At 65.4% G+C, this 56,191-nt stretch carries 53 protein-coding genes and 1 tRNA gene (2 of these 54 running past the window's edge); 17 read left to right on the top strand and 37 right to left on the bottom strand.

Annotation, left to right across the window (positions count from 1 at the left end):
- The 5 genes from QWY79_RS05870 to QWY79_RS05850 all read right to left on the bottom strand — a co-directional run.
- Positions 1-2,229: the 5' portion of a valine--tRNA ligase gene (locus tag QWY79_RS05870; protein ID WP_290270811.1), read on the bottom strand. The gene continues 750 nt to the left of window position 1, outside the view; only the first 2,229 of its 2,979 coding nucleotides appear in the window; its start codon is at positions 2,227-2,229; the stop codon falls past the left edge of the window.
- A 133-nt stretch (positions 2,230-2,362) separates the two neighbouring features.
- Complete coding sequence (locus QWY79_RS05865) at positions 2,363-2,812, bottom strand: DNA polymerase III subunit chi (RefSeq protein WP_290270808.1); 450 nt, start codon at positions 2,810-2,812, stop codon at positions 2,363-2,365.
- Between the two features lie 127 nt (positions 2,813-2,939).
- Positions 2,940-3,701 carry an SDR family oxidoreductase gene (locus QWY79_RS05860; RefSeq protein WP_290270806.1) on the bottom strand — a complete coding sequence of 254 codons (762 nt, stop codon included), beginning with the start codon at positions 3,699-3,701 and terminating at the stop codon, positions 2,940-2,942.
- A complete protein-coding gene (locus tag QWY79_RS05855) occupies positions 3,698-4,828 on the bottom strand; it encodes a branched-chain amino acid aminotransferase (RefSeq protein WP_290270857.1) in 1,131 nt (376 codons plus the stop codon). Before QWY79_RS05855 ends, QWY79_RS05860 begins: the two co-directional genes overlap by 4 nt.
- Before the next feature lie 153 nt (positions 4,829-4,981).
- Positions 4,982-6,502 carry a leucyl aminopeptidase gene (locus QWY79_RS05850; RefSeq protein ID WP_290270804.1) on the bottom strand — a complete coding sequence of 507 codons (1,521 nt, stop codon included), beginning with the start codon at positions 6,500-6,502 and terminating at the stop codon, positions 4,982-4,984.
- Between the two features lie 261 nt (positions 6,503-6,763).
- Here QWY79_RS05850 and lptF point away from each other — a divergent pair, with 261 nt between their 5' ends.
- From lptF to bfr, 5 genes are all read left to right on the top strand, one after another.
- Complete coding sequence (lptF, locus tag QWY79_RS05845; RefSeq protein ID WP_290270802.1) at positions 6,764-7,846, top strand: LPS export ABC transporter permease LptF; 1,083 nt, start codon at positions 6,764-6,766, stop codon at positions 7,844-7,846.
- Positions 7,843-8,907: an LPS export ABC transporter permease LptG gene (gene lptG / locus QWY79_RS05840; protein ID WP_290270801.1), complete on the top strand. Its 1,065-nt coding sequence runs from the start codon at positions 7,843-7,845 to the stop codon at positions 8,905-8,907. The genes lptF and lptG overlap by 4 nt, the downstream gene beginning before the upstream one ends.
- A gap of 12 nt (positions 8,908-8,919) precedes the next feature.
- On the top strand, positions 8,920-9,396 hold the full coding sequence (locus QWY79_RS05835) for an RDD family protein (protein WP_290270800.1): 477 nt from the start codon (positions 8,920-8,922) through the stop codon (positions 9,394-9,396).
- 124 nt (positions 9,397-9,520) lie between these two features.
- Positions 9,521-9,727 carry a (2Fe-2S)-binding protein gene (locus QWY79_RS05830; RefSeq protein WP_141320324.1) on the top strand — a complete coding sequence of 69 codons (207 nt, stop codon included), beginning with the start codon at positions 9,521-9,523 and terminating at the stop codon, positions 9,725-9,727.
- A gap of 149 nt (positions 9,728-9,876) precedes the next feature.
- Entirely contained in the window at positions 9,877-10,353 is a 477-nt protein-coding gene (gene bfr / locus QWY79_RS05825) for a bacterioferritin (RefSeq protein WP_141320326.1), read from the top strand.
- 137 nt (positions 10,354-10,490) lie between these two features.
- Here the strand turns inward: bfr and QWY79_RS05820 are convergent, their stop codons facing one another.
- The 3 genes from QWY79_RS05820 to QWY79_RS05810 are packed head-to-tail and all read right to left on the bottom strand — an operon-like array spanning position 10,491 to position 12,324.
- A complete protein-coding gene (locus QWY79_RS05820) occupies positions 10,491-10,715 on the bottom strand; it encodes a DUF1653 domain-containing protein (protein ID WP_290270796.1) in 225 nt (74 codons plus the stop codon).
- 14 nt (positions 10,716-10,729) lie between these two features.
- Positions 10,730-11,557, bottom strand: a complete 828-nt coding sequence (tcdA, locus tag QWY79_RS05815) for a tRNA cyclic N6-threonylcarbamoyladenosine(37) synthase TcdA (protein ID WP_290270794.1) — start codon at positions 11,555-11,557, stop codon at positions 10,730-10,732.
- Positions 11,554-12,324 carry a pseudouridine synthase gene (locus QWY79_RS05810; RefSeq protein ID WP_290270793.1) on the bottom strand — a complete coding sequence of 257 codons (771 nt, stop codon included), beginning with the start codon at positions 12,322-12,324 and terminating at the stop codon, positions 11,554-11,556. The genes tcdA and QWY79_RS05810 overlap by 4 nt, the downstream gene beginning before the upstream one ends.
- Before the next feature lie 193 nt (positions 12,325-12,517).
- Here QWY79_RS05810 and QWY79_RS05805 point away from each other — a divergent pair, with 193 nt between their 5' ends.
- The gene (locus tag QWY79_RS05805) at positions 12,518-13,201 is read left to right on the top strand and encodes an NAD-dependent deacylase (protein ID WP_290270855.1); all 684 of its coding nucleotides are present in this window, start codon (positions 12,518-12,520) and stop codon (positions 13,199-13,201) included.
- 64 nt (positions 13,202-13,265) lie between these two features.
- Entirely contained in the window at positions 13,266-14,024 is a 759-nt protein-coding gene (locus tag QWY79_RS05800; protein WP_290270791.1) for a tRNA-uridine aminocarboxypropyltransferase, read from the top strand.
- Here QWY79_RS05800 and QWY79_RS05795 read toward each other — a convergent pair.
- The 7 genes from QWY79_RS05795 to def all read right to left on the bottom strand — a co-directional run bounded on the left by QWY79_RS05795 (position 14,021) and on the right by def (position 21,531).
- Positions 14,021-15,253 (bottom strand): TraB/GumN family protein, encoded by a 1,233-nt coding sequence (locus QWY79_RS05795; protein ID WP_290270790.1) that lies wholly within the window; start codon positions 15,251-15,253, stop codon positions 14,021-14,023. The genes QWY79_RS05800 and QWY79_RS05795 overlap by 4 nt on opposite strands.
- A gap of 88 nt (positions 15,254-15,341) precedes the next feature.
- Entirely contained in the window at positions 15,342-16,790 is a 1,449-nt protein-coding gene (locus QWY79_RS05790; RefSeq protein WP_290270788.1) for a TrkH family potassium uptake protein, read from the bottom strand.
- Between the two features lie 43 nt (positions 16,791-16,833).
- Positions 16,834-18,207 carry a Trk system potassium transporter TrkA gene (trkA, locus tag QWY79_RS05785; protein WP_290270787.1) on the bottom strand — a complete coding sequence of 458 codons (1,374 nt, stop codon included), beginning with the start codon at positions 18,205-18,207 and terminating at the stop codon, positions 16,834-16,836.
- Between the two features lie 101 nt (positions 18,208-18,308).
- Positions 18,309-18,512 carry a dodecin gene (locus QWY79_RS05780; RefSeq protein ID WP_141320340.1) on the bottom strand — a complete coding sequence of 68 codons (204 nt, stop codon included), beginning with the start codon at positions 18,510-18,512 and terminating at the stop codon, positions 18,309-18,311.
- Positions 18,513-18,555: 43 nt separating this feature from the next.
- Positions 18,556-19,896 carry a 16S rRNA (cytosine(967)-C(5))-methyltransferase RsmB gene (gene rsmB / locus QWY79_RS05775; RefSeq protein ID WP_290270783.1) on the bottom strand — a complete coding sequence of 447 codons (1,341 nt, stop codon included), beginning with the start codon at positions 19,894-19,896 and terminating at the stop codon, positions 18,556-18,558.
- The gene (gene fmt, locus QWY79_RS05770; protein ID WP_290270781.1) at positions 19,893-20,873 is read right to left on the bottom strand and encodes a methionyl-tRNA formyltransferase; all 981 of its coding nucleotides are present in this window, start codon (positions 20,871-20,873) and stop codon (positions 19,893-19,895) included. The genes rsmB and fmt overlap by 4 nt, the downstream gene beginning before the upstream one ends.
- Before the next feature lie 145 nt (positions 20,874-21,018).
- Complete coding sequence (def, locus tag QWY79_RS05765) at positions 21,019-21,531, bottom strand: peptide deformylase (RefSeq protein ID WP_290270779.1); 513 nt, start codon at positions 21,529-21,531, stop codon at positions 21,019-21,021.
- A 163-nt stretch (positions 21,532-21,694) separates the two neighbouring features.
- On the opposite strand from def, the gene dprA reads away from it, so the two are divergent.
- From dprA to aroE, 4 genes are all read left to right on the top strand, one after another.
- Positions 21,695-22,795, top strand: a complete 1,101-nt coding sequence (gene dprA, locus QWY79_RS05760) for a DNA-processing protein DprA (RefSeq protein WP_290270777.1) — start codon at positions 21,695-21,697, stop codon at positions 22,793-22,795.
- Positions 22,796-22,849: 54 nt separating this feature from the next.
- Positions 22,850-23,407 (top strand): L-threonylcarbamoyladenylate synthase type 1 TsaC, encoded by a 558-nt coding sequence (gene tsaC, locus QWY79_RS05755; RefSeq protein WP_290270775.1) that lies wholly within the window; start codon positions 22,850-22,852, stop codon positions 23,405-23,407.
- 68 nt (positions 23,408-23,475) lie between these two features.
- Entirely contained in the window at positions 23,476-24,402 is a 927-nt protein-coding gene (gene hemF, locus QWY79_RS05750) for an oxygen-dependent coproporphyrinogen oxidase (RefSeq protein ID WP_290270773.1), read from the top strand.
- A complete protein-coding gene (aroE, locus tag QWY79_RS05745) occupies positions 24,399-25,211 on the top strand; it encodes a shikimate dehydrogenase (protein ID WP_290270771.1) in 813 nt (270 codons plus the stop codon). Before hemF ends, aroE begins: the two co-directional genes overlap by 4 nt.
- A 10-nt stretch (positions 25,212-25,221) precedes the next feature.
- On the opposite strand, the gene QWY79_RS05740 is transcribed toward aroE, so the two are convergent.
- Entirely contained in the window at positions 25,222-26,028 is an 807-nt protein-coding gene (locus tag QWY79_RS05740; RefSeq protein WP_290270768.1) for a M48 family metallopeptidase, read from the bottom strand.
- Between the two features lie 426 nt (positions 26,029-26,454).
- Between QWY79_RS05740 and QWY79_RS05735 the strand changes: the two genes are divergently transcribed.
- The gene (locus QWY79_RS05735; protein ID WP_290270767.1) at positions 26,455-27,318 is read left to right on the top strand and encodes an ATP-binding protein; all 864 of its coding nucleotides are present in this window, start codon (positions 26,455-26,457) and stop codon (positions 27,316-27,318) included.
- Between the two features lie 65 nt (positions 27,319-27,383).
- On the opposite strand, the gene QWY79_RS05730 is transcribed toward QWY79_RS05735, so the two are convergent.
- The 15 genes from QWY79_RS05730 to QWY79_RS05660 all read right to left on the bottom strand — a co-directional run bounded on the left by QWY79_RS05730 (position 27,384) and on the right by QWY79_RS05660 (position 42,681).
- Positions 27,384-28,994 carry a BCCT family transporter gene (locus tag QWY79_RS05730; RefSeq protein ID WP_290270765.1) on the bottom strand — a complete coding sequence of 537 codons (1,611 nt, stop codon included), beginning with the start codon at positions 28,992-28,994 and terminating at the stop codon, positions 27,384-27,386.
- A 337-nt stretch (positions 28,995-29,331) separates the two neighbouring features.
- Positions 29,332-30,735, bottom strand: a complete 1,404-nt coding sequence (gene der, locus QWY79_RS05725; RefSeq protein WP_290270763.1) for a ribosome biogenesis GTPase Der — start codon at positions 30,733-30,735, stop codon at positions 29,332-29,334.
- Positions 30,732-31,880: an outer membrane protein assembly factor BamB gene (bamB, locus tag QWY79_RS05720; RefSeq protein ID WP_290270761.1), complete on the bottom strand. Its 1,149-nt coding sequence runs from the start codon at positions 31,878-31,880 to the stop codon at positions 30,732-30,734. Before bamB ends, der begins: the two co-directional genes overlap by 4 nt.
- Complete coding sequence (locus QWY79_RS05715; RefSeq protein ID WP_353960361.1) at positions 31,877-32,527, bottom strand: YfgM family protein; 651 nt, start codon at positions 32,525-32,527, stop codon at positions 31,877-31,879. The genes bamB and QWY79_RS05715 overlap by 4 nt, the downstream gene beginning before the upstream one ends.
- A 39-nt stretch (positions 32,528-32,566) precedes the next feature.
- Positions 32,567-33,853 carry a histidine--tRNA ligase gene (gene hisS, locus QWY79_RS05710; RefSeq protein WP_290270757.1) on the bottom strand — a complete coding sequence of 429 codons (1,287 nt, stop codon included), beginning with the start codon at positions 33,851-33,853 and terminating at the stop codon, positions 32,567-32,569.
- A 24-nt stretch (positions 33,854-33,877) separates the two neighbouring features.
- Complete coding sequence (gene ispG / locus QWY79_RS05705; RefSeq protein WP_141320371.1) at positions 33,878-34,993, bottom strand: flavodoxin-dependent (E)-4-hydroxy-3-methylbut-2-enyl-diphosphate synthase; 1,116 nt, start codon at positions 34,991-34,993, stop codon at positions 33,878-33,880.
- Positions 34,994-34,998: 5 nt separating this feature from the next.
- Complete coding sequence (locus QWY79_RS05700; RefSeq protein ID WP_290270754.1) at positions 34,999-36,084, bottom strand: RodZ domain-containing protein; 1,086 nt, start codon at positions 36,082-36,084, stop codon at positions 34,999-35,001.
- A gap of 29 nt (positions 36,085-36,113) precedes the next feature.
- Positions 36,114-36,836, bottom strand: a complete 723-nt coding sequence (gene pilW, locus QWY79_RS05695) for a type IV pilus biogenesis/stability protein PilW (RefSeq protein ID WP_290270752.1) — start codon at positions 36,834-36,836, stop codon at positions 36,114-36,116.
- 108 nt (positions 36,837-36,944) lie between these two features.
- A complete protein-coding gene (gene rlmN / locus QWY79_RS05690; RefSeq protein WP_290270750.1) occupies positions 36,945-38,072 on the bottom strand; it encodes a dual-specificity RNA methyltransferase RlmN in 1,128 nt (375 codons plus the stop codon).
- A gap of 54 nt (positions 38,073-38,126) precedes the next feature.
- Positions 38,127-38,555: a nucleoside-diphosphate kinase gene (gene ndk, locus QWY79_RS05685; protein WP_141320379.1), complete on the bottom strand. Its 429-nt coding sequence runs from the start codon at positions 38,553-38,555 to the stop codon at positions 38,127-38,129.
- A gap of 172 nt (positions 38,556-38,727) precedes the next feature.
- Entirely contained in the window at positions 38,728-39,054 is a 327-nt protein-coding gene (locus tag QWY79_RS05680) for a HesB/IscA family protein (RefSeq protein ID WP_141320381.1), read from the bottom strand.
- 21 nt (positions 39,055-39,075) lie between these two features.
- Positions 39,076-40,224: an aminotransferase class V-fold PLP-dependent enzyme gene (locus tag QWY79_RS05675; protein WP_141320383.1), complete on the bottom strand. Its 1,149-nt coding sequence runs from the start codon at positions 40,222-40,224 to the stop codon at positions 39,076-39,078.
- 88 nt (positions 40,225-40,312) lie between these two features.
- Positions 40,313-40,780 (bottom strand): Fe-S cluster assembly transcriptional regulator IscR, encoded by a 468-nt coding sequence (iscR, locus tag QWY79_RS05670; protein WP_141320385.1) that lies wholly within the window; start codon positions 40,778-40,780, stop codon positions 40,313-40,315.
- 99 nt (positions 40,781-40,879) lie between these two features.
- Positions 40,880-41,815 carry a serine O-acetyltransferase gene (gene cysE / locus QWY79_RS05665; protein ID WP_290270742.1) on the bottom strand — a complete coding sequence of 312 codons (936 nt, stop codon included), beginning with the start codon at positions 41,813-41,815 and terminating at the stop codon, positions 40,880-40,882.
- Positions 41,816-41,889: 74 nt separating this feature from the next.
- A complete protein-coding gene (locus tag QWY79_RS05660; RefSeq protein WP_290270740.1) occupies positions 41,890-42,681 on the bottom strand; it encodes an RNA methyltransferase in 792 nt (263 codons plus the stop codon).
- Positions 42,682-42,896: 215 nt separating this feature from the next.
- Between QWY79_RS05660 and QWY79_RS05655 the strand changes: the two genes are divergently transcribed.
- Together QWY79_RS05655 and QWY79_RS05650 are read left to right on the top strand one after the other, a co-directional pair.
- Entirely contained in the window at positions 42,897-43,691 is a 795-nt protein-coding gene (locus tag QWY79_RS05655) for an inositol monophosphatase family protein (RefSeq protein ID WP_290270739.1), read from the top strand.
- 161 nt (positions 43,692-43,852) lie between these two features.
- On the top strand, positions 43,853-44,194 hold the full coding sequence (locus QWY79_RS05650) for a hypothetical protein (protein WP_141320393.1): 342 nt from the start codon (positions 43,853-43,855) through the stop codon (positions 44,192-44,194).
- Between the two features lie 114 nt (positions 44,195-44,308).
- Here the strand turns inward: QWY79_RS05650 and secF are convergent, their stop codons facing one another.
- The 5 genes from secF to queA form a co-directional block, all read right to left on the bottom strand.
- Positions 44,309-45,238 (bottom strand): protein translocase subunit SecF, encoded by a 930-nt coding sequence (gene secF, locus QWY79_RS05645; RefSeq protein WP_290270735.1) that lies wholly within the window; start codon positions 45,236-45,238, stop codon positions 44,309-44,311.
- Between the two features lie 9 nt (positions 45,239-45,247).
- Positions 45,248-47,098 (bottom strand): protein translocase subunit SecD, encoded by a 1,851-nt coding sequence (gene secD, locus QWY79_RS05640; protein ID WP_290270733.1) that lies wholly within the window; start codon positions 47,096-47,098, stop codon positions 45,248-45,250.
- Positions 47,099-47,235: 137 nt separating this feature from the next.
- Complete coding sequence (gene yajC, locus QWY79_RS05635; protein ID WP_290270731.1) at positions 47,236-47,574, bottom strand: preprotein translocase subunit YajC; 339 nt, start codon at positions 47,572-47,574, stop codon at positions 47,236-47,238.
- Positions 47,575-47,654: 80 nt separating this feature from the next.
- Complete coding sequence (gene tgt, locus QWY79_RS05630) at positions 47,655-48,773, bottom strand: tRNA guanosine(34) transglycosylase Tgt (RefSeq protein WP_435389764.1); 1,119 nt, start codon at positions 48,771-48,773, stop codon at positions 47,655-47,657.
- Positions 48,774-48,815: 42 nt separating this feature from the next.
- The gene (gene queA, locus QWY79_RS05625; RefSeq protein WP_290270727.1) at positions 48,816-49,868 is read right to left on the bottom strand and encodes a tRNA preQ1(34) S-adenosylmethionine ribosyltransferase-isomerase QueA; all 1,053 of its coding nucleotides are present in this window, start codon (positions 49,866-49,868) and stop codon (positions 48,816-48,818) included.
- A gap of 137 nt (positions 49,869-50,005) precedes the next feature.
- On the opposite strand from queA, the gene QWY79_RS05620 reads away from it, so the two are divergent.
- Positions 50,006-50,092, top strand: a tRNA-Leu gene (locus tag QWY79_RS05620).
- 88 nt (positions 50,093-50,180) lie between these two features.
- Positions 50,181-50,354 (top strand): hypothetical protein, encoded by a 174-nt coding sequence (locus QWY79_RS05615; protein ID WP_290270725.1) that lies wholly within the window; start codon positions 50,181-50,183, stop codon positions 50,352-50,354.
- Here the strand turns inward: QWY79_RS05615 and QWY79_RS05610 are convergent.
- A complete protein-coding gene (locus tag QWY79_RS05610) occupies positions 50,342-51,307 on the bottom strand; it encodes a zinc-binding metallopeptidase family protein (RefSeq protein ID WP_141320403.1) in 966 nt (321 codons plus the stop codon). The two genes, QWY79_RS05615 and QWY79_RS05610, sit on opposite strands and share 13 nt — an antisense overlap.
- A gap of 1,237 nt (positions 51,308-52,544) precedes the next feature.
- On the opposite strand from QWY79_RS05610, the gene QWY79_RS05605 reads away from it, so the two are divergent.
- Positions 52,545-56,191, top strand: the start of a protein-coding gene (locus QWY79_RS05605; RefSeq protein ID WP_290270720.1) for a peroxidase family protein. 5,590 nt of this gene lie beyond the right edge of the window; the window shows 3,647 of its 9,237 coding nt (coding positions 1-3,647); its start codon is at positions 52,545-52,547; its stop codon lies off the right edge, out of view.

Below are 56,191 nucleotides of genomic sequence, written 5' to 3'. Positions count from 1 at the left end.
GAACTCATAGAGCGCCTGGGAGGCGTGGTCGAAGCGGTATTCCTGCATGGCGCGGGTGACCTGGGCCTCGGTCTGCTGCAGGCGCGAGACGATCCAGCGGTCGGCCAACGACAGTTCGATCTCGCCGCCCCCGTCGTTTTCAAGTTCAGTGCCGCAATCCTGGCCCTCGGCATTCATCAGCACATAGCGCGAGGCGTTCCACAGCTTGTTGCAGAAGTTGCGGTAGCCATCCAGGCGGCCCATGTCGAACTTGATGTCGCGCCCGGTGGTGGCCTGGGACAGGAAGGTGAAGCGCAGGGCATCGGTGCCGTGGGCCTCGATGCCCTGCGGAAATTCCTGACGCGTGGCCTTGGCGATGGCCCTGGCCTTCTGCGGCTGCATCATGTTGCCGGTGCGCTTCTCGACCAGGGTGTCCAGGTCGATGCCGTCGATCAGGTCGATGGGGTCGAGCACATTGCCCTTGGACTTGGACATCTTGTTGCCCTGGCCGTCGCGCACCAGGCCATGCACATAGACCTGCTTGAAGGGCACCTCGCCGGTGAACTCCAGGGTCAGCATGATCATCCGCGCGACCCAGAAGAAGATGATGTCGAAGCCGGTGACCAGCACGCTGCTGGGGTGGAAGGTCTCCAGCGCCGGGGTCTGCTCGGGCCAGCCCAGGGTGCCGAAGGTCCACAGGCCGGAGCTGAACCAGGTGTCGAGGACGTCCTCGTCCTGGTTCAGGGGAACATCGGCGGCGATGCCGTATCGCTCGCGGGCCTCGGCCTCGCTGCGGGCCACGTAGACCCTGCCCTCGGCGTCGTACCAGGCCGGAATGCGGTGGCCCCACCACAGCTGGCGCGAGATGCACCAGTCCTGGAGGTCACGCATCCAGGCGAAATACATGTTCTCGTAGTTCTTCGGCACGAACTCGATGTCGCCGTTCTCGACCGCCGCGATGGCCGGCTTGGCGAGGTTCTCCACGGCCACGAACCACTGGTCGGTGAGATAGGGCTCGATGACATCGCCGGAGCGGTCGCCGAAGGGCTGCATCAGCTTCTTGTGCTCGACCAGCGGCTGTTCCTGGCCGGCTTCATCGGTGGTGGTCACTGCCAGGCCTTCGGCGGTGACGGCCTCGACCACCTGGCGGCGCGCTTCGAAGCGATCCAGCCCGCGCAGTTCGGTGGGCACCAGGTTGACCTCGTCCACACTGCCGATGTCTTCGCCCCGGGCGGCGCGGGATGCCAGGGCGGCGCTTTCCGCATAGGAGAGGCCGTCAGTGCGCATGTGCGCCTTGCGGTCCATCAGGTTGTAGAGCGGAATCGCGTTGCGCTGTGCGACGGCGTAGTCGTTGAAGTCATGGGCGCCGGTGATCTTGACGGCACCCGAGCCGAAGTCGGGGTCGGGATACTCATCGGTGATGATGGGAATCAGGCGACGGTGTTCCTTCGGCCCGACCGGGATCTCGCAGAGCTTGCCGACCAGCGGCGCATAGCGTTCATCGTCCGGGCTCACGGCGACGGCACCATCGCCCAGCATGGTTTCCGGCCGCGTGGTGGCGATGGAGATATAGTCGCGTGTCTCGCACAGCGTGACGTTGCCGTCGGCATCCTTCTCGATGTACTCGTAGGTTTCACCGCCGGCCAGCGGATACTTGAAGTGCCACATATGGCCATCGACCTCGGTGTTCTCCACCTCGAGGTCGGAAATGGCGGTCTCGAACGTCGGGTCCCAGTTGACCAGCCGCTTGCCACGGTAGATCAGGCCCTTGTCGAACAACTGCACGAAGACTTCCTGAACCGCCTTGTAGAAGCCGTCGTCCATGGTGAAGCGTTCGCGGGACCAGTCGACGCTGGCGCCCATGCGCCGCAGCTGGCGGGTGATGTGACCCCCGGATTCCTGCTTCCACTCCCAGATTCGGTCGGTGAAGGCATCACGGCCCAGGTCGTGACGACTCTTGCCTTCCTCGGCGGCGACCTTGCGCTCCACCAGCATCTGGGTGGCGATGCCGGCGTGGTCGGTGCCCACCTGCCACAGGGTATTGTTGCCCTGCATGCGCTTCCAGCGCGTCAGGGTATCCATGATGGTGTCCTGGAAGGCATGACCCATGTGCAGACTGCCGGTGACATTGGGCGGCGGGATCATGATGGAGAAGGGGTCGCCCTTGCCGGAAGGGGCAAAGTGACCATCCTCCTCCCAGCGTTGATACCAGCGGTTCTCGATCTGCTCGGGTTGGTAGGTCTTGTCCATGGGAAATCCGGTCCAGAATGGGTCGCCACCGGGGCTATACAAAGCCTAGAACCGGTCGGCGGGGCATCGTCGAAAATGGGCCCGATTATAGCCCAATCAAGGGCTGAGAGTCAGCCGCAGCTCGATAGGCTGATTAGCGTGCCTGGCTGCCCAGTTGATGGGCCTTAACGGGATAGCCGCGCTTCTTGTAGGTCTGCCAGCAATCACGCTTGGTCTTCAGCACTTCCTGGTGCTGATTGATGATTTCGGCGACCCGCTCGAAGCGTGAAAACCACTCAGGAATCCCCGGGTGCAGGTTGAGCATTGCCTGGGTGCCGGTCTCGCCGGGCGCCGGTGGCTCCTGCCAGCCGATGGTGGCCGGCACGCTATCCGCCATCTCGCTGCCCAGCAGGGCATGCGGCAGGTAGGCATCGGCGCGAAAGTCCCACAGCCGATCATCCAGGGTCCGGGCCATGGCCTCGTCTTCCACATGCAGATGCAGCCGATAGCCCTTGTTGACGATGGTCTCGGCCAACCGGCAGGCAAAGGCCAGCCGGGCATCGAGGGTGGTATCGGGCAGGATGTAGAAGTCGATCTGGGTCATGGATTCCCGCTCCGGCTGCGCCGGGAGTTGTAAGAAATAAGAGGGAAGAAAGAAGAGCAGTTCTCCGATGTCTTCAAGGCGCGTAGCGCCGTTCTTCCTTCTTCAAGCCGCGCAGCGGCGTACTTGTTTAAACCCCGCCATCGATATCGATCAGGCTGCCGGTGCAGAACTCGGCTTCAGCGAGCCACAGGATGCCGTCGGCGATTTCCGCGGGTTCGCCGATGCGGCCCAGCGGGATGCGCGTCCCGGCGGTATCGACCTTGCCGGGGTTGTCGGCGCTGGCGTGGATGCTGGTGCGCACCACGCCGGGGCGTATGCCATTGACGCGGATGCCGGCGTCGGCGAGTTCGCGGGCGAGTCCCCGGGTGAGGCTGTCGATGGCGCCCTTGGAGGCCGCATAGTCGACATACTCATTGGCGCCACCCAGGCGCGCCGCGACGGACGAGATGTTGATGATCACGCCACCGTCGCCACCATGCCGGGTCGCCATGCGCTTGACCGCTTCGCGGGCGCAGATCAAGGGGCCGGTGACATTGGTCCGCATCATGCGCTCGACGCGGGCGAAGCTCATGTCCTCGATACGAGCATTGACGTCCACCATACCGGCGTTGTTGACCAGCACATCGAGGCGCCCCAACTCGCGGTCGAGGGTCTCGAACAGCGACAGTATGCCGGCCTCGTCGGCGACATCGGCCTGGATGGCGATAGCACGACCGCCTGCGGCCTCGATGTCACCGACGACGCCATCTGCCGAGGCCTTGTCACTCCGGTAGTTGATGACCACCGTATAGCCGCGCTGAGCGGCCAGGCGTGCCGTGGCGGCACCGATGCCGCGTCCGGCACCGGTGATCAGCATGACGCGTGAGGCCGGGGGGTGCCGGGTGCTCATGCCAGTCGGGTCAGCCAGCCGTGGGTGTCTTCCCGGCGGCCGTACTGCAGGTCGAGCAGGTGGCCGCGCAGGCGCTTGGCGACCTCGTTGTCGCCGCCGGCGTCGAGGCGGATGGTGTCGTCCTCGGTGACCAGCTCGCCGACCGGGGTGATGACGGCGGCGGTGCCGCAGGCGAAGACTTCGGTGATGTCGCCGCTGGCTGCTCCCTCACGCCATTCGTCGAGGCTGATCGGACGCTCCTCCGGTGTCAGGCCTTCCTCGCGGGCCAGGGTGAGCACCGAGTCACGGGTCACGCCTTCGAGGATGGTGTCGGTGAGCTGCGGCGTCACCAGGCGGCCATCGCGGTAGACGAAGAACAGGTTCATGCCGCCCAGCTCCTCGATCCACTTGTTTTCGGCGGCATCGAGGAAGGCGACCTGGCTGCAGTCGTTGGCTTCGGCCTCCTTCTGGGCGGCCAGCGAGGCGGCGTAGTTGCCGCCGCACTTGGCGAAGCCGGTGCCGCCGGCCGCGGCCCGCTTGTAGTGGGAGGAGAGCCAGATCGAGACCGGCGCGATGCCGCCCTTGAAGTAGGCCGCCGCCGGTGAGGCGATGACGTAGTAGTCGACCTCATGGGACGGACGCACGCCGAGGAAGGTCTCGCTGGCGATCATGAAGGGACGCAGGTAGAGACTGGATTCCTCGGCCGCCGTGGCCGGCGTCGGCACCCAGGCATGGTCCTGGGCCAGCAGGGCCTTGAGCGAGTCGACGAAGTCATCGTCGGACAGCTCCGGCAGGGCCAGGCGACGCGCCGAGCGCCGGAAGCGTTCGGCGTTCTTTTCCGGGCGGAAGGCCCACACCGAGCCGTCATCATGGCGGTAGGCCTTGATGCCCTCGAAGATCTCCTGGGCGTAGTGCAGCACGGCGGCGGCCGGGTCCAGGGTCAGGGGCCCGTAGGGGCGCACTTCATGACCGTGCCAGCCGGCGTCGAGCGTCCAGCGGACATGCGCCATGTGGTCGGTGAAGTAACGGCCGAAGCCGGGATTGGCGAGGATGTCGTCCCGGATGGGGGCTGCCGTGGCCTCGGAGGACGGCAGCACGGTAAAGCGTTGTGTGGGCACGGCGATCGGTCTCCGCTTGGCCCGAGGCATCGACAGCGCCCCGGGGTGATACTGGTACAACGGCCGGCCGGGCGGTCGCTGCATGCGTGTCGAGGGTCGGCTAGCCGGGGCATCCGCTGCCCCGGCAGTACTGTCGTCAATGAAAAGGCCACCGCGGGCAAAAGGCAAGCCCGCGCCGGGCTATCACTCCTCGCCGACCTCGACCCGGCTGTCGCCGGCGCGATCCAGCAGGTACTGGGTGAGCAGGCTGACCGGGCGGCCGGAGGCACCCTTCTGCGCGCCGGATTGCCAGGCGGTGCCCGCGATGTCCAGGTGGGCCCAGGGATACTTGTCGGCAAAGCGCGAGAGGAAGCAGCCCGCGGTGATGCTACCCGCCGGGCGCCCGCCGATATTGGCCAGATCGGCGAAGTTGGAGTCGAGCTGTTCCTGATACTCGTCCCACAGCGGCAGGTGCCAGGCGCGATCCCAGGCGGTTTCGCCGGCATCCAGCAGATCCAGTGCCAGATCGTCGTCGTTGGCCATCAGGCCGGTGGCGTGATGCCCCAGGCCGATGATGACGGCCCCGGTCAGGGTGGCGATATCGACCACGCTGGCCGGCTCGAAGCGTTCGGCATAGGTCAGGGCATCGCACAGCACCAGGCGGCCCTCGGCATCGGTATTCAGGACCTCGACCGACAGGCCCTTGAGGGTGCGAATGATGTCGCCGGGCTTGGTCGCCAGGCCATCGGGCATGTTCTCGGCGCTGGCCACGATGGCGATCAGGTTGACCCGTGGCTTGATGGCCAGTGTCGAGGTGACGGCGCCGAATACGCTGGCGGCACCGCACATGTCGAATTTCATCTCGTCCATGGCGGCCCCGGGCTTCAGCGAAATGCCGCCGGAATCGAAGGTGATGCCCTTGCCGACCAGCACATGCGGTGGCTCGTCGGGGTCATCGGCGCCCTGGTACTTCATGACGATCAGGCGCGAGGGTTCGGCGCTGCCGTGGCCGACGCTGAGCAGGCTGTGGGCACCGAGTGCTTCCAGGGCCTCTTCATCGAGGACTTCGGTGGTCAGGGCGCCATCGGATTCGGCGGCCAGGGTCTCGGCGCGTTCGGCCAGGTAGCGTGGCGTGCAGACGTTGCCGGGCAGGTTGCCCAGGGTGCGGGTGGCATTGATGCCCTGGCCGATGCCGTCGCCGATGCGCCCGCCCTCACGCGCCGCCTCTGCATTGTCGGCCTCGCTGACGAGCAGGGTGACCCGCTTGAGTCGCGGCAGGGGAGCCGGCTCCGACTTGAAGTCATTGAAGCGGTAGACGGCCCGGTGTGCCGCTTCGGCGGCCATGCGCGCCTTCCAGTCACACTCGCGGTCGGGGACCGGCACGTCGGTGAAGGCGACCGCGGCATCGTCGGCCGGCAGCGCGGCCAGGGCCGTGAAGGCGGCGTCGAGCGCCTTGCGATAGGCGCTTTCCTGGCACTGGTCGCGCGTTCCCAGGCCAACCAACATCAGGCGGTCGGCGTTGAGCCCGGGGGCGAACGGAATCATCTGGACGTTGCCCAGGCGGGCATCGAAGTCGCCACGCTCGATCAGCTGGCCGATCAGCCGCTCGCTGGCATCATCGAGTTTGGTGGCGGCGGGCAGCAGCTCGCCGTCCTTGAACACCGGTACCACGAGGCAAGCCGTTTCGACCTTGGCGGGATTGGCCGTCTGAACTGGGAATTCCATGGTGTCTCCACAAGACAAGCGGTGAGGGATTCTGGATAATGCCGGCACATTGCCGATTCGCCCCAGTGTACCCCAGGAGCCCGCCGGACTTCACACTGATCTAGGCTGACAGGGCAACACCCGACCCCGCGTCGATGCCCGTGGCCGGATGCCGTGTCGTTAGCGCGCCACCCTGCGCGGCCGGGCATGCGCCGGCGACGCCGTGATCGGAGGTTGCGGTCGTGCGGGAGCAGGGTCGGCAACCTGGACCGGGAGAGCGCATTGATCATATTCCGCTACCTGACCCGCGAGATCCTGCAGACCATGGCGGCCGTCGCCGGTGTGCTGTTGCTGGTCATCATGGGCAGCCGCTTCATTCGTTACTTTTCCAATGCCGCCGAAGGCGATATCCCCGTCGATATCCTCGGCACCCTGATGCTGTTTCATCTGCCGGGGTTTCTCGAGCTGATCCTGCCGCTGGCGTTCTTCCTGGGGATCCTGCTGGCGCTCGGCCAGCTCTACCTCAACAGCGAGATCACCGTGCTGGTGGCCTGTGGCACCAGCCCCAACAAGCTGTTGTGGGTCAGCCTGCTGCCGGCCACGGTGGTGGCCATTCTGGTCGGCCTGTGCAGCCTGTGGCTGACGCCGGCCGGCGCGCTGCAGAACGAGGCGATCATTGCCGAACAGCGCAGCCAGCTGGATTTCGGTGTCCTGGCTCCCGGGCGTTTCCAGGACTTCGGCGATGGCCGGGTGGCCTATACCGAAAGCCTGAGTGAAGGTGAGCGGCGACTTGAGGAGGTCTTCATCAGCGAGCGGCAACGACGTGGCGATGGCACCCCGCAGACCGTGGTGACACGCGCCGGCGAGGGCTACCAGACGGTCGACGAGGAAACCGGCAGCCGCTTCCTGGTGCTGGCCGATGGGCAGCGCTACAGCGTCGATCCCGGGCGTGCCGTGGCCGAGCAACTGTCCTTCGGTCGCTACGCGGTGCGCTTATCCGGTGCCGCCGAACGCCAGGACCTCGATGACCCCGAATACCTGAGCACGCCGGCGCTGCTCGCCGATGGCTCCTCGCCGGCCATGGCGCAGCTGCAGTGGCGACTCGGCCTGCCGCCCATGGTCTTCATCCTGACGCTGCTGGCCATGCCCTTGTCGCGGGTCAATCCGCGTCAGGGGCGCTTCGCCAAGCTGCTGCCGGCCATCTTCCTGTATGTGGCCTACCTGAGCCTGTTGCTGGCCGCCCTGGATGCCATCGCCGGCGGCAGCTGGCCGGTGGCGATCGGCATGTGGCCGATCCATCTCGCTTTTCTGGCCATTGGCCTGTTGATGACGCTGCAGGCTCAGCGCAAGGGGATGAGCGGATGATCGCCGACCGTCTCGATCGCTACATCGCGCGCAATGTGCTGGGCGCCATCCTGGTCGTCCAGGTGGTCCTGCTGGGGCTCGATCTGGTCATCACCTATATCAATGATCTGGGCGACGTGGAGGGACAATACGGTGCCCTGGATGTGCTCATCTATCTGTGCATGCGACTGCCCTGGCGCTTCTACCAGTATGCCCCGGTAGGCGTATTGATCGGCGCGCTGATCGGCCTGGGCGGCATGGCCTCGAGCAATGAGCTGACCGTCATGCGCGCTGCCGGGCGCTCCCTGGGACGCATCCTGTGGAGCGTCATGAAGCCGATCATCCTGGTGGTCGCGGTGGTGCTGTTCATCGCCGAGTTCGTCAGTCCGCGCACCGAGCAATTCGCCAGTGCCTGGCGCCTGCAGCAGATGCAGGGCGAGGGCGCCGTGCTGACCGAGCAGGGTGGCTGGCAGCGTGAGGGCGATGATTTCTACCGCTTCGGTGCCATCCGCGCCGACAATGTCGTGCTCGACCTGACCCGCTATCGTTTCGAGGGACGTGAGCTGCGCCAGGCCCTCAATGCGCAGCGAGCCATCTGGCGAGACGGCGGCTGGGTCATGGAAGACGTGCAGATCACCCGTTTCGAGGACGCGCGCACGGCTGTCACCCGGCAGGATACCCGCCCCTGGGAAACCGACCTGACACCGGCCGAGCTGGATCGCCTGCTGCGTGAAGTCGATACCCAGGCCCCCAGCGAGCTCTGGGCCCATGCCAACTACCTGCAGTCCCAGGGGCAGGATGCCACCCAGCCGCTGCTCTACTTCTGGCAGAAGATGCTGATGCCGTTGACCATGGCGTCGCTGATGCTGGTGGCCGCTTCCTTCGTGTTCGGGCCCTTGCGCAGCGTGGCGGCCGGAACACGCGTCTTCTATGGCGTGATCACCGGCCTGGTGTTCAAGTACCTGCAGGATCTGCTGGGGCCGGCCTCCACGGTCTTCGGCTTCTCGCCGGCCTGGGCGGTGCTAGCGCCGACGCTGATCTGCGCAGTACTGGGGTTTTATCTGCTGCGACGCAGCGGCTGAAGGGGAGTTCGCATGGCCAAGCACTTTGCCCGCCTCGACAATACCCACCCCGCCGGCCTGGGGCGGCGGCTGGGTGCCATGTTGTATGACAGCCTGCTGTTGCTGGCGCTCTGGGTGGCGCTGACCACCCTCCACGTCCTGACCAGCCGACTGGTGCTGGGGGTTCCGGCCGAACAGCTGGGGCAGGGTACTCTCCAGGTGGTGTCGCTGCGGCTCCTCCTGGTGCTGGGCGCCTTCGGCTTTCTGGCCTATTTCTGGATGCGCGCCGGCATGACACTGGGCATGCAGGCCTGGCGACTGCGCGTGCAGACGCCGGACGGGCAGGCGATCGGCTTGCGTCAGTGCCTGGTGCGTTTCGTGGTCGGGGGACTGTCCTGGGCCGCGCTGGGGCTGGGCCATCTGTGGGTCGTGTGGGACCCGCAGCGGCGCAGCTGGGCCGACCTGGCCTCCGGTACAAGCGTCATGCTCCTGCCCGGGCGTCGGCGCTGAGTGGCGGGTTCGGCCTCCGGTCAGGGCTGACAACCAGTGACACACGAAAAAAGTTCTCACCTATGGTTGCGATAGTCTATGCGAATCATTTACATTTGATTCGTGGTCAGCACGAGGTGATGTCATGTACGTGTGTCTTTGCAAGGGTGTCAGTGACAAAGCCATCCGCCAGAGCGTGGAGGATGGTGCACGCAGCTGGCGTGACGTTCAGCGCGATACGGGCTGCGGCACCCAGTGCGGCAAGTGTGCCTGTCTGGGCAAGAGCATCACCCGCGAGTCCGTCCAGGAGATGTTGACCATGCCGGTCGATGAGCTGGCCTATGCCGTGTGATGACAATCGATATTGTTTGTTTTGGCATTAACAAGCATTTGATTTCATTGATTTTTTTGTGACGTTGTCTAGACTGTCGATTACGCCTGGCAGGGCGGTTTCGCCCGTGCCACAGTGTTCAGGACCCTGACAGCAAGCGAGGACACGTCATGAAAGGTGACAGCAAGGTCATTCAGTATCTCAATACCGTGCTCGGCAACGAGCTGGTCGCCATCAACCAGTATTACCTGCATGCCAAGATGTACCAGGACTGGGGCCTGCACGCCCTGGGCAAGTGGGAGTACAAGGAATCCATCGAGGAAATGCAGCACGCCGACACCCTGATCGAGCGCATCCTCTTCCTCGAGGGCCTGCCCAACCTGCAGGACTACGGCAAGCTGCTGATCGGCGAGAACACCAAGGAAATGCTCGAGTGTGACCTCAAGATCGAGAAGCAGGCGCACACCGATCTGATCAACGCCATCGCGCATTGCGAGCAGGTGCAGGACTACGCCAGCCGCGACCTGTTCCGCCAGATCCTCTCCGATGAGGAAGAACACATCGATCATCTGGAGACGGAACTCGGCCTGATCGACAAGGTCGGCCTCCAGAACTACCTGCAGCAGCAGATGCAGGCCGCCGAATAAAGAAGTAGGAAGAGCGCGGCTGACGCCGCTGGAAGAGGTAGGAACGGCGCTTCGCGCCTGGAAGAGGGAAGGTACCCCTTGCTACCGAGGTCCTGGGGCTAGCCTGGTTCTCTTCCCTCTTCCCTCTTCTTCCTTGCCTAAAACGCCTTCTCCAGCGCGAAGCGTGGCAGGGGTTCGCCCTGCACCTCCACGGTTTCCATGAACATCGCCAGCGGGCGGACCCAGAGGCCGTATTCGCCGTACAGGGCGCGGTAGGCCACCAGTGGTTCTTCGGTTTCGCTGTGCTGCGCCACGCCGATGACTTCGTAGAGCGCGCCCTTGTAATGCCGGTAAATGCCGGGGGCGGGGTGTTGCGGTTCCATTCCGGACTCCTTGTTCACTGCGCGGTCTGGCTGTGGCGGGCCAGGCGTGCCAATGTCCGGCTGACGGCGACGAAGCCGAAGGTGCCGGTGACGAAGGTGGCGGCGCCGAAGCCCGAGGCGCAGTCCAGGCGGGTCGATTCGTCCGCGCCGGGCTTGGTGTGGCAGACCTCGCCGTCGGCCCCAGGGTAGACGAGCTGTTCGTCGGAGTAGACGCACTCCACCGAGAAGCGCCGCCTGGGGTTGCGCGAGAATCCGTACTCGCGTCGCAGCCGGGCACGCACCTTGGCGAGCAGCGGGTCGTGCTCGGTACGCGTCAGGTCCGCCGTGCGGATACGTGTCGGGTCGGTCTGGCCGCCGGCGGCTCCGGTGACGGTGATCGGCAGCTTGCGCCGCTTGCACCAGGCGATCATGGCGGCCTTGGCCACCACACTGTCGATGGCGTCGATCACATGATCGGCGTCGGCAGGCAGCCGCTCGGCGAGGTTGGTCGGGGTGACGAAGGCGCTATCGGCATGCACCTCGATACCCGGTTGGATGGCCCGACAGCGTTCGGCCAGTACCTCGACCTTGGGGCGCCCGATGGTGCCGTCCAGGGCATGCAGCTGGCGATTGACATTGGACACGCAGACATCATCCAGGTCGATCAGCGTCAGTCGTCCAATACCGGAACGCGCCAGCGCCTCGACGGCCCAGCTGCCCACGCCCCCCACGCCGGCCACGACCACGTGAGCCTGGCGAAAATGTTCCGCGGCGCGCGCCCCGTAGAGGCGTCGAATGCCGCCGAAGCGGAGGTCGTGATCCGCCTCCCGGGCGGTGGTGTCGGGGGAAGAAGGCTCGTTCATGAGGGACTCGTGACTGTTGTCGCCGGGGCGTTGCCACGCCGGTTGGCCGGAAGGTGACCCGACCAGCCGAAGCGCTGGAAGAGGGACGTCATTCGGGCATCCAGGGCACAACCGAGCTGAATGGGCTGGCCATGGACGGGGTGCGTGAAGTCGAGCCCGACGGCGGCCAGCAGGAGCCGGGGGCAGTCGAGCTGCTCGGCGAAGAAGCGGTTGTGCACGCTCTTGCCGTGCTTGGCATCCCCGATGATCGGATAGCCCCGACGCGACAGGTGGCGTCGAATCTGGTGACGCCGCCCGGTAAGAGGCCGCGCTTCCATGAGCGAGTAACGGGCACTGGGATAGCGGTCGACACGCACCGGCAGCTCGACGTCGTCCAGGCGCGTGATCGCGGTGCGGGCCGCGCGGGCCGGCATCTCGGCCTTGGGGCGTCGCCCGTCCTCGTCGCGCAGGGCGTAATCCAGGCATTCGTGCTCCGGTCCATGGCCACGTACCACGGCCAGGTAGCGCTTGCCGACGCGATGCGCGGCGAAGTCGTCGCCCAGCGTGCTGGCCGTCCGGCTATCCAGGGCGAACACCACCAGGCCCGAGGTCGGGCGGTCGAGGCGGTGCACCGGGTAGACGTGCTGGCCGATCTGGTCGCGCAGGGTCTGCACCAGGAAGTGCCGCTCGCCGCGTGCCAGGGCACTGCGGTGGACCAGCATGTCGGCCGGCTTGTGCACGGCGACAAGATGTTCATCGTGGTAGAGAATGGGCAATGCGTCGGTCATGATGGCGCCTGACGAAAAACGAGCCGCCATTGTCGCTGGCGCTCGCCGGGATGTCATCCTCGGCGGTTGTCGGCACACGGCCTGGCCGAGCCCCGGGCCGGCAGGGCCATGGCGAATTTCCACAGACGGCAAGGAGCGTGACGTGGTGAACCCGTCTTCCAGCCCCCATCTGGTGGTGCTGACCGGTGCCGGCATGAGCGCCGAAAGCGGCATCCAGACCTTTCGCGCGGCCGATGGCCTGTGGGCCGACCATCCCATCGAGGAGGTGGCGACGCCCGAGGGCTGGGCCCGTGACCCCGAGCGCGTGCTGCGCTTCTATGATGCGCGACGCGAGCAGGTGCGTAGTGCCCGGCCCAATGCCGCCCATCAGGCGCTGGCCGAGCTGGAAGCCGATGGCTTCACGGTCAGCATCGTGACCCAGAATATCGACGACCTTCACGAACGGGCCGGGTCGCGTCATGTCGTTCACCTGCATGGCGAGGTGCTCAAGGCGCGCTCCTCGGTGAAGGCGGATCTGCGTTACCCCCTGCCGCAGGGTGGCATCGAGCTGGGGGATGTCTGTGATCTCGGCAGCCAGCTGCGTCCCGATGTGGTTTGGTTCGGCGAGGCGGTGCCGCGCTTCGGGGATGCCCTCGAGCTGGTGGCCGAGGCGGACCTGCTGCTGGTGGTGGGTACCTCGCTGGCGGTCATGCCGGCGGCCTCGCTGATCGACGCGGCGCCCATGGCGGCGCCGCGCGTGCTGGTGGATCCCCAGGCCGATGAACTGATCACGACCGGAGTGAATGGCCTGGCACTTTCCGCTGGTGAAGGCGTACCGCGGCTGGTCGAACACTGGCGGCGTCAGCGACGCCTGGTGCTGCCCGGCGAGGTGCTCTGAGCTTCGGGCTGTCGCGCCGAGCGTGGTAGAATCCGCCTCCCTTCCAGCGACTCTCCCGTGATGCATGCAAGACGAACCGCGGTCGCCAGGCGACCCAGCCGATACTGACACCGACCACCCCGGCGAGTCGCCGCCGCGCCGCGAATTCAAGGCGCGCGGCAGCACCGTGGTGCGTTGCGAAGCCTGCAATCTGCCGGCGCTGAACTGTCTGTGCCCCTACCGAGTGCGCGCCTCATGCGGCATTCAGGTATGGCTGCTGACACACCCGCTGGAGCAGTACAAACCGACCAACACCGGTCGTTTGATTCGTGATGTGCTGCCGGACACGCGGGTCTTCACCTGGTATCGCACGCTGCCCGACGCGGAACTGCTGGCGCTGCTCGATGACCCGCGCTATGCCCCCTTCGTGGTCTTTCCCGATGACCAGCCGGGCTATGCCGAGCGCGTTGTCGACGTCGAGCGGGTGGTCGAGCGGCGCGAGGCCGGGCGGATCCCGGTACTGATCCTGCTGGATGGCACCTGGCGCCAGGCGCGCAAGATCTTTCGCCGCAGCGATTACCTGGCCCGGCTGCCGGTGTTGCCGCTGGTCACCGAACGTCAGACGCGCTACCGGTTGCGCAAGCCGGCCTCCGCGGACCACCTGAGTACCGCCGAAGTGGCCGCCGAGCTGCTGCGCCAGGCCGGCGAGGATCAGGCCGCGGACTATCTCGATGACTACTTCGAGGTCTTCAATGAAAGCTATGCCGCCAGCCGTCGCTATATCAAGCTGACCGAGACTTCGCCGGCCATGCAGAGGCTGCTGGCGGCACGCCAAGGGGTTTAGCCGAAGAGCTTGCCGGCGATTCGCAGCCCCGCCACCCAGGTGCCGGCGGCCGAGCCCAGGGTAGCGGTAAGAAACACCAGCAGGGTGCGGGCCACGCGGTTGCGCCACCAGCCTTTCCAGTGGGTCACGTCATGGCGCAGGGTGGAGAAGTCACGCACCTTGGGCTTGCGCAGGGCCAGCTCGACTCCCGCCGCGACGAACCCGGCCCCAATGGTCGGGTTCAGGGAGGTCAGCGGCGCGGCGCACAGGGTGGCGAGTACCGTCAACGGATGGGCCAGGGCGACGATGGTGGCCGCTCCCGAGAGCACGCCGTTGATCAGGAACCACTCACCGACCAGCTCCCAGCCCAGCTGGGTGTTGCGCGAAAAGCCGATGGCAAAGCCGGTCAGTACCAGAGCGGTGATCAACCAGGGCACGGCCCTCCAGATCTTCGAACGCGGCGGCGTCACCTCGAGCTGCCGGCGCTCTTCGGCGGGGGCCTCGGGCAGCGGCGCCTCGAGGTGCTCGGCCATGCCACCGAGATGACCGGCACCGATCACCACCAGCACATGACGGTACTGGCCGGGCGGGCAGTGTTCGGCCAGGCGCAGGGCCATGTAACGGTCGCGCTCGCTGATCAGCGGGGTATACAGCGCCTCGGACTGGGCCGCGAACTCACGGAAGGTCGATTCCAGTACATCGCCCTCCTTGAGGCGCTCGATGTCCTCCGATGACACCTTCTGGCGCGACAGCACACCGCCCAGCAGGCCGGAAAACAGCGAGAACCGCTGCCACCAGGGCACGTTGTGATAGATGCGCTTGAGGGTGATGCCGATGTCGCGGTCGATCAGCGCCAGCGGCAGTTTGTGCTCGCGCACGCCCTCGACGGCAGCACGCATCTCGGCGCCGGGCTCGATGCCGGACTGCTCGGCGACACGCTGCTGGAAGGCGCCCAGCGCGAGGCTGGCGGCGACCATGCCGGCCTTGCCCTGACGAAAGATCTGGAACAGGTCCTGCTCGCCCAGGGCATCGGGATTGGCCAGGTTCTGGTGACGCGAGTCGCACAGCTCGATGGCCACCGCATCGTAGTCGCCGGAGGCGATCATGTCGCGCACTTCCGCGGCGCTGCTGGCCGAGACGTGGGCCGTGCCCAGCAGGGTGTAGCGCGTGGCGCCAATCTGCAGGGTACGGCGCGGGCCGACGGTGTCGGCCGCCGGTTCGTCGAGAGTGCAGTCCTGGGTATCGGTCATGGACGCATGAGCCTTGAAGAGATGAGAGAGTTGATTATCCACGAGTGTCGACGGCGGGCAAACCCGCCGCGGCGCTCGTCGCCAGCGGTCACTTGCGCCAGAAGGCCGGAGTGAAGAGTACCATCACGGTAAAGATTTCCAGGCGCCCGAGCAGCATGGCCATCACCAGGATCCACTTGGCCAGACTGGGCAGGTCGCCATAGTGTGCCGAGGCTTCGCCCAGGGCCGGCCCCAGGTTGTTGAGCGCGGAGCCCACCGTGGACCAGGCGGTGACCTGGTCGACCCCGGTGGCCATGACGCCGACCAGCATCAGGAAGAACAGCATCACATAGGCCGAGAAGAAGCCCCAGACGGCCTGGGCGATACCCTCCGGGACGCTGACCTTGCCGATCTTGACGGTGATCACCGCGCTCGGGTGGATCAGGCGCATGATCTCGCGCATGCCCTGCTTGATGATCAGGATGATGCGGATCACCTTCATGCCGCCGCCCGTGGAGCCGGAGCAGCCGCCGACGAAGGCCGCCATGAAGAGCAGGAAGGGCAGCGCGCCCGGCCAGGCCGAGAAGTCGGCGACCCCGAAGCCGGCCGTGGTGGCCACCGAGACGACCTCGAAGAAGGCGTGGCGCAGGCCCTCGGCGGTGTCGTAGTCGCTGGTGAGCCACAGCGAGACGGCGGTGACCAGGGTCAGCACGCACAGGAAGATCATCAGGAAGCGTGCTTCCGGGTCCAGGAAGTAATGGGTCAGTCGGCGCTCCCGCCAGGCCACGAAGTGCAGGCTGAAACTGAACGCCGAGATCAGCAGAAAGCCGGCACAGATCAGCTCGATCACGGCACTGTCGAAGTGGCCGATGCTGGCGTCATGGGTCGAGAAGCCGCCGATGGCCACCGTCGAGAAGCTGTGCCCCAGGGCATCGAACCAGTCCATGCCGGCGGCCATGTAGGCCAGCATGCAGGTGATCGTCAGGGTGGCATAGATGTACCACAGTGCCTTGGCCGTCTCGGTGATGCGTGGTGTCAGCTTGGAGTCCTTGAGCGGGCCGGGGATCTCGGTGCGATACAGCGCCATGCCGCCGACGCCCAGGGTCGGCAGGATCGCCACCGCCAGCACCACGATCCCCATGCCGCCCAGCCACTGCAGCTGCTGGCGGTAGTAGAGGACGGCCTTGGGCAGCATGTCGATGCCGGTGATCACCGTGGCGCCGGTGGTCGTCAGCCCGGAGAAGGATTCGAAGACGGCATCGGTGGGCGACAGTGCCGCGGCACCGGTCAGCATCAACGGCAGGGAACCGAACAGTCCCAGCACGCTCCAGAACAGCGCGGCGATCAGGAAGCCGTCGCGTGTCCGCAGCTCCTTGCGGGCGTGGCGGTTGGGCAGGTACATCAAGGCGCCGGTTCCCACCGTGATGCCCAGCGCGACGCTGAAGGCCTCCCACATGCCGTCGGCGAACAGCAGCGAGATCAGGATGGGCGGCACCATGGTCAGGCTGAACATCATCAGCAGCAGACCCAGGATGCGCAGGATCATGCGCAGACTCATGGCAGGATCCTCCTCGTCGTCCCTGTCGACATGATCCACTCCATCAGAAGAAGGTCAGCCCCACCTGGAAGAGTCGCTCGACATCGCGAATGCGGCGCTTGTCGATGACGAACAGGATGACGTGGTCGCCGGACTCCACGACCACGTCATCATGGGCGATGAGGACCTCCTTGCCACGCACGATCGCGCCGATGGTGGTGCCGCTCGGCAGGTCGATGTCGGCGATGGTCTTGCCCACCACCTTGGAAGACTGGGTGTCACCATGCGCGATGGCCTCGATGGCTTCGGCGGCCCCGCGGCGCAGCGAGTGCACATTGACGATATCGCCGCGTCGCACATGGGTCAGCAGGCTGCCGATGGTGGCCTGCTGGGGGGAGATCGCGATGTCGATCTCGCCGCCCTGCACCAGGTCCACGTAGGCGGCATTGTTGATCAGGGTCAGCACCTTCTTGGCGCCCATGCGCTTGGCCAGCATCGACGACATGATGTTGACCTCGTCGTCGTTGGTCAGGGCACAGAAGATGTCGCAATCCTCGATGTTCTCTTCCTCGAGGAGGCGCTTGCTGGTCGCGCTGCCATGCAGCACCACGGTTCTGTCGAGCCGCTCGGAGAGCTGGGTGCAGCGCTCCAGGCTGCGCTCGACGATCTTGACCTGATGGCTGTGCTCCAGGTGTTCGGCGAGGCGCTCGCCGATGTTGCCGCCGCCGACGATGACGATGCGCCGGAAGTCGCGCTCGAGACGGCGCAGTTCGCTCATCACGGCGCGGATATCGCGCCGCGCAGCGATGAAGAAGACCTCGTCGTCGGCCTCGATGACGGTGTCGCCACGCGGAATGATCGGTCGATTGCGCCGATAGATGGCGGCCACCCGGGTGTCCACGCTGGGCATGTGGCGGCGCAGAAAGCCCAGCTCCTGACCCACCAGCGGGCCGCCATAGTAGGCCTTGACCGCCACCAGCTGTACCAGCCCCGAGGCAAATTCCAGTACCTGGAGGGCGCCGGGGTGTTCGATCAGGCGACGGATATGGTCGGTGACCACCTGTTCGGGGCTGATCAGGACATCGATGGGCACCGCCTCGTGGGCGAACAGGCCCTTGCGCGTCAGGTAGGCGGTGGCGCGCACCCGGGCGATCTTGGTGGGGGTGCGGTACAGGGTATGGGCGACCTGACAGGCAATCATGTTGACTTCGTCGGTGTTGGTCACCGCGATCAGCATGTCGGCGTCTTCACAGCCCGCCTGGCGCAGCACCATGGGGTAGGAGGCCGCGCCGGCCACGGTGCGGATATCCAGCCGGGTATGCAGTTCGCGCAGGCGGTCGCCGTCGGTATCCACCACCGTGATGTCGTTCTCTTCACGGGCCAGGTGTTCGGCCAGGGTGCCTCCGACCTGGCCGGCACCGAGGATGATGATCTTCATCGCGTGTCACAGTCCGCAAGAAAGAGGCGACACCTGTCATGTCGCCGGTATGAGTGGCGAAAAGCCTAAACCAGTCGCGCGAGGAAAGACAGACGCCGGGGTCAGTCGAGGGTGAAGCCGACCTTGATGGTCACCTGCCAGTGGGCCACGCGCCCGTCCTCGATATGCCCGCGGGTATCGAGGACCTCGAACCAGCGCATGCCGTGAAGGCTTTCCGAGGCCTTGCTCAGGGCGCCCTGAACGGCATCCTCGATGCTCTTTTCCGATGAGCCGGTCAGCTCGATGTGCTTGTAGGTGTGCTGCATGGTGACGATCCTTGAGTGACGGAGCGAGGTCGATGGGCCGCCCTCAGGCGGCCGTCTTCTTCAGTCTGGCATAGAAGAAGCCGTCGTGGCTGTCGATGCTCGGCAGCAGCTGGCGTCCCGCGCCGGCCGGCTGGCCCCAGGCCAGGCCGTCCGGCGTGGTGACTTCGGCATCCGGGGTGCGCGCCAGGAAGGCCTGCAGCTGCTCGGTGTTCTCTTCCGGCAATACCGAACAGGTAGCGTAGAGCAGGGTGCCGCCCTTGGCCAGCAGGGGCCAGAGGTTGTCCAGCAGGCGGGACTGCAGCTCGGCCAGCTTGGCGATGTCCGAGGGTCGGCGCAGTCGCTTGATATCCGGATGACGGCGAATCACGCCGCTGCCCGAGCAGGGCGCATCCAGCAGGATGGCATCGAAGGGCGTGCCGTCCCACCAGTCCTGGGCGGTGGCGTCGCCGTGTACCAGCTCGGCATCCAGCCCGAGCCGCGACAGGGTGTCCTCGACGCGGGCCAGGCGAACATCGTCGCTGTCGATGGCCTGCATCTCGATGTCGAAGAGCTCGAGCAGGTGCGAGGCCTTGCCGCCGGGCGCGCAGCAGGCATCCAGCACCCGGGCGCCGGGGCGCGGGGCAATGACCGGGCCCAGCAGTACCGCGGCCAGCTGGGCGGACTCATCCTGGACACTGACATGGCCCTCGCGAAAGCCGGGCAGCTCGGTCACCTCGCAGGGCGTTTCCAGGGTCAGGCCGTCGGGGGCATGCGGGCAGAGCCGGGCCGGTGAATCCAGACGCTCCAGGTACATTTCGCGGTCGCCGAAGCGGCGATTGACGCGCAGGGTCATGGGCCCCGGCTGGTTGTTGGCCTCGCAGATCCGCTTCCAGTCTTCCGGCCAGGCCTGGCGCAGCGACTTGACCCACCAGCGCGGGTGCAGCAGTGCCACGGCGGGGTCCTTGTCGGCCTCGGCCTGCAGGGCGGCGCTGTCGCGCTGCAGGCGTCGCAGGCAGCCGTTGAGCACCCGCGTGGCCCAGGTCTTGCCGAGCAGGCGTGCGGCCCCGGCGGTCTCGCCCACGGCGGCATGGGCCGGCACGCGCAGGTAGAGCAGCTGGTAGATGCCGACCAGCAGCAGCGCCTGCACATCGGCATCCCGTGTCTTGAAGGGCTTCTCCAGCAGCTGGGCGGTCAGGGCCTCGAGGCGTGGCAGGGTGCGGCAGGTGCCGAAGCAGAGTTCCTTGAACAGGCTGCGGTCACGGGCGATGACCTGATGGTCGTCGAGGTCGTTGAGCGACTTCTTGCCGGTGATGACCGGGGCCAGGGCGCGGGCGGCGGCGGCACGAACCGCCAGGCCATTGTCCAGCGACTTGCTGCGTGGCGTGGAGTGACGTTGCTGGCTCATGCGGGTGTCTCCCGGTGAGGTGTGCCGAGTGGGGTGCCGACGGTAAACCGCTCTGCCCGGGCGCGCATCAGCTCGGCGGCGCTCAGGGGCTTGCCGCCGGGCAACTGGGCGCGGGTCACGCGCAGCGCACTGTCGCGGCAGGCGATGCGCAGGGCTTCCTGGTCAGGCCTGAGCAGGGTGCCGGGGGCGACGTTGCTCTCGTGGGCGGCCAGTGTGTCCGGCTCGGCCAGCCACAATCGCAGGCGCTCATCGCCGAGCTGACACCAGGCCACGGGCCAGGGGTTGAAGGCACGAACCCGCGCGGCCAGCGATGTCGCCGGGGCATCGAAGTTCAGTTCGGCTTCGGCCTTGCTGAGCTTGGCGGCGTAGGTGACGCCTGCCTCGGGCTGCGGGGTCGGGGTGATGCCGGGCTCCACCAGGCGGTCGAGGGTCTCGGTGAGCGCCTCGCCGCCCAGCGCCGCCAGGCTGTCGTGCAGGGAGCCCCCGGTCGTGGCCTCGGTGATCGGCGTGCGCCGCGTCAGCAGCATGTCGCCGGTGTCCAGGCCGGCGTCCATCTGCATCAGGGTCACGCCGCTTTGCGTGTCGCCGGCCTCGATGGCGCGCTGGATGGGCGCGGCCCCGCGCCAGCGCGGCAGCAGCGAGGCGTGTACATTCAGGCAGCCCAGGCGTGGCGTGTCGAGTATCGCGCGCGGCAGTATCAGGCCATAGGCGACGACCACCATCACATCGGCCTCAAGGCTGGCCAGTTCGGCCCGGGCCTCGGGCGTGCGCAGCGATGCCGGCTGATGGACCGGTAGATCATGGGACTCGGCCAGCTGTTTGACGGGGCTGGCCGTCAGCTTGCGCCCGCGACCGGCGGCCCGGTCCGGCTGGGTGTAGACACCCACCACCTGGTGGCGGCTTTCGAGGAGCGCTTGCAGGCTGGCGGCAGCGAAGTCGGGCGTGCCAGCAAAGATGACGCGCAGCGGTTGGGACATGTCGGGGAGCCTTGCCGAAATGGATGTCGTCGATGATAACGGAGCAGGGTATCCAGAAAGAAGGCCGAAGCCCTCAACGGCATCGGCCTGCTCTCGACGGAATGCGCTCGGCCGGTGCGTCAGTGGCCGGCGAGCCGTGGGCTGTTCAGGCGTCCTGGGCGAGCTTGTGACGCTTCTGCATCTTCTTCATGACACGATCGCGCTTGAGCGGCGACAGGTAATCGACGAACAGCACGCCGAGCAGGTGATCGTATTCATGCTGGATGCAGTGGGCCAGCAGGCCCTCGGCTTCCAGCTCATAGGGCTGACCGTCACGGTCCAGCGCCTCGAGGTGCACCTTCAGGGCTCGCGGTACTTCGGCGTAATAGTCGGGGATCGACAGGCAGCCTTCCTGCAACGGCTCGCGGGCCTCGCCGAGCGGCGTGTAGCGAGGGTTGATGAGCACGCGGGGCTCATTGCGACCTTCACTGACATCCATGACGATCACCTGGCGGTGCACGTCCACCTGGGTGGCGGCCAGGCCGATGCCACTGGCGTCGTACATGGTCTCGAGCATGTCGTCGACCAGCTGGCGAACGCCATCGTCGACCGTCTCGACCGGGGCAGCCTCGGTGCGCAGGCGTTCATCGGGAAATTCGAGAATGGGAAGTTTGGCCATGGCGTAGGGTCACCGTTGTGCGGAGATTCGAAATCCGGGTCTATTCTAGGGGCGAAGGGCGGGGCAGAAAACCGCTTCGGCCCGATCAGTTTGATGACCTTCGAGTATAGCATTTCGGCGTGCTCCCCGGGAGCGCTGCCACGACGGGCAAGGAGATTCGCCCATGCAACGCAACGCCATGGAGTGGCTGGCCTTGTCCCTGTTGCCGGGCGTGGGCGCATCACGCCTGGCCGCCCTGGTGGCCGAGCAGCCGGCATGGCCGGATGGTTGGCTGGCGGCCCTGCCGCATCCCGCCGCCCAGGCACTGCGCCTGTGGCTCGAGCATCCGGCCAAGAGCCCGCTCGCCGAGCGCATCGAGGTCGCCGCCGAGTGGCTGGCGGCATCCGCCGATCGCGACCTGCTGCACCCGGGGCACCCGGCCTGGCCCGAGGCCCTGGAGCAGATCGCCGACCCGCCGCCTGTTCTCTGGGCCATGGGCGACCCCGCGGCGCTGGAGAGGCCGCGACTGGCGATGGTCGGCACCCGGCGCCCCACCCGCGAGGGCCGTGGCAACGCGGCGGGCTTCGCGCGTCAGCTGGCCGAGCACGGCTGGTGCGTTGTCAGCGGCATGGCGTTGGGCATCGACGGTATCGCCCAGCAGGCGGCGCTGGATGCCGGCGGGAAGAGTGTCGCGGTGCTGGGGTGCGGCGTGGATGTCATCTATCCGGCGCGTCATCGCCACCTGCATGACGAGCTGCGTGAACGCGGTGGGCTGCTGCTGTCCGAGCACCCGCCGGGGACTCGCGCTCGGGCCGGCTTCTTTCCACGCCGCAATCGCCTCATTACCGGCCTGTCGCGCGGTGTTCTGGTGGTCGAGGCCGCCGAGCGCAGTGGCTCGCTGGTCAGTGCCCGACTGGCGGCGGAGCAGGGGCGTGAGGTGCTGGCGCTGCCCGGCTCGATTCACAATCCGCAGGCACGCGGCTGCCTGCACCTGATACGCGAGGGCGCCGCCCTGGTCCGTGATCTGGATGACCTGCTGGCCGAACTGGTGGAGTGGAATGCCGCCCCCGTGGCAAGGCCTCGCGTCGAGGATGACGAGGAAGACAGCGATCCGTTGCTGGGCTGGTTGAGTGACAGCCCCACGCCGGTGGATGTGCTGGTCGAACTGAGCGGGCTGGCGGTGGCTGAGTGTCAGCGGCGGTTGTTGATGCTGGAGCTCGAGGGGCAGGCGGCCCAGGCCTCGGGCGGCTGGGTCCGCCTGCCGAGCCGGTCTGGGGCATGGTAGAATAGGGGCTGGTTGAAATTTCATGTACCGACCCGCTCAATCGGATGCACCGTCATGCCTCAGGCCCGTTCTCTTGATGCCGTCGTGGATGTCCTGCGCGAAGGCGGCGTGATCGCCTATCCCACTGAAGCCGTCTGGGGCCTGGGCTGCGACCCGGATGATGCCCCGGCCCTGCAGCGCCTGCTGGATATCAAGCGGCGCGACCCGGCCAAGGGCGTGATTCTGGTGGCCGCCGACCTCGAACAGTGCGAGCCCTGGCTGGAAGGCCTGGCGCCGGCGCTGCGGTCTCCCCTGGCGGCGCCGCAGCCGCAACCGACGACCTGGCTGGTGCCGGACAACGGGCGCGCCCATGCGCTGGTCCGCGGAACGCATGCCAGGGTTGCTCTGAGAATCAGTGATCATCCCGGCGTCCAGGCCCTGTGCCGGGCCTTCGGTGGTCCCCTGGTGTCCACCTCGGCCAACCGCGCCGGGGAAGACGCGGCCATGAGTGTCGAGGTGGTGCAACGCCTGTTCGGCCACGAGCTGGACGGCGTCTTGCCCGGCGCCCTGGGCGGCCATGCGCGCCCCAGCACCATACGCGACCTGACCACCGGCCAGGTGCTGCGGGCCTGAGGCTTGTCCCGCGCGCAGCGGCCGCGCCAGCATCCGTTACCCCATCTGCCGCTCAGCGAGGAGGCTCTGTGGCCCAAGCGTATCTCCATGACGTCAAGACGTACTTGCTCGACCTTCAGGACCGCCTGTGCGAGGCCCTGGCCGCGGAAGACGGCCAGGCGGACTTTCGCGAGGATACCTGGGAGCGTGAAGAAGGCGGCGGTGGCCGCTCGCGGGTCATCGAGAACGGGGCGCTCTTCGAGAAGGGCGGCGTCAATTTCTCGCATGTCTACGGCGCCTCGCTGCCGGCCGCGGCGTCGGCGGCCCGTCCCCAGCTGGCGGGGCGCAGTTTTCACGCCGTGGGCGTCTCCTGGGTGCTGCACCCCGAGAACCCGCATGTCCCCACCAGTCACGGCAATGTGCGCTTCCTGATCGCCGAGAAGGAGGGCGAGGCGCCGGTCTGGTGGTTCGGCGGCGGCTATGACCTCACGCCCTTCTATCCGGTGCTCGAGGATGTACGCCACTGGCACCGGGTGGCACGCGACGCCTGTGCCCCCTTCGGCGAGGCCGTCTATCCGCGCTACAAGGCCTGGTGCGATGACTACTTCACGCTCAAGCATCGCGACGAACGGCGCGGTGTGGGAGGGCTCTTCTTCGATGACCTCAACGAGGGTGGCTTCGAACGTTGCTTCGCCTTTCAGCAGGCGGTAGGCGACAGCTTTCTCGATGCCTATCTGCCCATCGTGCGGCGTCGCCGGGGGCAGGACTGGGGCGAGCGGGAGCGCGACTTCCAGCTTTACCGGCGTGGCCGCTACGTGGAGTTCAACCTGGTCTGGGACCGCGGCACCCTGTTCGGCCTGCAGAGTGGCGGGCGCACCGAGTCGATTCTGATGTCGATGCCGCCGCTGGCGCGCTGGGAGTACGGCTGGACGCCCGAACCCGGCAGCCCAGAGGCGGCACTCGCTGACTACCTGCAGCCACACGACTGGTTGAACGAAGAGGAGCCCGGGCAATGAACGATCGTTACTGTGTTTTCGGCCATCCGATCGGCCATTCGAAGTCACCGGCGATTCACGCCGCCTTTGCCGCCCAGACCGGTGAAGCGCTCGAGTACACGGCCATCGAGGCCCCCCTCGATGACTTTGCCGGCGCCTGGCGCGCCTTCATCGCCGAGGGCGGTCGCGGGGCCAATGTCACCGTGCCCTTCAAGGAAACCGCCCATCGGCTCTGCGACACCCTGAGCGAACGCGCGCGCCGCGCCGGGGCGGTGAATACCCTGAGCCTCGGCGTCAGCGGCGAGACCCACGGCGACACCACCGATGGCCTGGGGCTGGTCGGTGATCTGCATCGCCACGACGCGGCGATTGCCGGCAAGCGGGTGCTGGTGCTGGGTGCCGGGGGTGCGGTGCGCGGCGTGCTGGAACCCCTGCTGGAAGCCGGGCCGGCCGGCCTGTTCATCGCCAATCGCACGGCCGCCAGGGCCGAGGCCCTGGCCGCGGACTTCGCCGATCTCGGAGCGGTGACTGGCGGTGGCTTCGATACCGTGCGCGGTCCCTTCGACCTGGTGATCAATGGCACCAGTGCCAGCCTGGCCGGTGATCTGCCGCCGCTGCCGGATGACCTCTTCGCCGCGGGCGGCGTCGCCTACGACATGATGTACGGCGCCGAACCGACGGTCTTCTTGCGCTGGGCCGGCGAACGCGGTGCCAGGGGGATCGACGGCCTGGGCATGCTGGTCGGCCAGGCCGCCGAGTCCTTCGCGCTGTGGCGTGGCCGGCGCCCCGAGGTCACGCCGGTGCTCGAGCGCCTGCGCCGCGAGCTGTGAGCCGCCGGGGCTAGCGGCAGTTGGGCGTGCGTCCTGACTGCCGGGCCTGCTGGTAGGTGGCCATGGCCCGGTTCATGCCCGCCTGCAGGTCGCTGATGCGGCTGTCGTGGCTGGGGTGGGTGGACATCCATTCGGGCGGCTGGCCGCCGCCGCCGGCCTGGCTCATGTTGCGCCACAGCTGGACGCTGGCGCGCGGATCGAAGCCGGCCCGGGCCATCAGGTCGAGGCCGATCTCGTCGGCTTCGCTCTCGTGACTGCGCGAGAAGGGCAGTTGCACGCCGAACTGGGCGCCCATGCCCAGTGCCTGCATGGTCATGTCATGGGTCGGCCCTTCGATACCGGCCGCCGCCGCCGCAACCGAGGCGACGCTCAGGCCGATCTGGGTGGCACTCTGGGTCGAGGCCCGCTCGTTGGCATGCTGCGCCATGACATGGGCGATCTCGTGGCCGATTACCGAGGCGACCTGGTTCTGGTCGTCGGCCAGCTCCAGCAGGCCGGTGTTCACTCCTACATAGCCGCCGGGCAGGGCGAAGGCGTTGGCCGAGTCATCCTTGAAGACACGGACCTCCCAGTTCTCCTGGCGCTGCTCGGGCGGCAATACCCGGACGATGGCATTGGTGATGCACTGCACCTGGCGCAGCGGTGCCCCGCCGACCGTGGGCAGTTCCTGTTGGTACTGGTTGAACGCCTTGGCGCCCATCTGGTCGAGCTCGGCTTCGGACATCAGCATCAACTGCGAGCGTCCGGTCGGTGAAGTCGAGCAGGCGGCAATGGCAACGCTGAGCGCGCCAATGGCGAGACACTGCATCCAGCGCATGGGGTCCTCCTTGGAAGGGGCCGGGTCCGTGATGGTTCAGACAAGGTACCGCGCCTGCCGTGTGGGTCAAGGAAACACTGCTTAAATGCCTGCGCATGCAAATCGCTTCGTTATAGCCGCCATCCCTGGCGGCTACCCTGCGGGCCCGTCCAAGGACGGTTCAAATTCGCTCCCGGCGAATTTGTGCGCGGTACTGGTGCGCCAGCCCGGTCGAAAGCTCGCCTAACTATTTGTTATGTCTCGCTTTCTGTATTCCGTGCGCCTTGCGTGACCCACAAGGATGTGGGAAATGCGATGGCACGCCGGGAGCGGGCCTAGCCTTCACTATGCTCGGCGATTTCTTCAGCGTTTCCTCAAGGCGCGGCGCGGCGCGGCTATGGCATCATGCCATTCTACCGCCTTGATGACCGGAAGGAGAATGCTTCGATGGATGATGAACTGGCCCGTCGCCTGCTGGGTGTGCTGGAGCGGGTGGAGCCCTGGCTGCCGCCGGTTCCGCTGAAGGTCGACTGGCAGCGTGATGTGGCGGCGCTGTGGCAGCGGCACCCTCTGGGCGGCAGCCTGACGCCGGTGCCGCCCCGCGATGCCCTGCAGTTGGACGACCTGCTGGGGATCGAGCGCCAGAAGCAGGCGCTGGTCGACAATACGCGTGCCTTCCTGCGTGGTTACCCGGCCAATCATGCCCTGCTCTGGGGGGCCCGCGGCGGCGGCAAGTCGTCGCTGGTCCGGGCCCTGCTCAATGATCTGGCCACCGAGGGGCTGCGCCTGGTGCAGGTCGATCGTCATGATCTGGGTGCGCTGCCCGTGCTGGTCGAGCAGCTGCGCCACGAGCCCCAGCGCTTTGTGGTGTATTGCGATGACCTCTCCTTCGAGGGTCAGGATGATGCCTACAAGGCCCTCAAGAGCGTGCTGGATGGCGCCCTCACCGGGCCGCCGGAGAATATGCTGCTGTATGCCACGTCCAATCGGCGTCATCTGCTCCCGGAATCGATGAGCGACAACGACAGTTCGCGGCTGGTCGGGGAGGAGCTGCATCACGGCGATGCCGTGGAAGAGAAGATCTCGCTGTCGGATCGCTTCGGTCTGTGGCTGAGTTTTCGGCCCTTCGACCAGGCCACCTACCTGGAGGCCTGCGAGCACTGGGTCACCTGGCTGGGCGAGCGCAGCGACTGGGACGAACAGGCGCGCAGCGAAGCCATTCGCTATGCCACCCTGCGTGGCGGACGCAGCGGCCGTGTGGCCTGGCAGTTTGCCTGTCAGCGAGTGGGGCAGCGTCGCCTGGCGACCTGAAGCGCCGCTGGTGCTGCCGGAACGAGAAGCGCCGCCCGGAAGGGCGGCGCAGTTGGGGGCGGGGGCTAGAAGTTGTCTAGCGAGGGCGCCTGTCGGGGCTTGACCACGGCCAGGTCCTCGTTGAAGAAGCCTTTCAATAGCGCGAAGACCATGGCGAAGGTCATCACGAAGATCGGCAGGCCGATGACGGTGATGACCTGCTGCAAGGCCTCGAGCCCGGTGTCGCCGGCAAGCACGATCAGCATGGCCGCCACGGCACCTTCCGAGACGCCCCAGAAGACGCGCTGATGCACCGGGCCGGGTTCGGTGTCGCCGGTGCACAGCAGGTCGATGACCAGCGAGGCCGAGTCCGACGAGGTGGCAAAGAAGATCGCCACGATGACCACGGCGAGGCCCTGGATCAGGGTCGAGGCCGGGAAGTGCTCGAAGAAGGCGAACATCGCCAGGGGGACGCTTTCCATGACGGCCGCCGTCATGCTGCCGGCCTGCTCACCGAGCTCGGCGCGGGCGATCTCGCCGATACCGTCGATCTGCATGGCCGACCAGCCGAAGATGGCGAACCATACCAGGGTGAACAGCGAGGGCGCGAACAGCACGCCGAGCACGAACTCGCGAATGGTGCGGCCCTTGGAAATGCGCGCCACGAAGAGCCCGATGAAGGGCGACCAGGTCACGGTCCAGGCCCAGTAGAAGACCGTCCAGCTACCCTGCCAGCCCCAGCGTCCATCCTCGCTGGTGTATTGCGCCAGGGTGTCGTTCCAGAACGCCAGCGGCACGATGTTGGAAATATAGATTCCCAGGGTCTCGATGATGCCGCGCAGCAGGAAGACCGTCGAGCCGGTGACCAGCACGAAGAACATCAGGCCCGTTGCCATGCCGATGTTGAGGTTCGAGAGCATCTTCACGCCCTTGTCCAGGCCACCGACGATGGACCCCACGGCCACGGCCGTCAGCACCACGATGATCAGCACCTTGCTGGTCACGCCATCGGAGATGCCGAACAGCTCCGAGAGGCCGGCATTGATCTGCGAGGTACCCAGGCCGATGGAGACGGCCACGCCGAACAGGGTGCCGAGCACCGCGAAGATGTCGATGGTCTTGCCGATCGGCCCATAGATGCGCTGCTTGAGCAGCGGGTAGAAGACCGAGCTGACACGCACCGGGAGGTCGTAACGGTAGACGAAGTAGGCGAAGGCCAGGCCCGGCAGGGTGAAGATCGTCCAGGTATGCAGGCCGAGGTGATACAGCGAGAAGCCCATGGCATCACGGGCGGCTTCCACCGAATGCGGCGCGACGTCGCCGTCGGGCGGTGTGGAGAAGTGGAAGATGGGCTCGGCCACGCCCCAGAACATCAGGACGGTGCCGATGCCGCCGGCGAACAGCATGGTAAACCACGAGATGTTGCCGTAGGCAGGGCGGTCGTCATCGCCACCCAGGCGGATGTTGCCGTAGCGGCTCAAGGCGACCCAGAGCAGGAACATCAACCAGATGCTGACCCCGAAGATGAAGAACCAACCGAGGTTGGTGACCACCCATTCTCGACCGCGGGCGAATACATCGCCGATGGCGTCAGGCGCTATGACCAGCGCCAGAAGGAACAGCAGCATCAGCCCTGCTGAAACAAAAAAGATAGTGGGATCGGTTCGCAATCCCAGCTGCTTGGCAAGCTTTTCCATCGTGGTGCCTCCACCTTGTTGTTGGCGATGCGGAGTCTGGAGGAAGGCCGGCCCACCGTGGCCGACCATAACCACTGCAGTCTACAAGTGGCGCCGAGGTGGCGCCATGCGCCGCTCGAGGGGGTGGGGGAACGCGTGTCGCAGGTGGCGAGGCCGTGCCGTCCGGTTCGGGACGCCACGGCACCGGGCAGGCAGAAAATTCGCCAACCCGGCCGGGGGTTACACAAAAATGACGCAAGCAGCCGAGTGTCATGCCGATGGCGGCGGTCGGCGGTGGCGGCAGGATTTTCTGTATGAAGCTCGAAAAAGAGAAGATCCTGGGGCGGGCTGTGCCGAATCAGCGCCGGTTGCGGCGTGATTCCTTGGTGCGGTCGAGCTCGCGCTTCTTGGCCTTGTCGCGGTCGCTGGCCTCGGCCATGTTGTCGTAGGGGTTCTTGCCCGAGCGAAACTCGAAGCGCATGGGGGTGCCACGCACCTTGAGCACCTTGCGGAAGGTGTTGGTCAAGAAGCGCTTGTAGGCCTCGGGCAGCGACCCCGTCTGGTTGCCGTGGACCACGATGATCGGCGGGTTGGTGCCGCCCTGGTGGGCCATGCGCAGCTTGATGCGGCGGCCATGGATCATCGGCGGCTGGTGCTGCTCGACGGCATCGCGCAGGATGTTGGTCAGGCGGTTGGTCGACCAGCGGCTGTGGGCCGACTGAAAGGCCCGCTCGATGGACGGATAGAGATCGCCCACGGCCGTGCCGTGCAACGCCGAGATGAAGTGCAGTTCGGCATAGTCGGCAAAGCCCAGGCGACGCTTGATCTCGGTGCGCATGCGGTCCTTGGCCTCGCTTTCCAGGCCATCCCACTTGTTGACCGCCAGCACCAGGGCCCGGCCGCTGGTCAGCACATAGTCGAGCAGATGCAGGTCCTGCTCCACCAGGCCGGTACGGGCGTCCAGCACCATCACCGCGACATGGCACTCCTTGATGGCCTCGAGGGTCTTGATGATCGAGAACTTCTCGGCCACCTCGGAGACGTTCTTGCGACGCCTGACGCCGGCGGTATCGACCAGCACATAGGGCTCGCCACGACGCTCGAAGGGGATTTCGATGGCGTCCCGGGTGGTGCCGCCCTCATCGAAGACGACCACGCGTTCCTCGCCGAGCAGGCGATTGACCAGCGTCGACTTGCCCACATTGGGACGCCCGATGACGCCGATGCGAATGCCCTTGGTGCCGGTATCGGCGGGCATGTCCTCGTCACGCTCGGGAAAGGGCTCGAGAACCAGATCGATCAGCGCGGTCACATTGCGTCCGTGCGACGCGGCGATGGAGCGTGGCTCGCCGATGCCCAGCTGCCAGAAGTCGGCCATGGCCGAGTGTTCCTCGAGACCGTCGGTCTTGTTGACGATCAGCCAGGTCTTCTTCTGGTTGACCCGCAGGTGGTTGGCGATGGCCTCGTCGGCCATGTGCAGGCCGGTGCGCCCATCGACCATGAACAGCACGATGTCGGCTTCGTCGATGGCCTGCAGCGACTGTTCCGCCATGACCGCATCGATGCCGTCCTCATCGCCGCTGATGCCGCCAGTGTCGATTACCGTATAGGTCTTGCCACCGAGCATGCCGTTGCCGTACTTGCGGTCCCGGGTCAGCCCCGGGAAGTCGGCGACCAGCGCATCACGCGAGCGTGTCAGGCGGTTGAACAGGGTCGACTTGCCCACATTGGGGCGGCCGACCAGAGCGATCACGGGATTCATGGGTTGAGTTCCAGAGCCTCCAGGCTTCCATCGTCGGCCAGGGCGTAGACGCGCTTGCCATCGGTGAGCGGGCGCACGCTGATGCCCGAGCCATCGACCTCGGTCCGTCCCGCCAGGGTGCCGTCCTGAGCATCGATGAAGTGCACATAGCCTGCCAGGTCGCCCACGACCAGTCGGCCGTCGGCGAAGGCCGGGGCGGTCAGGCGGCGGTGGGCCAGGTCGGCCAGACGCCATTGTTCGTTGCCGTTGGTGGCCGAGAGGGCGACCAGGTGGCTGTCGGCGTCGACCACGTAGAGGGTATCGCCGACCAGCACCGGCGTCCGGTAGCTGGAAACGTCCCGCGACCACAGCACCTGGCCGCTGGTAGCCTGCAGTGCGACCAGACGACCGTTGTAGCTGGTGACGAAGAGTCGCCCGTCCTGGGTGAGCACCGGCTGGCCGGCCAGGTCGACCATGCGGTCGATGTCGCTGCGGCCCTGGGGAGCCGCAATGCGACGTTCCCAGAGTGCGCGGCCACTACTGTTGTCGAGGGTCACCAGGCTGCCATTGGCCAGGCCGGCGAAGGTCACCTGGTCGATGGTGCGTGGCGTGCCGGTGGTGCGCAGGGTCAACGAAGGCTGAGAGGCACTGTGCACCCAGCGTTCGGTCCCGTTGCGGCGGTCCAGCGCGGTGATATTGCCGTCGATGGTCTGCACCACGACCAGCTGATTGTTGGCCTGGGGAGCCGAAAGGACTTCGCTGCTGACCCGCGCGCGCCAGACTTCCTCGCCACTGGACTGGTCCAGGGCGATAACCTCGCCGTTGCGTGTTCCCAGAAAGACATTGCCGGCCACGGCGGTCAGGGCACTGGAAGCGCCATGTTCGAGCCGGGTTTCCCAGAGCACCTCGCCGCTGTCGGCATTCATGGCCATGACCAGGCCCTGCTGGTCGGCGGCGAAGACAGTGTCGCCGTCCTGGGCCGGGGCCAGGCTATAGCCGCCGAGCCCCAGGCCATCGCCGATCTGTTCATCCCAGAGGGTAGTGGCGGTGGTGCTGTGACTGATGTCCTGCAGTTCGCGCGGCGCATTCTCGGAATCCACCTGGCCGGCGCAGCCTGCCAGCAGTCCCATTGCCGTGATGGCGGCGATCGCCAGTGTCGGTTTCATGATGCGGTCTCCTGAGTGCTCAGGTTGTCGAGCTTGAGTTGCACGCCGAAGAGGGAGTCGCCACCCTGTTCCGCCAGCTGCAGGGCTTCTCGCCAGGCGTCTGCGGCCTGCGCATTCTGCCCCAGGGCAAAGTGAGCGTCACCACGAATGTCGGCACGTTGCGCGGAGAGTGTCTCGGGGATCTCGCCGTCGAGCGTGGACAGGGCCGTCTCGGCCTCGTCGGCCGCGACCTGCAGCCGGGCCAGACGCAGTCGCGCCAGGCCCTGGAGATAGGCATGCTCGCTGTCCGCGATGACGCCTTCCAGGGCCTGACGAGCCGCGCCCTGATCGCCATCGCTGACGGCCAGACGCGCCGACAGCAGCTGTCCCAGGTCGGCGTAGAGGCTGTCGCCATGCTCGTCGACCAGGGTGGTGGCGAGTTCCTCGGCCCGGCTGCGGGCCGAATCACCCAGCTGGCCCTGACTGGTCAGCTGCAAGAGTTGTTGATAGCGCTGGGAAGCGGCCTCCGCCTTGCCCGTCTGATAGTCCTGCCAGCTGTTCCAGGCAAAGACGCCGGCGCCGGCAATGGCCGCACCGATCAGCAGCGACACACCGTTTTCCTTCCACCAGCGCTTGATGGCCTCGAGCTGTTCTTCTTCGGTTCTCATTTCCGCCACGGGCGGCCTCCTTATTGGCTATGCGGTCCGTCAGGCTTCCGATAACAGCTCGTCCAGCGTCGCGGCCAGTTCGCTGTGTTCGATACGGCGTTGCTCGCGCTCCTCGCGCAGAAACTTGAGCGTGACGCTCTGACTGGCCAGCTCTTCGTCGCCGAGCAGCAGCGCCAGACGCGCCCCGCTCTTGTCGGCCTTGCGGATACGGCTCTTGAAACCGCCACCACCACAGTGCAACTGCAGGCGCAGGCCGGGCAGTTCGTCACGCAGTCGCTCGGCCATGCCCAGGGCGGCGGCCTCGGCGTCCTCGCCCATCGGCAGCAGGTAGACATCCAGAGTATCGAGGGCGGCGTCGGGCACCAGGTCCAGCGTTTCGAGCAGCAGCACCAGGCGCTCGACGCCCATGGCAAAGCCCACGGCCGGCACCGGCTTGCCGCCCAGCTGTTCGACCAGCCCGTCATAGCGGCCGCCGGCACAGATCGTGCCCTGGCTGCCCAGTGCCTCGGTGGTCCATTCGAAAACGGTCCGCGAGTAGTAGTCCAGGCCGCGCACCAGGCGTGGGTTGATCACGTACGCGATGCCGGCGGCATCGAGGATGGCGGTGAGCCGCTCGAAGTGCGTCTGCGACTCGGCATCCAGGTGGTCCATCAGGCGTGGCGCCTCGGCCAGCAGTTCGGCCATGGCCGGGTTCTTGGAATCCAGGATACGCAGCGGGTTGGTCGACAGCCGACGCCGCGAGTCTTCATCGAGCATCTCGTAATGTTGCTCGAAGTAGCTGACCAGAGTCTCGCGATAGGCAGCACGCGCTTCCGGCGAACCCAGGGTGTTGAGTTCCAGGGTGACCTGATCGAAGAGGCCGAGCTGCTTCCACAGGCGTGCCGACAGCAGGATCACCTCGGCGTCGATATCCGGGCCCTCGAGGCCGAAGGTTTCCACGCCGACCTGGTGAAACTGGCGATAGCGTCCCTTCTGCGGGCGCTCGTGGCGAAACATCGGCCCCTGATACCACAGGCGCTGAGTCTGGTTGTGCAGCAGGCCATTCTCCATGGCGGCCCGCACGCAGCTGGCGGTGCCCTCGGGCCGCAGGGTCAGACTGTCGCCATTGCGATCCTCGAAGGTATACATTTCCTTCTCGACGATGTCGGTGACCTCGCCGATGGAGCGCTTGAACAGGGCCGTCTGCTCGAGGATGGGCGTGCGCATCTCGTCATAGCCGTAGCGCCCCATCAGGGAACGAATCTGCTGCTCGAAGTACTGCCAGAGGGGAGCCTGCGCCGGCAGCAGGTCGTTCATGCCCCGAATGGCCTGGATTTTCTTGCTCAATGATGACTCCTTCACGTGCCGGGATCAGGCGTCCCGGGCGATCACGTCCTGTTCTGCCTGCTGCTTCTCGCGCACCTTGTCGCGAATCAATCGCTCGAGGTCATCGACCAGATGGTCGTTGCGCAGCTTGCTTGACGGTTTGCCGTCGACGTAGACGAGGTTGGCCGGGCTGCCGCCGGTCAGGCCAATGTCGCTCTCCTTGGCCTCGCCGGGGCCATTGACCACGCAGCCGATGACCGAGACGTCGAGGGGGGTCAGCACATCCTCGAGGCGTTCCTCGAGCTCGTTCATGGTGCCGATGACATCGAAGTTCTGACGCGAGCAGCTCGGGCAGGCCACGAAGTTGATGCCCTTGGAGCGCAGGCTCAGGCTCTTGAGCATGTCGAAGCCGACCTTGACTTCCTCCACCGGATCGGCCGCCAGCGAGACCCGGAGCGTATCGCCGATGCCGTCCATCAGCAGCATGCCCAGGCCGATGGACGACTTGACGGTGCCCGAACGCAGGCCGCCGGCCTCGGTAATGCCGAGGTGCAGCGGCTGTTCGATGCGCGAGGCCAGCTCGCGGTAGGCGGCCACGGCCATGAACACGTCCGAGGCCTTGACGCTGACCTTGAAGTCCGGGAAGTCGAGGCGATCCAGATGGTCGATGTGGCGCATCGCGGATTCGACCAGGGCAGCCGGCGTCGGTTCGCCGTATTTCTTCTGCAGGTCCTTCTCCAGCGAGCCGGCATTGACGCCGATGCGAATCGGGATGCCGTTGTCGCGGGCGGCACCGACCACGGCGGCGACCCGGTCTTCACGACCGATGTTGCCGGGGTTGATGCGCAGACAGTCGACGCCGAGCTCGGCCACGCGCAGGGCGATGCGGTAATCGAAGTGGATATCCGCCACCAGCGGGACCTTCACGGCCTGTTTGATGCGTCCGAAGGCTTCGGCGGCGTCCATGCTCGGCACCGAGACGCGCACGATGTCGGCACCGGCGTTCTCGAGTTGCTGTATCTGCGCCACGGTGGCATCCACATCGAGCGTGTCGGTGTTGGTCATGCTCTGCACAGAGATCGGAGCGCCGCCGCCGACCGGCACATCGCCGACATGGATGCGGCGGGATTGACGGCGTTGGATGGGCGATGGTGCGTGCATATGACTCACTCTCCCAGGGTGAAACGAGCGACATTGTTGGCGCCTGCGCGCTCGCTCAGGTCGATGGCTTCGCCATTCCAGTCCAGTTCGACGCCGGTGGCATTGCCCACGGTCAGCCGGAAGGGCGGTTCGCCCTCGACGCGTGCCGTGGTGCCCGGTTCCTGAAGTCCGACGAAGACACGCTGGTTGCTGGCATCGAAGATTTCGGTCCAGGACTGCTCGTTGAAGGTCAGATTGAGTACCCGCGACGTGGCCTGGGCAGTCTGTGATGCCGCCTCGGCCTGGGTCGCGGATTCGGAGTCGGCGTTGCCCTGCGACTCGGCGGGTGCGCCCTCATCCCCTGCGGACGCACTTTCCGGCGCCGGCTCGTCCGACTCGGTGTTCTGCGCCGAGCCCTCGGATGGGCTGCTGTCCGTCTCGGCAGTGCCGTCGGTCGTGCTGTTGTCGTCCGCGTCGTCGGCCGAGGCCGTCGTGCCTTCCGGAGCCTCCAGCAGGTTGGCCGTGTCGTCCGCGGCGTCGGCACTGCCGGCGTTGTTCGCGGCGGCATCGCTGCCGCTCGTCGACGCATTGTCGCTGGCCGGGGAGCCCGACTCCTCGACCAGGGCGGCATTGCCGTCCATGTCATCCACGGACACCGGGGCGTTGTCTCCCGGTGAGGGCGGTTCGCTGCCGCCGCGACTCTGCCACCACATCAGGGTCAGGCCGATCAGGCCGGCGATGACGATCAGGGTGACCAGCCGGAACAGCCAGGTGCCCAGCCGGGAGGGGGGCTTGTTGAGCACATGGACGGGGGCCACCTTGTGCTCCAGATCTTCCTTGCCGAAACGCGCGTGATAGGCTGCCAGCACGCGTTCCTCATCGAGGCCGAGCAGGCTGGCATAGCTGCGCAGATAACCCCGCCGATAGGTGGCAATCGGCACTTCCTCGTAACTGTCCTTCTCCAGGCCGTTGATCACGGCCGGGCGCAGATTGAGCGCCGCAGCGACTTCCTCGCGCGATAGTCCCAGGGTTTCCCGCTCCCGCCGCAGCAACTCGCCAGGCGAAGCCTGGTCGGGCGTCGCGTCGGGTTCCTGGAAAGGTGTGTCGCTCATGGCGTGAATCCTTGATTGGAAAACAGGGCTCAGGGCGTGCCTGGCGATGCGGCCGGCGGCCGTTGGCCGTCCCGGGCGCGTGCAATCTTGTCGGCCAGGCGGGCCGCCTGGCTATCTGGACCGGCCAGACGTCGGTAATGTTCCAGGTGCCGTTCGGCGCTGCCGAGGTTGCCCTGCGTAGTCTCGAGTTCACCAAGGTACAGGTGGCCGCCGGCATGGCCAGGGTCGATGCGCAGGGCATCCTCGAGACTGGCGCGGGCAGCGGCTGCTTCGCCGCGTGCCAGCTGACAGCGCCCCAGATTGACGAGCAGTCGGGCACGCTCCGCGTAGTGGCGATCCTGGCTGGCTCGCTGCAGCTGATGGCAGGCGGCATCGAATCGACCCTGACCATACAGGAAGGCCGCGTAATTGTTGCGTGCCCGCGTCAAATCGGGGGCTGCCTGCAGCGCCTCGCGGAAGGCGGCATCGGCCAGGCGCGCGTCGCCGCGGCGCTGATGAACCATGGCCATGGCCTGGTGTGCCGCGGCGTCATCCGGGGCCAGCTCCAGGGCGCGGCGCAGGGCCTGCGAGGCACGCGGCAGATTGTCCCGGGCCAGATAGGCCTCGCCGAGGCGTGTGTACGCTTCGGCTGGCCGCGCGTCCTGCGGCACCTGGTCGGCGCGCATGGCACATCCACTCAGCCATAGCGCGCCGATCAAGAGCGCCGCGATCCGCTGCTGTCGGTAGCCGTCGAGGCTCGGGCGACCCGTCATGGCATCCTCGCAGAGGCGTCGTGTCCCGGGCCGGCCTGCCGGCCGCCCCATGCTAAAAGCGTGTCCATCAAAGCGTCGCGCCCGAGGGAAGTCAAGACGTCACGCGCCTCAATCCGCGTCGATCTGGATCGACTGAATATAGCGTTCGTGGCGGCGTGTACGGTCCTTGACGCGGCCCACCAGCTGGCCGCAGGCGGCATCGATATCGTCGCCGCGGGTCGAGCGGATCGTCGCGTTGAGGTTGAGGTCGTACAGCCACTGCTGGAAGCGCTTCACCTGGTTGCGCGATGGCGTTTCGTACCCCGAGTGCGGAAAGGGGTTGAAGGGGATCAGATTGATCTTGCTGGGCAGCTCCTCGAGCAGCTCGGCGAGTTGCTGGGCGTGCTCCTGCTGATCATTGACGTCCTTCATCATGGTGTACTCGATGGTCACCACGCGCGCATCGTCGCACTTCGCCAGATATCGCTTGCAGGAATCCAGCAGGGTGCGAATGTTGTACTTGCGGTTGAGCGGTACCAGCTCGCTGCGCAGCTCGTCATTGGCGGCATGCAGCGAAATGGCCAGGCTCACGTCGAGTTCGTCGCCCAGCTTGTCCAGCATCGGCACCACACCGGAGGTGGAGAGCGTGACACGGCGCTTGGAGAGGCTGTAGGCGTTGTCGTCGAGCATCAGCTTCATGGCCGGCACGACATTGTCGTAGTTCATCAGCGGCTCGCCCATGCCCATCATCACCACATTGGTGACGGGGCGATTGGCGGTGTCGTGGCGTGGCCCGAAGCTGTTGCTGGCCACCCACACCTGGCCGATGACCTCGGCGGCAGTGAGGTTGCGCTGGAAGCCCTGCTTGCCGGTGGAACAGAAGCTGCAGTCCAGCGAGCAGCCGACCTGCGAGGATACGCACAGCGTGCGCCGCTTGCCGTTCTCGGCCGGAATCAGCACGGTTTCGACATAGCTGCCGTCCTCCACTTCCAGGACCCACTTGCGGGTGCCGTCATTGGAGGAGCCTTCGTAGACCACGCTGGGGCCGCGTATTTCGGCGACCTCGGCAAGGCGGGCCCGCAGGGCTTTTGACAGGTTGGTCATGGCCTCGAAGTCGTCGCAGCCTTCCTGGTGAATCCATTTCATCACCTGAGCGGCGCGAAACTTCTTCTCGCCGATGGAAAGGAAGAACGCTTCCATTTCCTCGCGCGTCATGCCGAGCAAGTTGAGGCGTTGGGAAGCAGTGGTGGCAGTCATGATAGTCAGCGGTCGGTCGGGGCGGGGGTGCTGGCACCCCCGCTGGACGGGGGATCAGCCTCGCGGGCAGATCTCGTCGTCGCTAAAGAAGTAAGCGATTTCACGCTCGGCGGATTCCGGCGAGTCGGAGCCGTGCACCGCATTGGCGTCAATCGACTGGGCGTAATCGGCACGGATGGTGCCGGGGTCGGCTTCCTTGGGATTGGTCGCGCCCATCAGGTCACGGTTGGCGCTGATGGCGTTGTCGCCTTCCAGCACCTGGACGATGACCGGGCCGGAGGTCATGAAACCAACCAGATCGGGAAAGAAGGGGCGATCCTTGTGCTCCGCGTAGAAGCCTTCTGCCTTCTCCTGGGAGAGGTGCAGCATCTTGGCGGCGACGATCTTCAGGCCGGCGTTTTCGAAGCGGCTTTCGATCTCGCCGATGGCGTTCTTGGCAACGGCGTCGGGCTTGATGATGGACAGGGTGCGTTCTGTAGCCATGGGCGTGCTCTCCAGGTATCGGCTAATGATGGCCTCGCGCCGCCCCGAGGGTCTCGGCGCGGCGCGGGGCTTATGGTTGATGCGGTTCGGCCTGAGCTGCCGAATGGGCGCAGAGTATACCGTCCCGGAGCGGTGATGAACAATTCACGCCGCCCGCTGCCTGACGCCGGGGTCAGACGCTGAAGCTCTCGCCGCAGCCGCACTCGTCCTTGACGTTGGGGTTGTTGAAGCGGAAGAAACGGTTCAGCCCTTCCGAAACATAGTCGACTTCACTGCCGTCGAGCATTTCCAGGGCGTCCGGGGCGACGAACACCTTGACGCCGTGCTCCTCGAAGGCCACGTCATCGTTTGAGGCCTCATCGGCGAAGTCGAGTACATAGCTGTAGCCCGAGCAGCCGCTGGGCTTGACCGTGACACGCAGCCCCAGGCCGTGCCCGCGCTCGTCGAGCACGCGATGGATCTGGTCGGCAGCGGCAGTGGTGATGGATAGGTTAGCCATGATGGCCTCCTGCTCGATAAATTAGCGGCGAAGCCCGGTCAGGGCATGCCTCAATGTGGCAATGGTCCGGTCGATATCGTCTTCGGTGGTGAAACGGCCGAAGCTGAAGCGCAACGAGGCCAGCGCCAATGGCCGGGTCACACCGATCTCTTTCAACACATAGGATGGCTCGACGCTGGCGGAGTTGCATGCCGATCCGGTCGAGACGGCAATGTTGCGCAGCGCCATCAGCAGCGACTCGCCGTCGACGCCGGAAAAGCCCAGGTTGAGAATGTTCGGCACCGAGGCCTCGGCGGTACTGTTGAGATGGACGCCGTCGAGGTCGGCGAGCCCCTCGAGGAAGCGGTCGCGCAGGCCTTCGATGCGGGCCTGATCCGCCTCGCTCTCGCGGCCGGCGATGGCAAAGGCCTCGCCCATGCCGGCGATCTGGTGCGTCGGCAGGGTGCCGGAGCGCATGCCGCGCTCGTGGCCGCCACCGTGAATCAGGGCCTCGAGCCGGATATCCGGCGAGCGCTTCACGTACAAGGCGCCGACGCCCTTGGGGCCATAGGCCTTGTGGCCGGAGAGCGACATCAGGTCGATGCCCTGGTCGGCCACGTCCAGGGGCAGTCGGCCGACGGCCTGGGCGGCGTCGCTGTGAAAGAGCGCACCGACTGCGTGGGCGGCCTCGGACAGCGCGGCCAGGTCGTGGATGCTGCCCAGCTCATTGTTCACTGCCATCAGCGAGACCACCACCGTGTCGTCGCGCAGCACCTCCTTGAGGGCTTGCGGGCTGATGCGCCCACTGGCATCGGGAGTCAGCCAGGTGACGTCGCAACCTTCCTTTTCCAGCGCCACCGCGGTGTCGATGACGGCCTTGTGCTCGATGGTCGAGGTCACCAGGTGGCGACCCTTCTCCCGATTGGCCCGCATAACGCCGATCAGCGCCAGGTTGTCGGCCTCGGTGGCGCCGCTGGTCCAGACGATCTCGCGCGGGTCGGCCCCGATCCGGTCGGCGACCTGTCGGCGCGCGCTCTCGACGGCCTGTTCGGCCTGCCAGCCGGGCATGTGGCTGCGCGAAGCAGGGTTGGCGAACACGCCATCCAGTGTCAGATGCCGGCTCATGACCTCGGCGACCCTGGGATCGACGGGAGTCGTGGCAGCGTAATCGAGGTAGATGGGTGCGCTCATGGGCGATGAACCCTTGATCCAGGTACCACGCTCGGGCGGCGGCCCGGGTGGTGGAGCGTTGGATGAATCGGCGACAGTTGCACCCGGTTCAGGGTGACGAGGCCGGAATCTGCTTGTCGGCCACACGGCGTTGCCGCGTGGCAATGGCCTGAAACTCGTTGCGCCCGGCCAGTTGCCCGAGGGTGACCCCATCCAGAAAACCGTGGATCTGCTCGGAAAGCTCGTGCCACAGGTGGTGGGTCAGGCAGGTGTCGCCCTGCTGACAGTCCGACATGCCACCGCAACGTGTGGCATCCACCGACTCGTCGACGGCATCGATCACCCGGGCCACCGAAATGTGCTCAGCGGCTTGCGTCAACAGGTAGCCGCCGCCCGGGCCGCGTACGCTTTCCACCAGACCGCTGCGCCGCAGACGAGCAAACAGCTGTTCCAGGTAGGACAGCGAGATTTCCTGGCGCTTGGCGATGTCGGCGAGGCAAATCGGCCCCTGGTCGGCGTGCATCGCCAGGTCGAGCATGGCGGTGACGGCATAGCGTCCCTTGGTGGTCAGGCGCATGGTGCTTCACCTCGGCACCGGGTTGGACGTCGGTCATCTTGCCGGCCAGCCGCAGCATGGTCGGCAGGATGTCATTATGATAAAGACCCAGTATACGGGTCAACCATTACGCTGCCGGTCGTGGCGGGAGTCCGTTGGCGTGCTGTCCTGCTCGGCCTCGCGCGGCGCGTCCGCTTGCGGGCTGTCGTCGGGCGTTGCATCCGCGGGGTCCGCTTGTTGTGCCGATTCCGTCTCCGATGGCGGGCAGCAGTGGTCCACGCCTTCCAGGATGTCGGCAAAGTCCTCTTCGCGCAGCTCGGGCAGCCGTCCGTCGCGGAAGCCGGCATCGATCTGGCGCAGCGTCGAGCACATGCGCTCGATGCGCTCGTCGACCACGTGCATGTGATCGAGCATGGCCTGCATGGAGCGAGCCACGGGGTCGGGCATGTCCTGGCTGACGCCATAGGCGTCGAAGCCGAACTTGCGGCGGATGGCCTCGCGGCGTTCGGGGTCGACCTGCAGGGCTTCTTCGGTATCCGGGTCGCTGCGCTGCACGATCTTGCCGGGAATGCCGACCACGGTCGCGCCGGCCGGCACTTCCTTGGTGATGACGGCATTGGAACCCACCTTGGCCGCGGCGCCCACGGTAAAGGGACCGAGGATCTTGGCGCCGGCACCGACGATCACGCCGTCGCCCAGGGTGGGGTGGCGCTTGCCGTGATGCCAGCTGGTGCCACCCAGGGTGACGCCCTGGTAGAGCGTCACGTCATCACCGACCACGGTGGTCTCGCCGATCACCACCCCCATGCCGTGGTCGATGAAGAAGCGCCGGCCGATGCTCGCCCCGGGGTGAATCTCGATGCCGGTCAACCAGCGCCCCAGGGTGGAGAGGGTGCGAGCCAGCCATTTCAGGTTGCGCTGCCACAACCAGTGGCCCAGGCGATGGAGCAGCAGGGCGTGCAGGCCCGGATAGTTGGTCAGGACTTCGAGAAAGTTGCGTGCCGCCGGGTCACGGGCAAATACGCTGTTGATGTCCTCGCGCAGACGTTGAAACATGCGGCGATCCTTGGGTTAGGGCGAGTCGTTGTCTGTCATAGTGGGCGTCGCTCGCGCGGCGTTCAAGCGGTGCCTCAGGAGTCGGCGTGCGGCCCGTGGTGTCGCGAGTCGGGCGCCGCGTCCGGCTCGGCTGGCGCGGCCGACGCCTGGCGCTGGGTGGCGGTCAGGATGCCGCGCAGGATGTTCAGCTCCATGCGCTCGGGGCGTGCCTTGAAGGTGTAACGGCGCAGGCGCGCCATCAGTTGACGCGGCATGGCCGGATCATGAAAGCCGATCTCGACCAGGGTGCGCTCCAGGTGCTCGAAGTAGTGCTCGAGTTCCTGATGGCTGGCCAGGGGCTCGGCTGCCGGCGCCTCAGCGTCGCCGTCTCCTTCCAGCCAGGCCAGACGACACTCGTAGGTCACGACCTGCACGGCGGCCGCCAGGTTCAGCGAGCTGAAGTCCGGGTTGGTGGGGATGTGCACATGCGCATGACAGCGCTGCATCTCGGCATTGGTCAGGCCGCTGTCCTCGCGGCCGAAGACCAGGGCGATGCGGCTGTCCGTGTCGGCCAGCTCGTCCGTCAGGCGTGCGCCGAGCTGGCGTGGCGTGAGCATCGGCCAGGGCAGGGTGCGCGAGCGGGCACTGGCGCCCACCACCAGGGTGCAGTCGCCGACGGCATCCTCCAGGCTTGCCACGCTGCGCGCCTGGTGCACCAGGGTGTCGGCTCCCGAGGCACGGGACACGGTCTCCGCGCTGATCGGCTCGCAACGCGGCGCCACCAGCGCCAGGTCACTGAGCCCCATGTTGTGCATGGCGCGGGCCGTGCCGCCGATGTTGCCGGGATGGCTGGTACCCACCAGAACGATGCGTATACGCTCGAGCATGAGAACGTCCAATTGGAGACTGTCTGAGAAACGACCGCCCATCTTAGCACGATGCGGCGGCGCTGCATGGCACGCGCGTGGCGTTTCTGCTAGGATTCGCGCCAACCAGCCGATCGCATCGGCTCGGGCAGTCGGCACAGGGTCACCGTATCAGGGCCCTGCGTCACTGCCTGGCTCCCGTTCTTTAACATCACCGAGACTCCCAAGGCCCGATCATGCATCCGATGGTCCAATTCGCACTGCGTGCTGCGCGCAGTGCCGGCGAGCAGTTCCTGCGCATCCGCGAGCGCATCGAGAACGCTCATGAAGAACACAACCTCGACAAGCTGCTCGAGGATACGGCGCGCAATGCCGAGACACTCATCCAGCGCCAGCTGGCGCGCGGGTATCCCCAGCACGGCGTCGTCGGCCGCTACACCCCCGAGAGCGAGGGGGAAGGCGAAGGACGCGACGTGATGTGGCAGATCGAGCCCGTGCACGGCTATTCCAACCTCACCGTCGCCGCCTCCGGCTTCGCGCTCTCGGTGGTTTGCATGGTCAAGGGCCGTCCGGAGCATGCGGTGGTGATCTGTCCCTTCAGCGATGACGAATACCTGATGAGCCGTGGCCGTGGCGCCCAGCTCAATGGCAAGCGTATCCGTGTGCCCCGCCATTACGCCATCGAGGGTGCGCGTATCGCCATGGGGCTGCCCGAGGCCTCGCTGCGTTCGCGCCTGCAGCCGACCCACCTGACCCTGACCCAGCAGCTGGCGCCTCGCGTCGAGCTGATGCGCGCTTCCGGCAATGCCTTGCTGGACATCGCCGAGCTGGCCTCGGGGCGTGCTGATGCCGCCTTCGTGCTGGGCATGGAAGAGCAGGAGCTGCAGGTCGGCTCGCTGATGCTCAAGGAAGCCGGTGCCTTGATGGGAATGCCCGATGGCCAGCCCACGGTTGCCGGCAATCAGCCGTTGATGGCCGCGGGACCGCGCCTTTACAAGGCACTGGTCAAGCAGCTCAAGCCGCACTTCTGAACCGGGGGCATGGGAGGCGTGGCGTCTCGACAACATCTCGTTACGTTTTCGAGACTGTTCGAGAGCGGTCACTGGGTGTACGTTGAAGGTAGCCAGTGGTCATGGTGGCTGCTGGCTTCATGCCCTTCGGGCCATGAACACCATCCGCGAGAGGAGTGACGATGCAACCCCTCAGCTATTACTACTACAACGTGCTGGAAAGCCTCGAGAAGCCTTGTGATGTGCCTGCTGCACACCTGCAGGAAGGCTTTGACCTCTTGTACCACTACGGCGGCCGCGTCGAGATGGACCTGATGCGTCGTGCCGAGGCAGCCAGCTCGAACAATGACCCGCTTCATTGGCATGAAGCGCTGGATGACGAGCAACGCGACAAGTTGCTGCGCGCCTACAAGGACGAGAACCCGGCCAAGATTCTCAAGGTGATGCAGCGCAACGGCTATGCCAGCGTGCTCTATCACCATGCTCGGGAGGTGTTTCAACCCGATGCCCAGGGTGTCGCCTAGCGGTACCATCCCTGACGGGGCAAACCGGGCGCTGTACCGGATGTCAGCGGATAAAAAACGCCACCCGATCGGGTGGCGTTTTGCATGGCGGCAGCGGTATCGGCGCCGCGCCAGTCAGGGCAGCTCTTCCTCGCCTTCCTCGTCGTCGTCCTTCTGCGGTGGCATCAGGTCCACGCGCTGCAGCTTGAGCGGCAGCAGCAGGGCGGCGGAGACGTAGATGGACGAGAAGGTACCCACTGCCACGCCGATCAGCAACGCCACGGCGAAGAAGTGGATCATGTCGCCGCCGAGGAATACCAGGGCCAGCAGCACCAGCAGCGTCGTGCCGGAAGTCGCCAGGGTGCGCGACAGCGTCTGGTTGATGGATTCGTTGAAGATGGCGGGCATGTCATCGATGCGCGATTTGCGAATGTTCTCGCGGATACGGTCATAGACGACGATGGTGTCGTTCAGCGAATAGCCGATGACTGCCAGCACGGCCGCCAGCACGGTCAGGTCGAACTCGAAGCCGAACAGCGCGAAGGCGCCGATGACGATGATGACATCGTGCACCAGGGCCAGCAGTGCGCCGATGGCGAACTTGTACTGGAAGCGGAAGGCCACGTAGAGCATCACGATGCCCAGTGCCACCAGCATGCCCATGCCACTCTGGTCGCGCAGCTGGTCGCCGACCTGGGCACCGACGAACTCGGCGCGTACCAGCTCGACATTGCTGCCGGCCTGGCTCAGCAGGTCGACGATTTGATCGCCGACACCGGCCTCGAAGGTTTCCTGCAGTCGAATCAGCACCTCGGTAGAAGTGCCGAATGTCTGCACCACGACGTTCTGGAAGCCGGCGGCCTCGAGTGTCTCACGCACGGCATTCAGCGTCGGTGCCGTGGCATAGCGCACCTCGACCAGGGTGCCGCCGGTGAAGTCCAGCCCCAGATTGAGGCCCTGCAGCGCCAGCGCGACCACCGACACCAGCAACAGGATGGCGGAGGTGATGAAGGCGTAACGCCGCTTGCCCATGAAATCGAGCTGTCGATTGATGAGAGATTGCATGGCCACTTCCTATATCCAGAGCTTGTTGATCGGCCTGCTGCCGTAACGCAGGTTGACCATGGCGCGCGTCACCAGCAGGGCGGTGAACAACGAGGTCAGGATGCCCAGCGACAGGGTCACGGCGAAGCCCTTGACCGGCCCGGTGCCGATCGAGAACAGAATCAACGCCACCAGCAGCGTGGTGATGTTGGCATCGACGATCGACGAGAAGGCGCGCTCGTAGCCCGCATGGATGGCCTGTTGCGCCGAGAGGCCATTGCGCAGCTCCTCGCGTATCCGCTCGAAGATCAGCACATTGGCGTCGACCGCCATGCCCAGTGTCAGCACGATGCCGGCGATACCCGGCAGCGTCAGGGTCGCGCCCAGCATCGACATGGCTGCCACCAGCAGGGTCAGGTTCAGCGCCAGGGCGATGTTGGCGAAGACGCCGAAGACCCGGTAGCGCACCAGCATGAAGAGCACCACCAGCAGCAGGCCGACCTGCACTGACATGACGCCGCGCTCGATGTTCTCGGCGCCCAGGCTCGGCCCGATGGTGCGCTCCTGGGCGAAGTACATGGGAGCGGCCAGCGAACCGGAACGCAGCAGCAGTGCCAGGTCGGCCGCTTCGGTGGGTGACTCCAGGCCGGTGATGCGGAAGCTGTTGCCCAGCGCACTTTGAATGGTCGCCAGGCTGATGATGCCGCGCTCGGTGTCCTGGCTGCGCACCGTGGTCTCTTCGCCGTTTTCCATCACGGTGCGTTCGACCGTGTTGTGCTCGATGAACAGCACCGCCATGTTGCGGCCGATATTGGTCCGGGTGGCACGGTTCATCAGGGTGCCGCCGGTGCCGTCCAGGTCGATGTTGACCTGGGGGCGCCCGTTCTGGTCGAAGCCCTGGTTGGCGTTGGACACCCGGTCACCCGTGATGATGATGTCCTGCATCAGGGTGGCGGTGCGCGCCTGGTTGTTGCGGAACGGGAAACTCTCGGTTTCGGATTCCGGCGTATCGGGGCGCGCCTCGAGGCGGAATTCCAGGTTGGCCGTGGCGCCGATGATGCGCTTGGCGGCCGCGGTATCCTGCACACCGGGCAGCTGTACCACGATGCGGTTGGGCCCCTGACGCTGGACCAGTGGCTCGGAGACGCCCAGCTCGTTGACGCGGTTGCGCAGCGTGGTCAGGTTCTGGTTGACCGCATAGTCCTGGATCTCCTCGACGGCATTATCGGTCAGGGCCATTTCCAGGCCGGCACCACGCGTCTGCTCGACATTGCTGTAGTCGAGATCCGGGTACTGCTGGGCGATCACCCGGCGCGCGTCACTGCGATCCTCCTCGTTCATGAAGGCCATGCTGATCGAGCGCTCGCCGATCTCGGTGTTGCGATAGCGAATGCGTTCCTCGCGCAGCATGTTGCGCATGGCGCTGGCATCGGATTCCAGCTGCTGGGTGATGGCGGCATCCATGTCGACTTCGAGCAGGAAGTGCACGCCGCCGCGCAGGTCGAGCCCCAGTGTCATGGGTGATGCGGCCAGGGATTCGAGCCAGCCAGGGGTGGACTCGGCCAGGTTGAGCGCCGTGACATAGTCGTCGCTGAGCGAGTCGCTGATCAGATCCCGTGCCCTTGCCTGGTCATCGGCATTGGTCAGGCGCAGCAGGACGCTCTTGGGCTGGCGCTCGGTAGCCTGAATGTCGATATCGGCATCTGCGAGGGTGGCTTCGAGGCGCTCGAGGCGTTGCTCGTCGAGCGTGAATTCGCCGCGGTCACTACTGATCTGCACCGCCGGGTCAGCCGGAAAGAGGTTGGGGAGCGCATAGATCAGGCCGACGACGAGGACGAGGAGTATCAGCAGATACTTCCACAGGGGGTAACGGTTGAGCATGGGGGCCCTGCCCTCAGGTTGCTGATGATGGAGACGGGCAATACGTCATCACGAGCACCGGGCGGAGCCGGTCGGCCGGGCCCCGCCGCGGCGGTCGCAGGGCAGCCCGCATCGTCGAGCGATGCAGGCGTGTCTGCTTAGATGGACTTGAGCGTGCCCTTGGGAAGGACGTTGGCCACGGCATTCTTCTGAACGCTGACCTCGGTGCCCTCGGCGATTTCCATGGACAGGAACTCGCTGTCGTCGCTGACCTTGGTGATGCGCCCCAGCATGCCACCGCCGATGACGATCTCGTCACCCTTGGAAAGGCCGGCGATCAGGTTCTTGTGCTGCTTGGCACGCTTGGACTGGGGGCGCCACAGCAGAAAGTAGAAGATCAGCACGAAGCCGACCAGCATCACGATTTGGGCGATGCCACCGCCCGGTGCACCACCGGCATCCTGCGCCAGGGCCGGGGAAATGAAGAAGTCCAGCATTTACGACAATCTCCTGAGTCGTGGTGAAGAAAGTGGCGCCATCGGGGCGCTCGCAACCGGCCTGCAAGGTCGACCAGTCGTCAATTCGGTGCGGGAGGTACCGGCAGACCACGCTGCGCATAGAACACTTCCACGAAGTTCGCCAATGTACCCGCTTCAATGGCACCGCGCAAACCAGCCATGAGGCGCTGATAGTGACGCAGATTGTGCACGGTATTGAGCATCGAGCCGAGCATTTCGCCACAGCGGTCCAGATGGTGCAGATAGGCACGCGAAAAATGCTGACAGGTGTAGCAGTCGCAGCCTGCCTCCAGTGGCCCGGTGTCATGGCGGTGCCGGGCATTGCGGATCTTGACCGTACCCTCGGCGGTGAACAGGTGGCCGTTGCGCGCATTGCGCGTCGGCATCACGCAGTCGAACATGTCGACCCCGCGACGCACGCCTTCCACCAGGTCTTCCGGCTTGCCGACGCCCATCAGATAACGCGGCTTGTCGTCGGGCATCCACTCGGGCAGGTAGTCGAGCACCTCGATCATTGCCTCCTTGGGCTCGCCCACCGAGAGGCCGCCGATGGCGTAGCCGTCGAAGCCGATCGCGTCGAGGCCCTTGAGCGAGGCCTCGCGCAGTTCCGGGTACATGCCGCCCTGAATGATGCCGAACAATGCCGACGGTGAGTCGCCATGCGCGTCCCGCGAGCGCTGCGCCCAGCGTAGCGACATCTCCATGGAGCGTTTGGCTTCTTCGAAGGTAGCCGGGTAGGGCGTGCACTCGTCGAAGATCATCACGATGTCCGAGCCCAGCGAGCGCTGCACGGCCATGGACTCTTCCGGCCCCATGAAGACCTTGGCGCCGTCCACTGGCGAGCGGAAGTGCACACCCTGCTCGGTGATCTTGCGCATCTCGCCCAGCGAGAAGACCTGGAAGCCGCCGGAATCGGTGAGGATCGGCTTGTCCCACTGAGCAAAGTCGTGCAGGTCGCCGTGCTGCTCGATGACCTCGGTCCCCGGGCGCAGCCACAGGTGAAAGGTATTGCCGAGAATGATCTCGGCGCCGATCTCCTGCACCGACTGCGGGGTCATGCCCTTGACGGTGCCGTAGGTGCCCACCGGCATGAAGGCAGGCGTCTCGACACGGCCGCGCGGGAAGGTCAGGGTCCCTCGGCGCGCCCGGCCATCGCTGGCGTGGCGCTCGAAGGTCATGAAGCATTCTTTTCGCATGTCACTCTCGATTGATAAGCGGTATCACCGGATGCCACCAGGTGTCTGGCGGGTCAGGAACATGGCATCGCCATAACTGAAGAAGGCATAACCCTGCTCGACGGCTTCCCGGTAGGCCCGCATGACGGTCTCGAAGCCGGCGAAGGAGGCGACCAGCATCAACAGGGTCGACTCCGGCAAGTGGAAGTTGGTGACCAGACCGTCGACCACCTGCCATTCATAGCCCGGGTAGATGAAGATATCGGTCTCGCCGCTGAGCGGGGCGATGCGGCCGTCCGGGCTCTGCTGACAGGCCGACTCGAGGCAGCGCACACTGGTGGTACCCACGGCGATGACGCGGTTGCCCCGGGCCCGAGCCGCGCGGACTCTGGCACAGGCGCTCTCGGAGACCTCGATCCACTCGCTGTGCATGTCATGCTCGCGAATGTCATCGACGCGCACCGGCTGAAAGGTGCCGGCTCCCACGTGCAGGGTGACGAAGGCGCTCTCCACGCCCTTGGCGGCGAGCTGCTCGAGCAGCGGCTCATCGAAATGCAGCCCGGCCGTCGGCGCCGCCACGGCGCCATCGCGACGCGCATAGACGGTCTGGTAGCGCTCGCGGTCGGAGAGCTCGTCCTCGCGCGTGATATACGGAGGCAGCGGCATGTGACCATGCTGTTCGAGCAAGGCGATCAGCGGCGTCTCGCCCAGAAAACGCAGCTCGAACAGGGCCTCCCGCCGGCCCTCGACCACGGCCTGAATCCCGCCCTCGAAGGTCAGCTCGCTGCCGACAGGGGGCGACTTGCTGGAACGCAGGTGGGCCAGGCCGCGGTGGGCATCCAGAGGTCGCTCGAGCAGCATCTCCACGCGGCCGCCGCTGGCCTTGTGACCATGCAGGCGGGCCGGTATGACGCGGGTATCGTTGAACACCAGCAGGTCTCCGGGGTCGAGCTTGTCGAGCAGTGCCGGAAAGCGTTGATGGTCGAGCTCGCCACTGGCGCCATCGACGCACAGCATGCGGCAGTCACTGCGTTGCTCGGAGGGATAACGGGCGATCAGCGCCTCGGGAAGCTCGTAATGGAAATCGGCGCGCTGCATGACGTCACTCGGTTGACCGGATAAAACACATTCGAAGGCTGGCCTTGCCAGCAGGTCGCACAGGATACCGCTTCAGCGCGGTGAAGTCAGCGCGGTGATTGACCTGCTTATCAGGCTCCGTATAATGCATCGCCGTTGCCGGTGTGGCGGAATTGGTAGACGCAGCGGATTCAAAATCCGCCGCTGTAAAAGGCGTGTCGGTTCGAGTCCGACCACCGGCACCACCCTGAAATCCAGCCGCTTGCGGCTCCCCTTTGACTCCCCTCAGTACGCTTCTTCTCTGCCCGGCAGATCGCCGATGGAGAACCCCACATGAAACGCCACGACGATGCCGTCGTCGAGATGCTGCGCGATGACCCGGACATGGTGCCTGAATACCTGCGTACCGCTTTCGATGAGCTGGAGGAGGAAGGCGGCGAAGTGGCCTTGCTGATGGTGCTTCGCCACCTGAGTGCGTTGCGTTCATTCCTCCCTCAACGCCCCTGAGCGCCTCGGCGCAGCCAGTCATGCACGAATGTCAGCTTGCGCAGCGCGGCTTCCGAGAGCACGAAGGGGTAGAGGTCCGAGAGCCCCATGGCACGGTTGACGTGGTTGACGCCGACCGTGAGCGAGGCGGCTACATGGATCAGGCGCCGCGCGTCCGGCTCTGAATACGGATCCCAGCCCCGTCCGGGGAGTTCCGGTGATGACAGCCCCGCGGCAACGAAGCTGTCGGTGATATCGGTCAGATGCAGCAGGTGGGCCGTGGTTTCGGCCCAGTCTTCATGAGGGTGCGCGGAGGCGTAGCTGGTCAGATAATGCTGGTGCCAGTCGGCCGGCGGGCCGTTCTGGTAATGCTTTTGCAGGGCCGCGGGGTAGTCGGCGCGTTCATCGCCGAACATGGCGCGAAAGGCGTCGAGGAAGTCGGCGCGCAGGCTGAGTCGCCACCACAGCATGTGGGCGATCTCGTGGCGCATGTGGCCGATCATGGTGCGGTAGGGCTCGTTCAGCTCCTTGCGACGGGCGGTGCTGAGCACCGGGTCCGCCTCGGCCACGCTTATGGTCACCACCCCCTGGGCATGCCCCATGGCCACGGGGTTGGCGCCTTCGGCGAGCATGTGAAAGACCGGGCGTGTGCCGGGGTCCTCCGGCCGGAACCAGTGCCAGCGGCCCAGGTTATCGAGGGCCCAGCGCTTGGCGGCTTCGGTCTGCGCCCAGTTGGGAATGGCGTCCGGGATGGAAGGATCCGGGGCGAGGGCTGTCATCGCGCAGGAGCGGCAGAAGGCGCCCGCTTCCGGCGCGATCCAGTTGCAGCCGATGACGTCCCGGTTGGCGCAGAAAGGCGGCATGGGCAGAAAGGCTCTGGCCTGCGGGTCATACGCCACAGGAGTGCCGTCGGCGGTGGCCAGGTTGTCGAACCACAGGGCGCCGGCGCCTACCGGATTGGAAAAGATATGCATACAGCAAGGGCTCCAGCAGAGGGGCAGGGCAGATGGAAGGCGTCGGGCGGGATGCCGGTTCGGTACAGGGCGTATCGGGCATTCGCCCACCTTCCATGCGCGCCTCGAGTATAGGCCCATCCTGGCGAGGCAGCCATGCGGCCCTGGTACCGTCGGGGTCGGGGACTGTCTGTAGTCGGCTGGCAACATCGCCCGGAGCGCCTTTACTCGGCCATCTGTCTGCTTCGCGAAGAGCGCTGGCAGGTCGCCGATGTGATGCTTATGGCTGTATACGCAACTCACGTGAAGCCCCAGTGGTTCAGCGACTTGCTCTAGGCACCGTTGTCCTGTGGCCATGAGCATGCAGCAGTGAAAAATGCCGTCGGTTCTGAACGCCGATTGATAAGAGCCCTTGGGTTTGAGGAAACACTCTCAAATGCAAGCCGCATCGCGATAGCCGCTGTCCATGGCGGCTACCTCCCGGGTCAAAATTCGCTCCTGGTGAAGTTGGGCGTGGTGCTGGTGCGCCAGGCCGTCAGTACGCCCAACGACTCGCTATGTCTCGCTTTCTATGCTCCGTGCGCCTTGCGTCCACCTCATGGTGTACGGAATGCCAAGGCCCTTCAGAGACGAGGCTAACCTTCACTATGATCGGTTGCTTTTCAGTTCTTCCTCGTTTATTGATTCGGAGTTTTTTCAATATACTAGGGTTTTGGGAGGTTTTTTAGGGCGTTATTTGATGGGTTTTTCAGAAATTATGGGGGGTGTGGTAATAGAAATCGTTGATTTTTAAATGTTTTTCAGGTTTTTTTGTTTTTGTGTTGACGGGGTTTTCTGTCTCCGAATTTCCTGGAGATTTTGCTGTTTTATTGTTGAGTGATTTTTGGGTTTTTTGGGAATGATGCTTTATTACCATCCATATTTTTTGCCTAATTATTGGTTTCCTGTATTAGATTGTTGTTGAGGTTATTTTTTAAAAAGATGAGGTTTTCGATCCTTTTCGATCCGATAGGTTTAGATATTTCGAGGGTGTGTGATGGTTATTTTGAGGAGGTGAAAAGAATTTTTCCGAATTAATATTGTGCCATGGGAGTTGCCAAAAAGTTGCCTAAGGCGGTTTTTCGTCGAGGTGGCGCGGCATGGATGTCGGTTTTTAGAGACAAAATAAGCAGCCCGCTGGTTGAGTTGATGGGGCCGCCAAATAGATTTTCTTTTTAAAAGAGTAAGTAGCAGTGCCCAATCGGGCCTGGGGGGAAACATGGCTGTCAAACTGAACCAGCACGACCTGGAGTTCATTCTCAAGCAAATCAAGATCGCCGAGGCACATGTCGCTGGCACGCCACTCGATCAACTGCTCGCGCAGCCACATCTGCCTTATGGCTTGCGCACCGTCGACGGAAGCCTCAACAACATCACGCCGGGGCGTGAGCTCTGGGGCGCCGCCGATCAGATCATGCCGCGCGCGATGCAGCCGCACTACATGAATGAAGACGACGACAGCTTTCACGACATGATCAATAACAACGACTATGGAGTCGTTGGCGAAGAAACCGGCAGCATGGCGCAGAACGGCGGTCATACGGGAAATGTCGTGGACGCCGATCCGAGGATCATCTCGAACCTGATTTCCGATCAGACGCTGAACAACCCCGCGGCGATCACGGCAGCACTGCAATATGCCGAGTACGCAGACCTGGCGGGTGGCGTTGCTGGTGTACGTGCGGAATACGCGAACTACCTTCAGGCCATCGAGGATGGCGAACTGGGCACGCCCGGCAACGAGGAGGCGCTTGCGGCGGCCAAGACTGCCCTCGACCAGGCCCTGCTCGACAATTACGGCATCGAGATGGACGGCAACAGCATTCTGCTGCCGAACGTCGCCCCGGATGAGGGCCTTTCGGCGCCGTTCAATGGCTGGATGACCTTCTTCGGCCAGTTCTTCGATCACGGCCTCGACCTGATCCACAAGGGCGACAATGGCACGATCTACATGCCGCTGACGGCGGATGATCCACTGGTCACCCACGGGCCCGACGGGATCCCGGACAGTGGCGATGAAGTGGACATCAACATGCCGCTGGTGCTGACGCGCCTGACACCGACGATGGCGCCGGGCGAAGACGGAGTCCTGGGTACTGCCGATGACACGCCAGAGGCGAAGAACAAGACCACTCCCTTCGTCGACCAGAACCAGACCTACACCTCGCATCCGTCGCACCAGGTATTCCTGCGCCAGTACGAGATGGTCGACGGCAAGCCGATGGCGACCGGACGGCTTCTCGATGGCGGCAATGGCGGCCTGGCCACCTGGAAGGACGTCAAGGATCAGGCAGAAGCGATGCTCGGCATCAATCTCGATGACCGCGACATCTTCGGCGTTCCGTTGCTGAGGACCGATCCCTACGGCGAGTTCATCCGTGACGAGAATGGCTTCCCGCAAGTCGTTACCAATATCGGGCCGGATTTGATTCCGAACACTGCCGACGACGTGGTCGCCAGCGGCACACCGGACAATCCGCTCGTGCTCGCGGAACTGAATGACGGTCGCGGTCCGGTTCGCACATCCCATGCGTTCCTGGATGACATCGCCCACAACGCGGTCCCGATTCTGGTACCCGGTGCGGAAGGTCAGCCGGCGATCCTGATGCCGGACACGAACTCCGGCACCGATCCGATCGGCGACCCGATCCCGGTTGACCCCGACACGGAGCAACCGCTCTATGACAACGAATTGCTCGATCGCCATTTCATCGTCGGCGACGGGCGTGGCAACGAGAACATCGGTCTCACTGCCGTCCACCATGTGTTCCATTCCGAGCACAATCGCCAGGTCGAGGCGAACAAGACATACATCCTGGAACTTGCCGAAGCGGGCGATATCGACTTCCTGAACGAATGGCTGCTCGAGCCGGTCGAAGCGGGCTTCGACCCGGCGAGCCTCAACTGGGATGGCGAGCGGCTTTTCCAGACGGCACGGTTCAGCACCGAGATGCAGTACCAACACCTCGTCTTCGAGGAGTTCGGTCGCAAGGTGTCGCCGCTGATTGACGTCTTCGTCTTCAACACCGTGACCGACGTGGACCCGGCAATCTTTGCCGAGTTCGCGCATACCGTCTACCGATTCGGTCACTCAATGCTGACCGACCACCTGAAACTCCTGCCCCTGAACGAGGCCGGAGAGCCCGTCGATGCGGATGGCAACCTCATCCCGATCGAGGACTGGGGCGTGGATGTGGGCTTGATCGAGGCCTTCCTGAACCCGGTCAGCTACGACCAGGACGGAGCCATTACCGCCGATCAGGCGGCCGGCGCCATCTTCCGCGGCATGACCTATGTGCACGGTAACGAGATCGACGAGTTCGTGGTCGATTCGCTGCGCAACAACCTGCTTGGCCTGCCGCTCGACCTGCCGGCGATCAACATCGCCCGCGGCCGCGATGCCGGTGTGCCTTCTCTTAACGAGGCGCGCGAGCAACTCTATGCGGCGAGCAACTCGACCTGGCTCAAGCCCTACGAGAGCTGGGCCGACTTCGGTGCGAACCTCAAGACACCGGCATCGATCATCAACTTCATCGCGGCCTATGGCACACACTCGCTGGTGACGGAGGCCGATACGCTTGCCGAGAAACGCGACGCCGCGATGCAGCTGCTGGGTCTGTCCGAGGCGACCGCGGCCGAGGCAGCCGTGCTCACGAATGCGAGCTTCGAGGCCAACTCTCTTGATGCGGGGCAGCCGGGGGTCAACGTCCACGTGGACGGCAATTACACCACGGCGGCTCCGGATGGCTGGATGCTCGCGGGTGAAGGCGGCCTGATTGCGCCGGCGTCGACCATCGTCGACCAGGCGGGTGTCGATGGCAGCAACGTCGCCTGGCTGCGAGAGGGCGGTATGCTCTCTCAGAACACGGGACAAACCCTCGAAGAGGGCGTCAACTATCGCCTGACGATCGACGTCGGCGACCGCATTGGCATGGACTGGCCGGGCGGCGAAGCTCGACTCGTCACCGCGACCGGCGTGGTACTGGCATCCGTGAGCCTCGCGGAGCCCGCCGACGGCGAATGGTCCACCGTCACGCTCGAGACGGGCTTGATCGATGCCGCACACGACGGCCTCGGACTGTCGATCGAGATACAGCACCCCGGCGGTACCGCCGATCAGATCTTGATCGACAATGTCGGCGTCGATGTCCTGCGTCCAACGGCGATCGGCGACCGGCTCGACTTCCTCAACGGCACCGGCGACTGGGCCGGGGTGGAAACCGGTCTCAACCTGGTCGACCTGTGGATCGGGGGGCTTGCCGAGAAGATCATGCCCTTCGGCGGTATGCTCGGGCCGACCTTCAACGCGGTCTTCGAGCTGCAGCTCGAGAATCTTCAGGAAGGGGATCGTTTCTATTATCTGTCGCGGACCCAGGGCCTGAACCTGCTCAACGAGCTTGAAGACAATGCCTTCTCCAAGATGGTCATGGCCAACACCGACATGGCACTGCCGGGTGCCGACGGAATTCTCGGCACCGAGGACGACGAGGTCAATTTCCATGTCGGCGTCGATTCCTTTGCCAAGCATGACATCGTGCTCGAAGTGGATGAGAGCAAGCAGATCGCGATGGACCCCGAAGGTGACGATCCAGTGCTCAATGCCATCCGCGACAAGGTGCAGCGTGATGATCCGTCGACACCTGGTGTCGACGAGAACTACCTGCGCTTTACCGGCGGTGAGCACGCGGTGCTGGGTGGCACCGAGAATGATGACACCATCATCGGCGGCGACGGTGACAATGCCATCTGGGGTGACGCTGGCAACGACCGGATCGAGGGCGGCCATGGCGTCGACCTGATTATCGGGGGTGCCGGCGACGACATCATCACCGACACCGGCGACACCGGCGACTTCATCAAGGGCTC

Source organism: Halomonas sabkhae, assembly GCF_030409265.1.
GTDB classification, from domain to species: Bacteria; Pseudomonadota; Gammaproteobacteria; order Pseudomonadales; family Halomonadaceae; genus Halomonas; species Halomonas halmophila.
Note: the sequence above shows the minus strand (reverse complement) of the source record. Positions and strands in the feature narration are given on the sequence as shown.

Coding starts and splice junctions, on each gene's coding strand:
- QWY79_RS05865 (WP_290270808.1), bottom strand. CDS start 2,812: ATGACCCAGATCGACTTCTACATCCTGCCCGATACCACCCTCGATGCC.
- QWY79_RS05860 (WP_290270806.1), bottom strand. CDS start 3,701: ATGAGCACCCGGCACCCCCCGGCCTCACGCGTCATGCTGATCACCGGT.
- QWY79_RS05855 (WP_290270857.1), bottom strand. CDS start 4,828: ATGCCTCGGGCCAAGCGGAGACCGATCGCCGTGCCCACACAACGCTTT.
- QWY79_RS05850 (WP_290270804.1), bottom strand. CDS start 6,502: ATGGAATTCCCAGTTCAGACGGCCAATCCCGCCAAGGTCGAAACGGCT.
- lptG (WP_290270801.1), top strand. CDS start 7,843: ATGATCGCCGACCGTCTCGATCGCTACATCGCGCGCAATGTGCTGGGC.
- QWY79_RS05835 (WP_290270800.1), top strand. CDS start 8,920: ATGGCCAAGCACTTTGCCCGCCTCGACAATACCCACCCCGCCGGCCTG.
- QWY79_RS05830 (WP_141320324.1), top strand. CDS start 9,521: ATGTACGTGTGTCTTTGCAAGGGTGTCAGTGACAAAGCCATCCGCCAG.
- bfr (WP_141320326.1), top strand. CDS start 9,877: ATGAAAGGTGACAGCAAGGTCATTCAGTATCTCAATACCGTGCTCGGC.
- QWY79_RS05820 (WP_290270796.1), bottom strand. CDS start 10,715: ATGGAACCGCAACACCCCGCCCCCGGCATTTACCGGCATTACAAGGGC.
- tcdA (WP_290270794.1), bottom strand. CDS start 11,557: ATGAACGAGCCTTCTTCCCCCGACACCACCGCCCGGGAGGCGGATCAC.
- QWY79_RS05810 (WP_290270793.1), bottom strand. CDS start 12,324: ATGACCGACGCATTGCCCATTCTCTACCACGATGAACATCTTGTCGCC.
- QWY79_RS05805 (WP_290270855.1), top strand. CDS start 12,518: ATGAGCGCCGAAAGCGGCATCCAGACCTTTCGCGCGGCCGATGGCCTG.
- QWY79_RS05800 (WP_290270791.1), top strand. CDS start 13,266: ATGCAAGACGAACCGCGGTCGCCAGGCGACCCAGCCGATACTGACACC.
- QWY79_RS05795 (WP_290270790.1), bottom strand. CDS start 15,253: ATGACCGATACCCAGGACTGCACTCTCGACGAACCGGCGGCCGACACC.
- QWY79_RS05790 (WP_290270788.1), bottom strand. CDS start 16,790: ATGAGTCTGCGCATGATCCTGCGCATCCTGGGTCTGCTGCTGATGATG.
- trkA (WP_290270787.1), bottom strand. CDS start 18,207: ATGAAGATCATCATCCTCGGTGCCGGCCAGGTCGGAGGCACCCTGGCC.
- QWY79_RS05780 (WP_141320340.1), bottom strand. CDS start 18,512: ATGCAGCACACCTACAAGCACATCGAGCTGACCGGCTCATCGGAAAAG.
- rsmB (WP_290270783.1), bottom strand. CDS start 19,896: ATGAGCCAGCAACGTCACTCCACGCCACGCAGCAAGTCGCTGGACAAT.
- fmt (WP_290270781.1), bottom strand. CDS start 20,873: ATGTCCCAACCGCTGCGCGTCATCTTTGCTGGCACGCCCGACTTCGCT.
- def (WP_290270779.1), bottom strand. CDS start 21,531: ATGGCCAAACTTCCCATTCTCGAATTTCCCGATGAACGCCTGCGCACC.
- dprA (WP_290270777.1), top strand. CDS start 21,695: ATGCAACGCAACGCCATGGAGTGGCTGGCCTTGTCCCTGTTGCCGGGC.
- tsaC (WP_290270775.1), top strand. CDS start 22,850: ATGCCTCAGGCCCGTTCTCTTGATGCCGTCGTGGATGTCCTGCGCGAA.
- aroE (WP_290270771.1), top strand. CDS start 24,399: ATGAACGATCGTTACTGTGTTTTCGGCCATCCGATCGGCCATTCGAAG.
- QWY79_RS05740 (WP_290270768.1), bottom strand. CDS start 26,028: ATGCGCTGGATGCAGTGTCTCGCCATTGGCGCGCTCAGCGTTGCCATT.
- QWY79_RS05735 (WP_290270767.1), top strand. CDS start 26,455: ATGGATGATGAACTGGCCCGTCGCCTGCTGGGTGTGCTGGAGCGGGTG.
- QWY79_RS05730 (WP_290270765.1), bottom strand. CDS start 28,994: ATGGAAAAGCTTGCCAAGCAGCTGGGATTGCGAACCGATCCCACTATC.
- der (WP_290270763.1), bottom strand. CDS start 30,735: ATGAATCCCGTGATCGCTCTGGTCGGCCGCCCCAATGTGGGCAAGTCG.
- bamB (WP_290270761.1), bottom strand. CDS start 31,880: ATGAAACCGACACTGGCGATCGCCGCCATCACGGCAATGGGACTGCTG.
- QWY79_RS05715 (WP_353960361.1), bottom strand. CDS start 32,527: ATGAGAACCGAAGAAGAACAGCTCGAGGCCATCAAGCGCTGGTGGAAG.
- ispG (WP_141320371.1), bottom strand. CDS start 34,993: ATGCACGCACCATCGCCCATCCAACGCCGTCAATCCCGCCGCATCCAT.
- QWY79_RS05700 (WP_290270754.1), bottom strand. CDS start 36,084: ATGAGCGACACACCTTTCCAGGAACCCGACGCGACGCCCGACCAGGCT.
- pilW (WP_290270752.1), bottom strand. CDS start 36,836: ATGACGGGTCGCCCGAGCCTCGACGGCTACCGACAGCAGCGGATCGCG.
- rlmN (WP_290270750.1), bottom strand. CDS start 38,072: ATGACTGCCACCACTGCTTCCCAACGCCTCAACTTGCTCGGCATGACG.
- ndk (WP_141320379.1), bottom strand. CDS start 38,555: ATGGCTACAGAACGCACCCTGTCCATCATCAAGCCCGACGCCGTTGCC.
- QWY79_RS05680 (WP_141320381.1), bottom strand. CDS start 39,054: ATGGCTAACCTATCCATCACCACTGCCGCTGCCGACCAGATCCATCGC.
- QWY79_RS05675 (WP_141320383.1), bottom strand. CDS start 40,224: ATGAGCGCACCCATCTACCTCGATTACGCTGCCACGACTCCCGTCGAT.
- iscR (WP_141320385.1), bottom strand. CDS start 40,780: ATGCGCCTGACCACCAAGGGACGCTATGCCGTCACCGCCATGCTCGAC.
- cysE (WP_290270742.1), bottom strand. CDS start 41,815: ATGTTTCAACGTCTGCGCGAGGACATCAACAGCGTATTTGCCCGTGAC.
- QWY79_RS05660 (WP_290270740.1), bottom strand. CDS start 42,681: ATGCTCGAGCGTATACGCATCGTTCTGGTGGGTACCAGCCATCCCGGC.
- QWY79_RS05655 (WP_290270739.1), top strand. CDS start 42,897: ATGCATCCGATGGTCCAATTCGCACTGCGTGCTGCGCGCAGTGCCGGC.
- QWY79_RS05650 (WP_141320393.1), top strand. CDS start 43,853: ATGCAACCCCTCAGCTATTACTACTACAACGTGCTGGAAAGCCTCGAG.
- secF (WP_290270735.1), bottom strand. CDS start 45,238: ATGCAATCTCTCATCAATCGACAGCTCGATTTCATGGGCAAGCGGCGT.
- secD (WP_290270733.1), bottom strand. CDS start 47,098: ATGCTCAACCGTTACCCCCTGTGGAAGTATCTGCTGATACTCCTCGTC.
- yajC (WP_290270731.1), bottom strand. CDS start 47,574: ATGCTGGACTTCTTCATTTCCCCGGCCCTGGCGCAGGATGCCGGTGGT.
- tgt (WP_435389764.1), bottom strand. CDS start 48,773: ATGACCTTCGAGCGCCACGCCAGCGATGGCCGGGCGCGCCGAGGGACC.
- queA (WP_290270727.1), bottom strand. CDS start 49,868: ATGCAGCGCGCCGATTTCCATTACGAGCTTCCCGAGGCGCTGATCGCC.
- QWY79_RS05615 (WP_290270725.1), top strand. CDS start 50,181: ATGAAACGCCACGACGATGCCGTCGTCGAGATGCTGCGCGATGACCCG.
- QWY79_RS05610 (WP_141320403.1), bottom strand. CDS start 51,307: ATGCATATCTTTTCCAATCCGGTAGGCGCCGGCGCCCTGTGGTTCGAC.